The following is a 55,692-nucleotide window of genomic DNA, read 5'->3' as shown; positions in this document are numbered from 1 at the left end:
GGCAGCACGACCCGCTCGCCCGGCTTCAGTTCACACCCCTCGGTGGTACGCAGATCGGCGCCCGCGTCACCGGGATGTGCGTACGACGGAAGCGGTACGTCGGGGTCGACGCGCCGGATCTGCACGTCCACGGGATCACGGCTCACGGGTTCACCTCGAAGGCACGGGAGCGCCGGCTCTGGTCCGGGTCGTTCATGGCGGCCCGGATCTCCTCCGGACGGCCGTTGTCGATGAAGTGGTCGACCTTCACCTCGATGAAGAGTGCGTCGGCGCGCACGGCCACCGGCCCGTCCGGGCCGCCGATGCGTCCGGTGGCTGACGAGTAGATCTTGCGGCCCGCGACCGCCGTGACTTCGGCCTCCAGATACAGCACCGTCCCGAGCGGGACGGGCCGCACGAAGTCGGTCTCCAGCCGTCCGGTCACGGCGATCGTCCTGAGCAGCCAGTTCAGCGAGCCGAGCGTCTCGTCCAGGGCGGTGGCCAGCACACCGCCGTGGGCGAGGCCGGGCGCCCCCTGGTGAGCGGGCTGGACGGTGAACTCGGCCGTGATGGTGACGCCCTCGCCGGCCCGCGCCGCCAGATGCAGCCCGTGGGGCTGCTCGCCGCCGCATCCGAAACACTGTTCGTAGTGGGCACCGAGCAGCTCACCGGGCGCGGGAGCATCGGGGTGCCGCACCGGTTTCACCGCGTCGGCGGGAGGCTTCAGGGACGGGGAAGTACCACTCACAGCCGCAGACCTTACCCGCGCGTCCGCCATATCCGGACACCGTGCCAAGCTTGGCTGCATGCAGCTCTCCGCCACCCCTTACGAAGAACGCCTCACCGCCCCCCGCTCGTGGTGGCTGATCTCCTTCCTGGTGGGCGTCTCCTTCGCCCTGATCATGCTGCCCTTCGGCACCCTGCCGCTGCTCGGCGGGCTGGTCGGCGGCACGGCGGCGATGGCGGTCGCGGCCAGCTCGTACGGCTCGGTCCGCATCCGCGTGGTGGGCGGCTCTCTGATCGCGGGCGAGGCGAAGATCCCGGTCACCGCGCTGGGCGAGGCCGAGATCCTGGACCCTGAAGAGGCGCGCGCTTGGCGCACCTACAAGGCCGACACCCGCGCCTTCCTCCTGCTGCGCGCCTACATCCCCACGGCCCTGCGTGTGGAGGTCACCGACCCCGAGGACCCGACGCCGTATCTGTACCTGTCGACCCGGGAGCCGGAGCGTCTGGCCGAGGCGCTGCGGACGGCCCGGGAGGCCGTGGCGTAGCAGCTCTCAGCCCGCTGAACCGTCCCCCAGCGCCAACGGCCGCTCCGGGGCCTCCAGAGGCGGGAGTTCGGGGAGCGCCTCCCAGGACACCTGCATCTTTCTCAGGTCCTTACGGATCCGCTCCGCGAGTTTCCTGGTGTCCCGGCGGTTCATGACCGCCCCTACGGCGGCTCCCACCATGAAGGGCATGAGGTTCGGCAGGTCGCGGACCATGCGTTTCATGATCTGCTGGCGCAGTTCGCGCTTCATGGGGCCGTTCAGCGCGGAGCTCACGCTCGACGGCTTGGTCACGTCGATCCCGCGCTCTCCCGACCAGGAGTTGAGATACGCGGTGCTGCGCTGCTTGAGATTGCCCGGCGGGCGTACGCCGTAGACCTCGTGGAGTTCGGCGATCAGTTTCAGCTCGATCGCGGCGACGCCGGTGATCTCGGCGGCCAGTTCCGTCGGCATCGCGGGCGGTACGGGCAGCATCGCCGCCGCTCCGATCCCCGCTCCGACCGTCGAGGTTGCGGCCGCCGCGCCCGCCACGAGCTTGTCCGCCAGTTGCTCGGGCCCCAGGCCCGGGAACTGCTTTCGGAGCGCCGCGAGGTCCCTTACCGGGATCCGCGGGGCGTTCTCGATGATCCGGTCGGCGACGTACGCCAGGCCTGCCCTGGCGGCGCTGCCGCCCTTGCGGACGCCTTCCCTGGCCTTGTCACGGATCACCGCCGCCCGCCGCTTGGCGACGGGCGCGGCGTTCCGCGACGGGGCCGGGAGGTCAGCCCGGCCGGCCGCCGGTTCGAGCGAGGCCGATCCTGTGGGCCCTGTCGTACCCGGTGTCGTACCGGATGGGCCCCGCTCGTCGTCACGCGCGCCATGAGGGCCGCCAGGCGGCCCTTCGTCCGCTCCCGGCAGGGGGGAGCGGCGCTTCCAAGGAGGGGTCGAGCCAGTCACGGCCGACCCGGCCTCAGTCGCAGTCGCGGCAGATCGGCTGCCCGTTCTTCTCCCGGGCCAGCTGGCTGCGGTGGTGCACCAGGAAGCAGCTCATGCAGGTGAACTCGTCCTGCTGCTTGGGCAGCACCCGGACGGCCAACTCCTCGTTCGAGAGGTCCGCGCCGGGCAGCTCCAGGCCTTCGGCGGCCTCGAACTCGTCGACGTCCACTGCGGACGTCGACTTGTCGTTCCGCCTGGCCTTCAGCTCTTCAAGGCTGTCCGAGTCGACGTCGTCGTCGGTCTTGCGTGGGGTGTCGTAATCCGTTGCCATGTCGCTCTCCCCCTCTGGGTGTCTGCGGTGTCTCCAGCGCACGTAACGCGTGAGAGGCCGGACTTGTGCCCGACCCGAGGCGGAGATTTTGCCTCACATCAAGGTCTGTTACTCAATCGACACCCAACCGGACTCCTCAAGAGTGATCGGCTTGGATGGCGAACGGGACCGTACACGGTCCCCTGCCGCTCTTCAAAGGCGTCTCACCCTGTACTTCCCGTGATCAGGACACCCGAAAACCCGGATTTTCCCGGCTTTACGGCAGCCCGCATGATCACGGAGAGTAGATGGCTCGAAAATCGCCCTTGTGATCGATCACACATGGGATGCACCGTTCGGCGGCCAGAAAATTCCGCGCAAAGCGAACATCCCCGTGTGTCGGCGACATGATCTCAGATCGGCAGCGCCACGCGCATCACGAGCCCACCCCCCTCACGCGGCTGCGCCGAGATGTGCCCGCCGTGGGCCCGGGCCACGGACCGGACGATGGAAAGACCCAGGCCGACGCCCTTGTCGCTCCCCGTGCGCTCCGTGCGCAGTCGCCGGAAGGGCTCAAAGAGATTGTCGATCTCGTACGCCGGTACGACGGGTCCGGTGTTCGACACGACCAGGACCGCCTGGCCGTGCTGGACCTCGGTCGTGACCTCGACCCAGCCGTCGTCCGGCACGTTGTACCGCACGGCGTTCTGTACGAGGTTCAGGGCGATGCGCTCCAGGAGCACACCGTTGCCCTGTACGACCGCGGGTTTCTGCTCGCCGCGGATCACCACGCCCTTGGCGTCCGCTTCCGAGCGGACCTGGTCGACGGCCTGCTCGGCGACCTCGGCGAGGTCGACCGGCTTGCGCTCGACGATCTGGTTGTCGCTGCGGGCGAGCAGCAGCAGGCCCTCGACGAGCTGCTCGCTGCGCTCGTTGGTGGCCAGCAGCGTCTTGCCCAGCTGGTGCAGCTCCGCCGGGGCGTTCGGGTCGGACAGGTGCACCTCGAGGAGCGTGCGGTTGATCGCGAGGGGCGTGCGCAGCTCGTGCGAGGCGTTGCCGACGAAGCGCTGCTGGGCGGTGAAGGCACGCTGCAGGCGCTCCAGCATGTCGTCGAAGGTGTCGGCGAGTTCCTTGATCTCGTCGTCCGGGCCGTCCAGCTCGATCCGGCGGGAGAGGTCCGAGCCGGCGACCGCGCGCGCGGTGCGCAGAATCCTGCCGAGCGGGGAGAGCACCCGGCCGGCCATCGCGTAGCCGAAGGCGAAGGCGATGATCGCGAGGCCGAGCAGGGCGAGCAGGGAGCGGCTGAGCAGGTCGTCGAGGGCGTGCTGGCGCTGGATGGCGTCGCAGTTCTTGAGGATCGAGCTGACCTCGCTCAGCGGTGCCGAGTTCACGGCGGGGCAGGTGGTGCTGGTGATGTCGAAGTTGCCGGACACGGAGAACGCCTGGCCACTGCCCTCATGGAGGGCCTGGGCCGCCAGCAGGTAGATGATCGACAGCAGCAGGATGCCGGCGATCAGGAACATGCCGCCGTACAGCAGCGTGAGCCGTATGCGGATGGTCGGGCGCAGCCAGGGGAACGGCGGTTCGGGTTTTCTGGGGTCCCAGGTGGGCTTGGGGGGTGCCGTGGGGAGAGCGGGTGTTGCGGCCATCGCGCATCAGATCCGGTAGCCGGAGCCGGGCACGGTGACGATCACGGGCGGCTCGCCCAGCTTGCGGCGCAAGGTCATGACGGTCACGCGCACGACGTTCGTGAACGGGTCGGTGTTCTCGTCCCAGGCCTTCTCCAGGAGCTGCTCCGCGGAGACGACGGCACCCTCCGAGCGCATCAGCACCTCCAGGACGGCGAACTCCTTGGGCGCGAGCTGGACCTCCTTGCCGTCGCGGAAGACCTCGCGGCGGTTGGGGTCGAGCTTGATGCCCGCCCGCTCCAGGACCGGCGGCAGCGGCACACTGGTGCGCCGGCCGAGGGCACGCACGCGTGCGATGAGCTCGCTGAACGCGAACGGCTTGGGGAGGTAGTCGTCGGCGCCGATCTCCAGTCCCTCGACGCGGTCGCTGACGTCGCCGGAGGCCGTGAGCATCAGCACGCGCGTGGGCATGCCGAGTTCCACGATCTTGCGGCAGACGTCGTCGCCGTGGACGAGCGGGAGGTCGCGGTCGAGGACGACCACGTCGTAGTCGTTGACGCCGATGCGCTCCAGGGCGGCCGCACCGTCGTACACGACGTCGACGGCCATGGCCTCCCGGCGCAGTCCGGTGGCCACCGCATCGGCGAGCAGCTGCTCGTCCTCGACGACGAGTACGCGCACGTCGCTTGTCCTTCCTGTGTCCACCCGCGTAGCGCCCACAAGGGCACACGCGGGCAGGGGCCTGCATGAGTGTGTGCCTCCATCCTGCCCTTTTCGGTCATAAGTCGGCGGTAAGGCGGGTGCGCGGGGATGAGGGCAGGATGAAGGACAGGTGTGGGACCCGGGAATGCGAGATTTTCTCGCCGGGTTGAGGTTTCCGTGGAAGGGAGCGGGGGGAGGACGGTTCATACCCCGCGATCACGCTCTGCTAGTGCCGCAACACCATGCGGCACGGCGCAATCCGCTTTCCGCAGAGTGGGCGTGGGTGTCCGGCACCGTCGCCACCCCCGGCGCCCGTGTGCCGGGCACCTGCTGGAGACGTGATCGCCCCTTCCGAACGGCACACCCCCGTGCCACCGACCCACGACCCAGGACGAGGGGGCGCAGCATGGACGCATTCACCGCAGGACTTCTGCAGCGCATAAGGACGACCGAGTCCGACCTGACGCGGGCTCGCGACGAGGGCGACGACTTCCTCGTCGAGGTGGAGCAGGGCGAGCTCGACGACCTGCGCCGCCTCGCCGCCGAGCACGGTGTGGAGGTCGGCGCCTAGCGTCTGCGTCTGATCAGCGCGTACGTACGACAGCGGGCCCCCGGCGAATCCAGCGCCGGGGGCCCGCTGTGTTGTCGTACGACGGCGTTCACCCGCCGTTGGCCAAGATGCCGCCCGGCGGTACGGCCGTCAGTCGTGCCAGGCGCCGAAGTCCTCCAGGAGGCGCTGGAGGGGCTCGAAGACGCCCGGGGTACCGGCAACCGTCAGAGGGTGTGCGGGGCGCTCTCCGGGGCGTCCACCGGTCAGCGCGCCCGCTTCCCGGGCGATGAGGTCGCCGGCCGCGAGGTCCCACGGGTGCAGCCCCCGCTCGTAGTAGCCGTCGAGGCGGCCGGACGCGAGGTCGCACAGGTCGACGGCGGCCGAGCCGCCCCGCCGGATGTCGCGCAGCAGGGGGATCAGCTTCCGCGCGACCTCGGCCTGGTGGGTGCGGACCTCGGTGACGTAGTTGAAGCCCGTCGAGACCAGCGCCTGGTCGAGGGGCGGCGCGGGTCGGCAGGCCAGCTCGCGCTCGCCCTCCCAGGCGCCCGTGGCGCGGGCGCCGCCGCCGCGGACCGCGTGGTAGGTCTCGCCGCGCATCGGGGCCGCGACGACCCCGACGACGGTCTCGCCGTCCTGCTCGGCCGCGATGGAGACAGCCCAAGTGGGCAGCCCGTACAGGTAGTTGACCGTGCCGTCGAGCGGGTCGATCACCCAGCGGACGCCGCTGGTGCCCTCGCTGGAGGCGCCCTCCTCGCCGAGGAAGCCGTCGTCCGGGCGGTGGGCGGAGATCAGGTCCGTGATCAGCTTCTCCGCCGCGATGTCCATCTCGGTGACCACGTCGATCGGGCTCGACTTGGTCGCGGCGACCGCGAGGTCGGCCGGGCGGCCGTCCCGCAGCAGCTCCCCGGCGCGGCGGGCGGCCTCCTGGGCCAGCGTGAGCAGTTCCTGGTGCAGGGGGTCGGTCACGGGGCTCCTCACACGTAGGGGCTGTCGGCGCCCGCGGCGGCCGGGCGGGGGGCACGGGCCGGGCAGCAGCCGACCGGGCAGAGGTTGTGGCTCGCGCCGAGCGCGCCCAGGGCGCAGGGCGTGACGTCCTCGCCGCGCTCCACGGACGCCCGCTCCAGGACGAGGTCGCGGACCGCGGCGGCGAAGCGCGGGTCGGCGCCGACGGTGGCCGAGCGGCGCATCGGCAGGCCCAGCTCCTCGGCCTTCGCCCTGGCCTCCGTGTCGAGGTCGTAGCGGACCTCCATGTGGTCGGAGACGAAACCGATGGGGGCGATGACGACGGCCGGGACGCCGGCCGCGTGCCGCTCCTCCAGGTGGTCGCAGATGTCGGGCTCGAGCCAGGGGATGTGCGGGGCGCCGGAGCGTGACTGGTAGACGAGCCGCCAGGGGTGGTCGACGCCGGTGCGCTCGCGGACCGCGTCGGCGATCAGCTGAGCCACCTCGAGGTGCTCTTCGACGTACGCGCCGCCGTCGCCGTGGTCCTCGACCGGGCCGGAGGTGTCCGCGGACGCGGTCGGGATCGAGTGCGTCGAGAACGCGAGGTGCGCGCCCTCCCGAACGTCCTCGGGGAGGTCGGCCAGGGACTGCAGGACACCCTCGATCATGGGCTCCAGGAAGCCCTCGTGGTTGAAGTAGTGCCGGATCTTGTCGATCCTCGGCAGCTCCAGGCCCTCGGCCTCCAGCTCGGCGAGCGAGTCGGCGAGGTTCTCGCGGTACTGGCGGCAGCCCGAGTACGAGGCGTAGGCGCTGGTGGCGAGGACCAGGATGCGGCGGCGGCCGTCGGCGACCATCTCGCGCAGGGTGTCCGTCAGATAGGGCGCCCAGTTGCGGTTGCCCCAGTAGACCGGGAGATCCAGGCCGTGCTCCGCGAAGTCCTTGCGGAGGGCGTCCAGCAGGGCGCGGTTCTGGTCGTTGATGGGGCTGACCCCGCCGAACAGGAAGTAGTGCTGCCCGACTTCCTTCAGGCGTTCCTTGGGGATGCCTCGCCCGCGCGTCACGTTCTCCAGGAACGGGACCACGTCGTCCGGGCCCTCCGGGCCGCCGAACGAGAGCAGGAGCAGGGCGTCGTAGGGGGTGGCATCGAGCGCGTCTGACATGGGTCGATCCTGCCACCCGGCACTGACAGCCGGGAAACGGCGGGGTGACGAACGGGGGCGGGCCGCCTTCCGGACATGTTCACCGGCCGAATCGCCGGGTGCATTAGGGTGACCTCGCTCGTAAGCTGTATCAGTTGAATTCGCACCTTACCGATCCGTAGCCAGCACCTTGTCGTGGTCGACACCTTGTCGTAGCCAGCACCTTTCTGAGCCGTAGCCATCGGAGACCCCGTGCCCAGCCCCTACCGCGCCCTGTTCGCCGCCCCCGGCACCAAGGGCTTCTCCGCCGCGGGTCTCCTCGGCCGGATGCCGCTGTCGATGATGGGCATCGGCGTGGTCACGATGATCTCCCAGCTCACCGGGCGCTACGGGCTCGCCGGTGCCCTGTCGGCGACCATCGCGCTCGCGGCCGCGGCGATCGGGCCGCAGATCTCCCGGCTGGTGGACCAGCACGGACAGCGCAGGGTGCTGCGGCCCGCGACGCTCGTGGCACTCACCTCGGCGGCGGGCCTGTTGCTCAGCGCGCACTTCGGGTGGCCGGACTGGGTGCTGTTCGTGTGCGCCGCCGGCATCGGTTCCGTGCCGAGCCTCGGCGCGATGATCCGGGCCCGCTGGGCGGCCCTGTACCGGGGCACCCCGCAGCTGCACACCGCGTACTCCTTCGAGTCCGTGGTGGACGAGGTGTGCTTCATCTTCGGGCCGATCATCTCCATCGGCCTGTCCACGGCCTGGTTCCCGGAGGCGGGGCCGCTACTGGCCGCCTGCTTCCTGGCGACCGGCGTGTTCTGGCTGACCGCGCAGCGCTCCACCGAGCCCGAGCCGCACCCCCGGGAGAAGCAGGGCGGCGGTACGGCACTGCGCGCGCGTGGCCTGCAGGTACTGGTGGCCACCTTCGTGGCGACCGGGACGATCTTCGGTTCCGTCGACGTGGTCACCGTGGCCTTCGCCGACGAGCGCGGGCACAAGGCCGTCGCGAGCCTCGTGCTCGCGCTGTACGCGGCGGGTTCCTGCGTGGCGGGGGTCGTGTTCGGGCTGCTGCACTTCAAGGGGGCGGCCGGACGTCGCTGGCTGCTGGGCATATGCGCGATGGCCGTGAGTATGATCCCCCTCCTACTGGTCGGAAACTTGCCGTTTCTGGCCGTGGCGCTGTTCGTTGCGGGCCTGTCCATCGCTCCCACGATGATCACGACGATGTCCCTGATCGAAGAGCACGTACCACGCGCGCAGTTGACCGAGGGCATGACCTGGGTGAGCACCGGCCTGGCGGTCGGTGTCGCGCTCGGCTCCTCGGTGGCCGGCTGGGTCATCGACGCGGCCGGCGCGCGGGCCGGGTACGGGGTTCCGGCGGTGTCCGGGGCCGTCGCGGTCGCGGTCGGTTTCCTGGGGTACCGCCGGCTCAGCAGGCCGGCTCCGCGTCGGGGAGGCACCGTTGAGCAGCACAGCGAGCGGGAAGAACGGCACGTGGCGTAACTGGGGCGGCAACGTCACGGCCCGTCCCGCGCGGGAGGTCGAGCCGGCCTCCGTGGAGGAACTGTCCGCGGCCGTACGGCAGGCCGCTCAGGACGGGCTGACCGTGAAGGCCGTCGGCACCGGGCACTCCTTCACCTCGATCGCCGCGACCGACGGTGTGTTGATCCGCCCTCAACTGTTGACCGGCATCCGCAAGATCGATCGCGACGCCATGACGGTCACGGTGGAGGCCGGCACCCCGCTCAAGAGGCTCAACCTGGCTCTGGCCCGGGAGGGTCTGTCGCTGACCAACATGGGCGACATCATGGAGCAGACGGTCTCCGGAGCCACCAGCACCGGCACGCACGGCACCGGCCGCGATTCGGCCTCGATAGCCGCCCAGATCAAGGGCCTTGAGCTGGTCATCGCCGACGGCTCGGTGCTCACCTGCTCCGAGAAGGAGAATCCGGAGGTCTTCGCGGCCGCCCGGATCGGCCTCGGCGCCCTCGGTGTGGTCACCGCGATCACCTTCGCCGTGGAGCCGATCTTCCTGCTCACCGCGCGCGAGGAACCGATGCCCTTCGACAGGGTGCTCGCCGAGTTCGACGAACTCTGGACCGAGAACGAGCACTTCGAGTTCTACTGGTTCCCGCACACCGGCTCCACCAACACCAAGCGCAACAACCGCAGCGCGGGCCCCGAGAAGCCGGTGAGCCGGATCGCAGGCTGGTTCGAGGACGAGTTCCTCTCCAACGGCGTCTTCCAGGTGGCCCAGTGGGTCGGCCGCGCGGCGCCCGCGACCGTCCCGACGATCGCCCAGATCTCCAGCAAGGCCCTGTCCGCGCGCACCTACACCGACATTCCGTACAGGGTCTTCACCTCACCTCGCCGGGTGCGCTTCGTGGAGATGGAGTACGCCGTCCCGCGCGAGGCCCTCCCCGAAACGCTGCGTGAACTGAAGACGATGGTGGAGCGCTCCGACCTGAGGATCAGCTTCCCCGTCGAGGTGCGTACGGCTCCCGCCGACGACATCGCCCTGTCCACGGCGTCGGGCCGCGACAGTGCGTACGTCGCCGTCCACATGTTCCGGGGGACGCCCTACCAGGCGTACTTCACCGCCGCCGAGCGCATCCTCACCGCCCACGAGGGCCGGCCGCACTGGGGCAAGGTGCACACGCGGGACGCCGAGTACTTCTCCGGGGTCTATCCGCGCTTCGGCGAGTTCACGGCGCTGCGGGACCGGCTCGATCCGGACCGGCGCTTCCAGAACGACTACCTGCGGCGGGTGTTGGGGCCGTAGCCATTGGTTCCGTTTCTGCCGATTCCGTGAACTACGCCACGTCCAAGATCCCCGAAACCCCGCAACGGGCGGCCGGGTCCGGTCCGTTGCCAGAAGTTGGGCGGCGCGCCAATCCACGCACGTGGCCCGAATGGAGTACTGTTGCGAGCCCTGGGTCCGGCCTCCCGCCAGGACGTCCGTGGCCTTCAAGGGCGGCCGGGAGGGGGCTAGTTGCACAGGGTGACGGAGTTGGTCACTTAGCGTTGCGAATAGGTAACCGTGCCATAACGGCGATCCAGGGCCCTGGCCCGACACGCCGGGCAACTCGGCAAGGTTGTGGCAGGCTGCACCCGGGCAGGCCACACTCGACTAGCGGAAGCAGCGACGCACGTGACGTCGGCAGGCACCACCCGGGAGGTCCCCATGCCCGAACTGCGTGTCGTGGCCGTCTCGAATGACGGCACACGGCTGGTGCTGAAGGCTGCCGACGCAACGGAGTACACGCTTCCGATCGACGAGCGGCTGCGCGCCGCCGTCCGCGGCGACCGGCCCCGCCTCGGCCAGATCGAGATCGAGGTGGAGAGCCATCTCCGCCCCCGTGACATCCAGGCGCGTATACGCGCCGGTGCCTCCGCGGAAGAAGTCGCCCAGCTCGCCGGTATCCCCGTCGACCGCGTACGACGCTTCGAGGGCCCCGTGCTCGCGGAGCGCGCGTTCATGGCCGAGCGGGCCCGCAAGACGCCCGTCCGTCGGCCCGGTGAGAACGCCGGGCCGCAGCTCGGCGAGGCCGTCCAGGAGCGACTGCTGCTGCGCGGCGCCGAGAAGGACACCGTGCAGTGGGACTCGTGGCGCCGCGACGACGGCACCTGGGAGGTCCTGCTGGTCTACCTGGTCGCGGGCGAACCGCACTCGGCGAGCTGGACGTACGACCCGCCCCGGCGGCTCGTCCAGGCCGTCGACGAGGAGGCTCGCTCGCTGATCGGGGAGTCCGAGGACCTCGCGGCGCCGGAACCCAGCTTTCCGTTCGTCCCGCGCATCGCACGGCTGCCGCGTGACCGCCCGCTGGACCGTTCCCTCGACCGGGAGCGTCCGAGCCTGCCGGCACAGGCGTCCGAGCCCTCCGACGAGAGCACGGGTGAACGGGACTCGCTGACCAGCCTGTTGGAGGCGGTACCGAGTTTCCGCGGCGACCTGGTGGTCCCGGAGCGCCCCGCAGAAGCGTCTCCTCCACCGCCACCGCCGGAGGAGCCCGCCGCCGCCGAACCCGAGGAGGAGGAGCCCCCAGCCCCCGCGGCCTCGGCCGGTTCCGCCTACGCGGACGTCCTCATGCCCCGCTCCGTCACCAGCCACCGCGACCGCCTCGTCGGCGCCACGGACCGCCAGGCCGAGGCCGACGGCGTCCGCCCGGGCCGCCGCGCGGCGGTACCCAGCTGGGACGAGATCGTGTTCGGGACACGGCGCAAGAAGCAGGAGTAGTCAGCCGTACGGCCGCGCAGACGGCCGTACATGAGTGAGGGCCGCGCCGACCGGGCGCGGCCCTCACTCATGTACGGCCTGCAGGCATTCGTACCGCTTCCGGCAACACCCCACCCTGCGCGGCCTGCGGGCATTCGTGCCGCCCAGGGCGGCACGGGTGGGCGCAGGCGGCACCCGGCCGGCGCCGGCGAGCCCGCTCCCCCGCGGCACCCCAGGGCTACTGGGGATCAGCCCCCACGGCAACCGGCCGTGACGAATCCTGCGACCACTCCGACCACGAGCCCACGTACAGCGCCGCGTCGATCCCCGCGACCGCCAGGGCCAGCACCTCGTGCGCCCCGGAGACACCCGAGCCGCAGTACACACCGACCGGCGAACCGTCGGCGGCGCCGAGCGCCTTGAACCTCTCGGCCAGTTCCTCGGCGGGCAGGAACCGGCCGTCGGCCCCCCCGTTCTCGTTGGTGGGCGCCGACACCGCCCCGGGGATGTGCCCGCCGACCCGGTCGATCGGCTCCACCTCCCCGCGGTACCGCTCCCCCGCCCGCGCGTCGAACAGCACCCCGGCCCGCGCGAGTCCCGCCGCGCCGTCGGCGTCCAGCAGCCCCGCACCGCCCGGAACCGGCTCGAAGTCGCCCTCCGCGGGCGCGGGGGCCGACGTCTCCAGCGCCCCCTCCCACGACGGCAACCCGCCGTCGAGGACCCGCACGTCCGGGTGACCCGTCCAGCGCAGCAGCCACCACGCGCGGGCCGCCGCCCAGCCCTGCCCGCCGTCGTACACGATCACCGGAGTCCCGGCCGAGACGCCCGCCCGTCGCATGGCGGCACCGAAGACCTCCAGCTCGGGCAGCGGGTGACGGCCGCGTTCGCCGGGCGCGGAGGCGAGTTCCGAGTCCAGGTCGACGTAGACGGCACCGGGGATGTGCCCGGCCGCGTAGGCGGCCCGGCCGTCGAAGGGCGGTTCGCCGGCCGCCTTGGCCACACTGAGCTGCCAGCGGACGTCGAGCAGTACGGGCGGGCGCGGCCCCGCCAGGCCACTCGCGAGTTCGGAAGCGGAGATGATGGCGTTCATGGCCACCATCCTTGCGCACGGGGTGGCCGCTTCGTCCAGGTCCGGCTACTCTGCTCCGCCGGACAGGCCCGATCACGAGGCGTACGGGTTCGGGCACATGCTGTACAGCTGATCGACACCCGTCGGCAATCGCACAGAAACGGACGACAAACCGCACACCGGGCATCCTCCTGGCATGCGGCGCGCCCGGAGCGCGCGGTCGCATCTGTGGTGCGAGCATCTGCACGGAGATCCGGAGTGCGGAAGCGACACGGCGACCGCGAGGGGTCGAGGAGAGAGTGACGATGACGGAGGCACGGCGGTCGGCCGGCCCGAACGGCGAGGCGCACGCCCAGCACGCGCCCGGCACGCCCTGCTGGGTGAGCCTGATGGTGCACGGACTGGCCGCGACCCAGGACTTCTACGGTTCGCTGTTCGGCTGGGAGTTCCAGCCGGGCCCCCAGCAGCTCGGCCCGTACGCACGGGCCCTGCTCGACGGCTACGAGGTGGCCGGCATCGGCCAGCTGCCGCCGGACCGCCATCTGCCGATCGCCTGGACGCCCTACCTCGCCTCGGACGACGTGGACCTGACGGCCGAGACGGTGCGGCTGTGCGGCGGCACGATCGGGGTGGGCCCCCTGGACGCCGCCGAGGCCGGGCGTCTCGCGATCGGCTCGGACCCCTCCGGCGCCGTCTTCGGCATCTGGCAGGCGGCCGAGTACCTCGGCACTGCTCTCACGGGCGTGCCCGGCACCCCGGCCTGGAACGAGCTGCTGACCTTCGAGTCGGCGAGCGTGGCCAAGTTCTACGAGACGGTCTTCGGCTACGAGGAGGAGCCGGTCGTCTCCGCCGACTTCGACTACGTGAGTCTGCACGTCGGGGGCCGTCCGGTCGCCGGTATCCACGGCGTGGGCACCGCCCTGCCGCGCGACCGGGGCCCGCACTGGATCACGTACTTCGAAGTCGCCGACACGGACGAAGCCGTCGTCCGCCTCGTGGACCTGGGCGGTCATGTCCTCAAGTCCCCGAGGGACAGCGCCCACGGGCGCGTGGCCACGGTCGCCGACCCCGAGGGCGCCCGCTTCTGCCTGATCGAGAGCCCGCGCTGAGCGCAGGGCGGTCCTTCTAGGCCTGCGAGACCGGCAGCACGTCCGGGGAAAGCGTCGCCGAGCCGGATGTCGTCGCCGTCATACGGCGGCGGTGGTGGCGGCGGCAGAGGACCTCGTAGCCGACGGCCTCCGACTGGTTGACGTCGCCGACGACGACCTGCGCGCCCTCGACGACCATGGCGCCGCCCACCGTCCGGGCGTTGTGTGTGGCGCGCGCGCCGCACCAGCACAGGGCCTCCACCTGGAGGACCTCGACGCGGTCGGCCAGCTCGACAAGGCGCTGGGAGCCGGGGAACAGCTTGGTGCGGAAGTCGGTCGTGATGCCGAAGGCATAGACGTCGAGGCCCAGGTCGTCGACCACGCGCGCGAGTTGGTCTATCTGCTCCGGCGCCAGGAACTGCGCCTCGTCCGCGATGACGTAGTCCGCGCGGCCGCCCTGCGAGAGGTGGTCGACGACGTAGGCGTACAGGTCCTGCCCGTCCTCGACCTCCACCGCGTTGGTGACCAGGCCGAGACGGGAGGAGAGCTTGCCCTCGCCCGCGCGGTCGTCACGGGTGAAGATCATCCCTGCCAGGCCACGTGCCGAACGGTTGTGCTCGATCTGCAGAGCCAGCGTCCTTTTGCTTGGGAATCCACCATTTCCGGAGAGCGCCGCCGACATGAGATCGAGGGTCTTGATCCCGACGCGGCTACAGGAAGAAGGATTGGCCTCCCCATCAGGGTGCTGCCGAGGCGAGATAGGTACGCGTCCGCGCGACTCGGACCCGGTCCGCCGCGAATTCGAGCAGTGATCCAGGCGCGGTCGCCGAAAATTTTACGCCTCCGGCCTCGCGTGCAGACATCAGAATGTTCTTCTGCGCTGGTGCAGCCCATCCCGCGACGCGAAGTCCTGAAACGGATTCGAACTGCAAATGAAACTCGAAGGCATTGAAGGGTTTCTCCTGCCATTCCGTGCGCGGGTTTGACGGGAGGTGCGAGGTATCGAATCCCAGTGTCACGGAATCTGCGCGCTCGTCGAGATGGACGTAGAAGAGGGCGCATGCGCTCAGCTCTGGCGGGGAATCGTAGAGGCTCGCGATGAGTGCGGGCCCCGTGAGCAGTTGAACCCAGCTGTCAGCGCGCATAGAAGGTCTTTTCGTAGGTGCGGGGGATCGTCGAGAAGCGGTGTGCGTCGAGCTTGCTGAGGAACTGGTGGGGGACCTCGTCCGAACCATCGGGTGCCATGCGGAAGCCGCTGATGTGACGGATGGTCACTTGCTCGTGGCTCTGGAAATCGAGCGAAACCCCAGGGCCACGGACGGACACATCAATCATCCGAGGTTCCGCCGTGGGTGTGGTGGTGAGCCGTGCCCTCGTCGGCGGATTCCACTCCTCCAGCGCGAGTTGATCAACCGCCAGGAAGTGGATGTGGCACTGCACCACGTCGCACTGGTTTGCCACCCACTCCTCCGGCGGGTGGCCGGGGAAATCCAGGAGGTCGATACGGAGCGTGAGCGAGGGGCCCGCCCGGTCGATGTTGATCGAGCGGAGCCTGAATTCGTCCAGGCCGGGAAATTCGCCGTAAAGCCGGCGCAGCGGCTCAGGGTCGGCTGGGATGAGTGGAACGGTCATAGTAATAGTGCTCTTCGGCTCCGGGGACTTGCCCATTGCGGGTGTCGTCTATCGGTCGCACGTGGACGTGTGCGGGTTGATGGCCAGGGGTTCCGGGTTCCTGATGACCGAAGTGGTGGTCCTGGAACACGATGAGGTTCTCGCCGTTGGGGTGTTCGTATATCTCCTCCGTGTAGTAGATCGGTTGGTGGTTCTCATCCATGAGCTGCTTGCCGCCTTGCCACTCCGGCGTCGTGGCCTCTACCCAATCGTTGCTCTCCAGGGGGACCGCACCCTCTGGAATACCTGCGTCCCTGAGTGCCTTGGCTTTGGCTTCCTCATAGGTGCGCTTGGTGCCCGGGACATTATCAGGGTCGCATTCCTTGGGAGCGAGGCCGAGTGGGTCGCTCCAGACGTGCGGATTGTGCACGTATGACGCCGGGTTGGGTGCAGGCGCCAGGCCCAGGGGGTCGGGCGTGAGGTACCGAGCGGTGACGGGGTCGTAGATGCGGTGATGGTTGTAGTGGAGCCCGGTCTCGGCGTCGTGGTACTGCCCAGGGAAGCGTAGTGGGGTATGAGCCGTGGCGCCGTGGTCCCAGGCAGTGGTTCCCCACAGCGTCGTGCGGGTGCGGGCCGCGAGGCGTCCATGTTCGTCGATCAGCTCGGTGGGGGTGCCGACGACGTCGGTGACGATGGCGAAGAAGCGCTCGTCGACTTCGGTCGTCGACAGCGGCTTGCGTTCGTACTGAGCGACGGGGCGTCGGCCGTCGTGGTCCCAGGTGAGGGTGACGCCGGTCGTGCTCTGGGTTTCCTCGCAGAGGGTGCTCCCGTCCCAAGCGAAATCGACCTGTTCCACGACGGCTGCGCCGGCGTCGAGGCGTTGCTTGGCCGTGCGTCGGCCGAGCGGGTCGTAGAGGTAGCGCCAGGTCGTGCCGTCGGGGGTGGTGACGGACGTGAGCTGGTCCTCGGCGTTGTAGTGGTAGCGCCAGATGTCGGGTTTGCGGGAAAGGCGAGTCTTCTGGCGCAGCACGGTGCGGCCGGCTGCGTCGTACTCGTAACGCAGGCCGCCGGCGCGGTCGATGCGGGTCCCGGTGTAGGTGCGCTCGCCCTGGCCTTCAGGGGCGAGGACGTCGGGCCAGGTGGCGGCCGTCTGGTTGCCCGCGGCGTCGTAGGCGTAGGTCTCGCTCCAGTTGTGGGCGTTGACGGCGGTGACGCGGCCGACTGCGTCCAGGGTGAAGTGTGAGGGGCCGTGCAACTGATCGTCGACGCCTGTGAGATGGCCGTCGGCGCGGTACCGGTACGCGCGTGACTGGATGATGCCGGTGTCCGGCGCCGCGCTGGTGTGGCCGACGAGTCGGCCGAGGGGGTCGTAGGCGAAGTCCATGGTCAGGCCGCCCTCGAAGGTGCGGCTCGTCTCGCGTCCGACGGCGTCGCGCGTGAACGTCACGGTTCGTCCACCAGTGACCAGCTGCACGCGGTTGCCGAAGTGGTCATAGGTCCATGAACTACGCACACCGGTGGGGGTGGTACGAGAGACCCTCCGGCCGATCGCGTCGTAGCCGAACGACATGACGCGGCCGTTGACCGTCTCGGTGAGCACGCGGCCGTGCTGGTCGCGCTGTAGCTCCAGCCGGACATCGGGACTCACTGCCGCGGCCAGTTGATCCGTCGTGTCGTACGTGTACGTGGTGAGCGCGCCGTCGACGTCCTTCTGGACGATGCGCCCGAGCGCATCGCGTGTGAAACCGACGGTCTGCCCCATGGGGGTGGTGCGGGAGACCAGGCGTCCCGCGGCGTCGTGGCCATAGCGCATCACGCGCCCGTCGAAGTCCTCTTCGAGAGCCAGGCGTCCGTCGGCGTCGTAGGAGTATCTCCAGGTCTCTCCCAGCGGGTTGGTGACCTGGGTGAGCCGGAGTCGGGTGTCGTAGGCGAACTCGTGCCGTACGCCGTCCGGGCCGGTGCGCGCGGCGAGACGGTCGAAGTGGGTGTACTCGAAGCGGGTCACCTGGCCGAGGACATCGGTGTGCGTGCGCTGATTGCCCTCGCCGTCGTAGGTCCAGCATTCGGCGTGACCGTCCGGGAAGATCCGGGTCTTGAGCTTGCCTTCGACGGTCCAGCGCAGCTGAGTCGCCGCACCCAGCGCGCTGGTCAGCGTGATCGGGCGGCCGAAGGCATCGCGTTCGTAACGGGTCGCTTTCCCCAGGGGATCCGTGATCTCCAGGGGCATCCCGGCTGCGTTGCACCGTACGTGCGAGGTACTGCCGTCCGGATGCGTCATCGCCGACACGTGGCCCTGCGGTGTGTACGCGTACGTGGTCGTGGCGCCGGTCGAGGAAGCCAGGGAGGTGCGGTTGCCGCGGCTGTCGTAGGTCTGCCGTATGGCTCGGCCGTCGAAGCCGGTGATCCGGACGGGCAGGCCCAGAGCGTTGTAGTCGATGTGGCTGCTGCGTCCGTCGGCTCGGTGGACGGTGACGAGCCGTCCTTCCTCGTCATATGTGAAGGTCGTCGTGTGGCCGAGCGGGTCGGTGCATGACAGCAGGCGGTTGTAGCGGTCACGCTCGAAACGGGTCACCGCGCCCAGAGGGCTGATCTCGGCGACGACTTGCGACGCGTCGTTGATCAGGTAGCGCGTGGTGTTGCCTTGAGAGTCGGTGATCGCGGTGACGCGATGACCGGTTTCCGGATCGATCGCGTCGTAGGTGAACGTGGCGCTGAGGTGCCCTGCGATTCCTGACTGGTGGACGCAGCGGTGCCGTTCGTCGTAGGCGTAGGTGTAGCTGCTGCCGTTGCTGTCCGTCCACGACGTGATACGGCCCAGGGCATCGAGACCGAAGCGCATGGCACGCCCCTCGGGGTCGGCGACCTCGATGAGCTGACCTGCGCTGTTGTATGCGTACGTCTTGATGAGTCGGTCGCCGCCGTCCTCGGCGGCTCCCGCAAGGCACAGGCCGGTGATGCGGCCCTGGTCCGTGGTGATGTTCAGCTGGTAGCCACCGCAGTGCCGGATCGCGAGGGGTGCGCCGGTGGCCGGGTCGTGGTCGAAGGCGATCCAGTTGCCGTTGCGGTCGTCGAGCTGGTCGAGGAGCGCCAGCGACCCGTCGTGGTGGGTGAAGCACCAGATGCGGCCGGTGGCCGGGTCGGTGACGGTGTAGCCGTCTTCGGTCGCCTCCAGCGGCCAGCGCTCTCCCTCCACCGGCAGCGTCGCTGCCCCCGGTGCTGGGTGCCGGTAGGAGAGCAGGGAGCGGTCCTCGCGTACGAAGATCACGCCCTGGTCGTCGATCAGCAGGCGCTGGTCGAGGGTGGAGCACCAGGCGGGGCCGAACCAGCCGCCGGATCGGAAGGAGGACTCGAAGGTCCGGGTGAACACCAGCGGCAGCGTGCCGGGCAGCGCGATATCCGTCTGGGACATGAGCATGCGGCCGGTGGCCATGTCGATCGGGTCGCCGTCGCAGACCTTCTCCTTGGCCGACTGCCCCTCGTGCTTCGGGTTGTCGTCGAGCGCGTCCCGGGCGCTGCGCCGGGCCCCGGAGCCGGCGTTTTCCTCGACGCCCTCGCCGGCCCGGTTCTCCGCCTGCTCGCGGCCCTGCCCCGCGCCCGACGCCCGCCCTGTGCCACTGGTGCCGACGTGCGGACCGGGCACGTCTTCCTTGCCGCCGCCCTTGAGGATCTTCTCCATTTCGCCGGCGTGCTTGGCGTCGTTCTCGACGTGGTTCTGAGCGACCTTCTTCAGCCGTGTACCGGTGTCGTGATAGAAGTCCTTGACGGCCTTGCCGGCGTCCTCACCGATGGCCTTGCCCATTTTCTGGGCCCCGTCCTCCAGGGCCTTGACGATCCGGTTGGTCATTCGAAGCTCACCGTCGCGAGCTTGGTCCGGAACGTCTCCGCATGAGAGGCCACCGTCCGGGCATGGCCGCGCATCAGCTCCGCGTGCGCGTGCATCTGCTCGGGGTCGACCGAGAAGCCTTCGCCCAACCCGGTACTCCCGCCGCCGGACACCCCGAGCGCGGATTCGGTGGTATGGAACACCAGCCCCGTCACGGCCTTCCCCACCACGTCCACCAACGGGTTCATGGCGGCCTCGATCACCTGCCCGATGATGCACTGCTCCAGCTGCTGCTCAAGGAAATCCATCAGCTTCTCTGCCGCCTCCACGACCAGCGCCTCGGCCGCCTCCGCGAGGCCCAGGGTCGCCACCGCCGCCGCCTGGTCCGCAACGAACGTGGCGGCAAGCACCACCAGTTCGGCGATCGCCTCGCCCTTCATGGCCACGATCACATCGGCCGCGACATCCAGGGCGGTGGCCACGGTGTGGCAGGCCTCGATCAGCTCGTTCATGTGGCTGTTGGACAGCTGCGCCCACTTCGCGAGCAGTGCCTCGTACGACGCCCCCTGGTACACCGCGCCAAGACGTTTGATCGTCGCGGTGGAGTCCTGGTGCGTGTTGTCCACGTTCTGCGCGAACTCCCGCACATGCGCGGCGAATTCACGGACCTTGTCCTCATTGACGTTCGGCCAGTTCACCCCGATGAACTGGAGGAACGACACCACTTCCTCCGGCAGCTCGATTGCCATCCTGACCCCCGTGTGTCACATCTACGACAGCCCATCAGGCATGCCGCCCATGAAGGGGTAACGGTCGGGCAAATGCGCGATCAAGTTGACGGCCTGGGCTTGTCGGACCCGGGATCATTGCACCGGCAAAGCGCCTCCCCGGGGCGGTAAGTGACGTTCTCTCGGGTTGACGGGTGCGAGTAGGGAAGCGGGCAATGCTTCCGTGATCACGGAGTTCTCTACTCCCCGTGCCCAGCGACGCCCTGCACACCCAGACCGAACACGCCGAGCACCTGCCGAGCCGCGACGCCCACTACATCGTGATCGTGAAGGGGAGCCGGACGAAGCTGCGTGTCCAGCTCAAGTCGCCTCCCTGGAAGGACTTCCCTCCGCAAGGCCGTAGCGAGACCCGGCGGATCAAGGTCACCGCCGTGAACAACCTGCTCTTCCCCGGTACCCATCGGGTCATCCAGGTCAAGCGCCGACGCACCTGCCGCAAGAGCGGAAAGACCACCGTCAAGACCGTCTACGCCGTCACCAGCCTGACCGCCGGGCAGGCCGCAACGACCCATCTCACAAAGCCGATCAAGGATCACTGGGCCGTCAAGGCGGTGCAGCACTTACACGGCACCACCTTTACCGAGGATGCCTCCCAGCTGCGGACCGGCAACGCACCACAAGCCATGGCCAGTTTGCGCAAATCGTCCTCCCCAACCTCCGCCCGCACAACGCCCTTCGCTCCAAGCCATCGCCGGGCCAGGCCCTCTTCTCCCGGGCGTTGGCTTCGAAGGCAGCGCAGCTGGTCGCGGACTGCACGTCAGTGGAGGCGGCGGAAGCCGTAGTCGACGGAGCTGGCGACCACGTGTCGGTGCCGTGCTGGTCTCCCCCGTGACCGCCGAGATCTGGCTGGTACAGGCGAAGTGGAGCCATCAAGGGACCGCCCGGCTGGCCAGCACAGCTGTCCATAACTTGCTCAATGGCTTCGGCCTGCGCACGGCCTGCCAGAGAGGCGACACACTGGACGGAGCCCGCGTCACCACCGATTACAGCAGCTGATTCGCCCTGCCCGTCGAGGGCCGCGGTGGCCTCGCTGGCGAGTACACCATCGAGGCCGCCGAGCAGACCACCCCTGCAGGACGTACGAGGCCGCCATCACCCTCGAACAGGACTGACGTCCAACCTCCGGGGCGCCCGTCACTTGCTCATCTTGCCGTTCCAGGTGGACAGTTGAGTGGCCACAGTGATTCACCCGCCGACGGGGGCCATGATGCGGGCACGCGACACCTTGCGCACTACCGTGGGGACCGCCGCGGTCGCGGGACTGTGCGGAGTGCTGCTGTGGGCATCGGACAAGGCACCGTCATGGCTGGCGCCCGCGCTCACCGCTGTGATCACGGGCGTTCTGGTGGAGAAGCTCGTCGAGGTCTTCCGGCGCCGTTCCCCGGAACGCGACCCGGATCCCCCCGAACCGAACCCTCGGCTCACCGAAGCGGAGCCCCCCTTCGCGTGCCATGTGAAGCTGGATCAAGCCAACTTCTTCCAGGTAGCCGCGCAAGGCAACGAACCCGAACGCATGGTGCCTGCCAGCGGGTTCATCCTGCGGCTGACTGTCACCGCCCTCTCGGGCAGGACCGTCGTGCTCTCCGCGCTGCGCCCCGTCGTCCTCGAACGGCACACTCCCCGCGGAGTGTTCAACCCGCACGCCGGGATTGTCCCGCCCCGCCGCTACACCGTCCTGCTCGACGAGGACCCGCCTCGACTGGAGTCACGCGAGGCCGACGGGCACCCCTTCTCGTACAAGGTGAGCCCGGACGACCCGGAGGTCTTCGAGCTGCTGGTGCAGACCGAACGGTGGTACGTGGTCTGGACGTTGGAGCTGGACTGGGTCAGCGAGGACCGCCAGGGCACCGCCGTGATCGACTTGGCGGGCCACCCCTTCCGCACGATGGCCCGCCCGCCGCGGAGCCTGCATTGGAGGACTGCCTGATGCCCGAGGACATCGTCCGGTTCGCCGCGCGCGTGCAGGGCCTGGCCCACATCAGCGTACGGCGGATGCCCGGTACCGACGTCGGCCCCGAACCCGTGGACACCCCCTGCTCCGGTTACAACGCGTACGTCGACCTCAACGCCGTCGGCACGGTCGATGTCGTGCTGCGCTCGCTGCGCGCCGAGGTGATCTCCCGCGAGGACTTCAAGCCCGATGGAGTCGTGCTCTCCGCGCTGCCGGGACCCGCGGTCGCCTTCGCCGAGGATCTGGCCGACGCCCGGCGCCGAAGCCAGGAGAACTACCGGCCGATGCTCACGCCGGACCAGGAGGTGCTGCTCGACGTCACGCCCCCGGTCGTGCGCACCGCCCTCGACGCGACGGGGCGCCAGGTCAACCCGGGGTTCGCTCTGCCGCTGACAGTGCCCGCCGGGGAGATCCGGCGGGTGGTGCTCTCGCCGTACACCGAGGACCGACGGTTGCTGACGTGGCGCCTCACGGCCGAGGTGTCGTACGGCGGCAGCCACGCCGAGCCCGCCTGGACCCTGCAGACGACGGCCGAGACCACCTACCGCACCTTCCATCCAGATGGCAAGGAGCCGGAGTTCACGCCCGCACATCTGGCCGCGGACCACTGGGCTCCAGCGGACAAGCGCTGACCGCCGGGCCACGCCCGCTGCACAGCAGCCACGCCACCCCAAGCCCCGGCCGAACTCGGCACTGCCATCCACCCCTGCTCAACTGGCCAGCAAAAAATACACTTGTCATTTGGTTGCATCGTCGCTGGTCAGAGCCGTTCACCGGGAGCTGGGGACGGGAGGCCAGCAGCTCATCAGCGACTTCTGGCCCCAGTGGCTGAACCCCTCCTGGTGTGTGCGGCTGAGCCACTGCGTGTCCGTCTTCCAGCTGCCACCGCAGGATTCCTCATACACCGCCGACGACCGCACCGGCGGGCGGGCGGTCAGGTGACCGGCAGGACATCCGGAGAGATGACGGACGCGTGCGCGGAAACGCTCGTCATACGGCGACGATGGTGGCGCCGGCACAGCACCTCATAGCCGACCGCCTCGGCTGGCCGGTTCACATCACCGACCACAACCTGCTCGCCCTCCACCACCATCTCGCCGCCCACCGTTCGGGCATTGTGCGTAGCACGCGCCCCGCACCAGCACATCGCCTGGACCTGGAGGGTCTCGATCCGGTCCGCCAGCTCAATCAGCCGCTGCGAGCCCGGGAAGAGCTTCGTACGGAAGTCGGTCGTGATGCCAAAGGCGAAGACGTCCAGGCCCAAGTCGTCCACGATCCGTGCCAGCTGGTCGATCTGTTCCGGAGCGAGGAACTGCGCCTCATCCACGATCACATAGTCGACCTTGCCGCCCCTCGACATCTGGTCCACCAGATAGCCATGCAAATCCATGCCCGGCGCCGCCTCGACCGCCTCCGTCACCAGACCGAGCCGCGAAGAGAGCTTCCCCTCCCCCGCGCGGTCATCCCGCGTGAAGATCACACCCTGCAGGCCCCGCGCCGACCGGTTGTGCCCCATCTGCAGCGCCAAAGTTGACTTCCCGCAGTCCATCGTCCCCGAGAAGAACACCAATTCGGACATCAGGCCAGAGGAACCTTTCGGACCAAACGAACAGAGGGGGCGTTGTCGGCACAGACAACTTCACCACCAGCCGACATCGCATCACCCACTGCATGGCCGGCTGATGGCGGATACCCAAGCAAGTAGGTCGACTTCCCGCAGTCCATGGTTCCGGAGAAGAACACCAGCTCGGGCATGGGGAGTTGAGCACCTTTCGGTGGAGAGGATCGGGGAGCGTCAGGAGCGTACTTCGAGCAGGGGGACCAGCTGTTCGGCAGGGGTCATCGAGCCGTGGTTGCCGACCATCGCCGACTCCTTGGGCTCCCGCTCGGAGGCGATGATCAGGACGTCGTCGCGGGCGGCCGCGACGACATCGCCGATGCGCGCGTACACCCGCTCGTCGATGTGCGGTCCGAACCAGCCCGCCGCGATCGCCTCGTCCCGCGAGGCCACCCAGAACTGCTCGCCGAGCACCTCGCGCCAGCAGGTCAGCACGTCGTTCTCGGCGCCCGGCACCGCGTACACGTGCCGGGCGCGGCCCTCGCCGCCCAGCAGGGCGACGCCGGCGCGCAGTTCCCAGTCCTCGTCGAAGTCGATGCGGTGCTGCTCGTCGAAGGGGATGTCGACCATGCCGTGGTCGGCGGTGACGTACAGCGCGGTGCGCGGCGGGAGTTGCTCGGCGAGGCGCTGCACGAGGCGGTCGACATGCATGAGCTGGCCGCGCCAGGTGTCCGACTCGACGCCGTAGCGGTGGCCGGCGCCGTCGAGTTCGGCGTAGTACGTGTAGACCAAGGAGCGGTCGCCGGCGGCCAGTTGCCCGGCCGCGAGGTCCATGCGGTCCTCGCCGGACAGCCGCCCGTGGAACCTTCCGCCACTGAGTGCGACCTTGGTCAGCGGGGTGTTCTCGAAGGTGGGCGATGTCACCTGGGCCGCGTGCACCCCGGCCTGTTCGGCCAGCTGGAACACCGTGGGATACGGCTGCCAGGCGCGCGGCGATGTCCACGGCTGCCAGCGCAGCTGGTTCATCAGCTCGCCGGTCTCCGGGTTGCGCACGGTGTAGCCGGGCAGGCCGTGCGCGCCGGGCGGCAGGCCGGTGCCGACGGAGGCGAGGGATGTCGCGGTGGTCGCCGGGTAGCCCGTGGTCAGGGGGCGGCCGGTGCCACCGCGCGAGGTGCCGAGGAGCGAGGTCATGAAGGGGGCCTCGTCCGGATGCGCCTTCAGCTGCTCCCAGCCGAGTCCGTCGATCAGGAACACGCAGTTCCGGTCGGCCGGCGTCAGCTCGGTGATCGCGGCGGTCATGTCGGGTACGGCCATGCCGGCGGCCAGCGTGGGCAGCAGGTCGGCGAGGGAGCCGCTGCCGTACTCGGGCAGCGGAGCGGAGTCGACGGCGAGGGGTTCCGGGTGGGTGTCCCAGGGAGCGGACTGGGACATCAGCGTGTGGTGTCCGCGGTCGCCTCGGAGAGCGACTGGGCGAAGGCGAGCGCCTGGCGCACCGTCTCCGGTCCGTCTCCGGCCTCGCTGACACGCAGGCTGAGGTCGTCCGCCGTCGAGCTGCCCGTGTACCCGTGGTCGGCCTCGCAGTTGGGGTCGCCGCAGGCCGCGGGCTCGAGGTCGAGGCGGGAGACGGCTCCCCAGCCGATGGTGACGACGACCTCGCGGGGCAGGGTGCCCGGCTGGTACTGCTCCGGGTTGGCGACGACGCGGCTGACCACCACCGAGGAGATCCGGTCGAGTTTCACGGACTCCGTCGAGGTCGTGGCGTACGGCGTCGGGGAGGTGGTGTCCGCGGCCTGCTCGTCGGTGTGGCTGACGATGAAGCGGTTGCCGGTGAGGACGAGCACCGTGACGTGCCGCCGCACCTCGTTCGCGTCGAATGTGGTCTCCTGGTGGACCAGGTACGACCGGATGGGCTCGCCGCCCACGGCGGCCTCCACCGCCTCGGCCACGAGGGCCGGGTAGTAGCCACTGCGCTCGATCGCCGTGCGCAGCCCCTGGGTCGTCGTACTGGTCTTGGCCATGACGTCCATCCTACGGGGGTGCACTGACTGCGAGGCACCGGTCAGCGCTGTCTCCGTGCCCGTCTCAGTACACGGGAAGGGTGCGCGGGCCGAGGTCGTCGCGGGCGGGCGGTGGCGCGAGGCGGACGGAGGCGCCGAGGACGGTCAGACCGCGGGGTGCGACGACGACCGGCTCCAGGGTCACCGCGACGACCTCGGGGTGGTCGTCGACCAGCCTGGACACTCTCAGCAGCAGCTCTTCCAGCGCCGGGGTGTCGACCGGTGTCGAGCCCCGCCAGCCGAACAGGAGCGGTGCCGTCCGGATCGCCCGGACCAGCGAGGTCGCCTCCCGGTCGGTGACCGGGACCAGCCGGTGCGCCATGTCGCCGAGCAGCTGGGAGGCGGCTCCGGCCAGCCCGAACGACAGGACGGCGCCGGCCGCCGGGTCGATGACGGCCCGTACCACCGTGTCCACGCCGCGTGGTGCCATCCCCTGTACCACCGGCCGCAGCTCCTCCGGCTTCCCGAACAGCTCGGTCAACTCGGCGTACGCCCGCCGCAGTTGCTCCTCGTCGGCGAGATCCAGTCGTACGCCGCCCAGGTCGGCGCGGTGGCGCAGGTGGGGGGCGGTGGCCTTGAGGGCGACCGGGTAGCCGAGGGCGCCGGCGGCCCGGACGGCGTCGTCCGGGGTGAAGGTCGGCACCGCCCTGCGCACGGGGATGCCGTACTGCCCGAGCAGCTCGCAGGTGTCCTCGGTGCCGAGGGTGAGGCCCTGCCCGCGGGCGAGCATCCCGTCGATGAGCCGGGCGGCTCCCTTCTCGTCGATGTCCTCGTACTCGGGCACCTTGCCGGGGTCGGCGCTGTCGCGCCGCCATTGCGCGTACTTCACCGCTTCACCGAGGGCGCGGACGGCGCGCTCGGCGGCGGGGTAGGCGGGGATGAGGCGGGAGCAGGTGGCAGGGGCGGCCGGTTCCTGCGTCCGAACGGGAGGGGGCAGTTGCTGGGACGGGCGGAGCCGGCGGGTGCCGGTCGCCGTGGTGTCCTGCTGCGGTGCCGTGCTCGTCGCGGCCGACAGCGCCTCCGCGAGTCCGCCGAGCTCCACGTGCACGACCAGCACGGGCTTGCCCGGAACGGACTCGGCGGCTGATCGCAGCGCCTCCGCCAGCTCGGCGTCTCCAGGGGATCCCTCGCCGATCGCCGGGATGGCGGTCACCACGACCGCGTCGCACGAGTCGTCCCCGAGGGCCCGCAGCAGCGCCGCGTGGAAGTCCTCCGCCGAGGCCGCGGTGGTCAGGTCCAGCGGTCTGAGCGGCCTGAGCCCCTCGGAGAGGCATGCGTCGTAGGTCAGCAGCCCCAGGGACTCGGAGTTCCCGAGGATCGCCACGCGCGGGCCCGTCGGCAGCGGCTGCCGGGCGAGCAGCAGGCCCGCGTCGACGAGTTCGGTGATCGTGTCCACCCGGATCACGCCCGCCTGCCTGAGCAGCGCGGACACCGTCGCGTGCGGCAACCGTGTGGCCCGTACCGCATGCCCCTGCGGGGCGGAACCGGCACCCTGGACCACGACCAGCGGCTTCGCGGCCGCCGTCCGCCGCGCGAGACGGGTGAACTTGCGCGGGTTGCCGATGGACTCCAGGTACATGAGGACGACATCGGTGTCCGGGTCGTCGTACCAGTACTGGATGACGTCGTTGCCCGACACGTCCGCGCGGTTGCCGGACGACACGAAGGTGGACACGCCCGTGACGCCGGTGACTCCGCCGCCGCGGCGCTGCAGCCGGGACAGCAGCGCGATGCCGATGGCACCGGACTGGGCGAACAGGCCGATCCGGCCGGGGCGGGGCATCTCGGGGGCGAGTGAGGCGTTCAGCCGTACGTCGGGGGACGTGTTGATGATCCCGAAGGCGTTCGGCCCGATGATCCGCATGCCGTACGTGCGCGCGTGCCGCACGAGTTCGCGCTGGCGCTCGCGGCCCTCGGGCCCGCTCTCGGCGTACCCGGCGGAGACGACGACGATCCCCTGCACGCCGTGCTCGCCGCACTCGGTGACGGCCGCGGGGACGTGTGCGGCCGGCACGGCGACGACCGCGAGGTCGACGGGGCTGTCGATGTCCCGGACGGAGCGGTGGGCGGGGACGCCGTCGAGCTCCTTGACGTCTTCGGGGAGCGCCTTGTTCACGGCGTACAGCGACCCTGTGAAGCCGGCGTCACGGATGTTGTCGAGGATGCTGCGGCCCACGCCTCCCGGGGTGCGGCCGGTGCCGACGACGGCGACGGAGCCGGGCACGAGCAGCCGTCGTACGGACCGCGCCTCGGCGCGCTGCTCACGCGCGCGCTGGACGGCGAGTGAGCGGTCGGTGGGTTCGAGGTCGAACTCCAGGCGTACGACGCCGTCCTCGAAGCTGCGCTTCTGTGTGTACCCGGCGTCCGTGAACACCTTGATCATCTTGTTGTTGGCGGGCAGCACCTCGGCGGCGAAGCGGCGGATGCCGCGCTCCCGGGCGACCGCGCCGATGTGCTCCAGCAGCGCGGAGGCGACGCCGCGCCCCTGGTGGGCGTCCTGGACGAGGAAGGCGACCTCGGCCTCGTCGGCCGGAGCTGACGCGGGCATGCCGTCGGCACCGATGCGGTCATAGCGTACGGTGGCGATGAACTCGCCGCCCACCGTGGCCGCGAGTCCCACCCGGTCCACAAAGTCGTGGTGCGTGAAGCGGTGGACGTCCTTGGCGGACAGACGAGGGTAGGGCGCGAAGAACCGGTAGTACTTCGACTCGTCCGAAACCTGCTCGTAGAAGCTGACCAGGCGCTCGGCGTCATCAACGGTGATGGGGCGGATGCGCGCGGTGCCGCCGTCGCGCAGCACCACGTCGGCTTCCCAGTGTGCGGGGTACTCGTGCCGGTCCGGCGAGGTCTGCATGGGCCCCAGAGTACGGCTCGCGTCCGACAACGGCGCGAGGCAGTCTGTGGAGAACACGGCAGTCCGCTGAGAAGAGAACAAGGACGGAAGTCGGGCCGAGGCCGCGGTCCGACTGCCCACCCCGGACGGGACACAGGACCGCTCCGGAGACGCTTCACGTTGTGGGAAACTGGTCTAGACAACCCTGAGACTCTGAAGGGCAGCATCACATGGCTGAGCGCCGCGTCAACGTCGGCTGGGCCGAGGGCCTCCACGCCCGCCCCGCTTCCATCTTCGTCCGGGCCGCCACGGCCGCAGGTATCCCGGTGACGATCGCCAAGGCCGACGGCAACCCCGTCAACGCGGCCTCCATGCTGGCCGTTCTCGGCCTGGGCGCCCAGGGCGGCGAGGAGATCGTCCTCGCCTCCGAGGCCGAGGGTGCGGACGTCGCCCTCGACCGTCTGGCGAAGCTGGTCTCCGAGGGGCTCGAGGAGCTTCCCGAGACCGTCTGATCACGGCAGCACAGAAGGGCTCGTCCGAATTTCCGGGCGAGCCCTTCGCATTTCCCGCACAAGGGCGGTCGAATTTCCGGTCGCGGGCAGCAGAAATAATGCCCCGCAAATTGTTCCTTCTTTGTATACGGCGCCCGTGTTAATGCCGCAGGCCCGACATGTTTACGGCATGTTGCGAGTTCCTCACACCGTTCGCCCGTTCCGGGCCGCCGAACCGCAGCCGGTGTGCCGTGCTCGAGCGCTCGGTGTGCAGCGCCGTGACCGCCCGCGCGCGCTCGCTGTCACCGCGGGCCACGGCGTCGACGATCGCACCGTGCTCCGCCCAGGACTCCACGGGGTCGGCCGGTGCCTCCACGGTGTACATCCAGGCGATCTTGTGGCGCAGCTGGGTCAGCATCGAGGTCAGCGCGGGGCTGCCGGAGGCCTGGGCGAGCGTCTCGTGGAACCAGCCCCCCAGGGAGCGCAGATCCTCGCTGTTGCCCCTCCTGGCCCGCTCCTGGCCCAGTCTGACCAGGCCGCGCAGGACCTTGAGGTGGGCGTCGGTGCGCCGCTGGGCGGCCCGGGAGGCGCCGAGGGGCTCCAGGAGCATCCGCATCTCCAGCAGGTCGACGGCCTCCCGTTCGGTGGGTTCCGCGACGCACGCGCCCGCGTGCCGCCGGGTCACCACGAAGCCCTCGGCCTCCAGGGTGCGCAGCGCCTCGCGGACGGGGACACGCGAGACGCCGTAGCGGCGTGCGAGGAGTTCCTCGGTGAGCCGGCTGCCACGCTCGTAGACACCGGCGACGATGTCGTCCCGGATCGCCGTGCACACCGAGTGCGCCGGAATACGCATGACCGACCTCCGACTTAATCCCCGTGAAACGTCGATGATTGACGTGTATCGGTGACTCTATTGCACGGAGCCGGAATTTCCGACGGCGGGCCGGAATCCATGGATATTTTTTGGACAGCGGGGCGGCGGAAACGTCGAAAGCCCCGGCTCGGGAGCCGGGGCCTGAAGGAGATCCTGCGATCCGTCGTCAGACGTTCACGCCGTGCGAGCGCAGGTAGGCGACGGGGTCGATGTCCGAGCCGTACTCGGGGGTCGTACGGGCCTCGAAGTGCAGATGCGGTCCGGTGGTGTTGCCGGTCGCGCCGGAGAGGCCTATCTGCTGGCCCGGGGTGACGGTCTGGCCCACCGAGACACCGATGGACGACAGATGGCCGTACTGGGTGTACGTGCCGTCGTGCATCTTGATCACGATCTGGTTGCCGTAGGCGCCGCCCCAGCCGGTCTGGACGACGGTGCCGGAGCCGACCGCGTGGACGGTCGTGCCGCTCGCGGCGTGGAAGTCGATGCCGGTGTGGCTGCCGGAGGACCACAGGGAGCTGCTGGCCTGGTAGCCGGTCGAGACGTACGAGTTGGATATCGGCGCCACGAACGTGTTGAGGCGCCTGCGCTCTGCCTCGCGGGCGGCGCGCTCCTTGACCTCGCGCTCCGCCTTGGCCTTCGCAGCGGCCTTCTCGCGTGCCGCCTCCAGGGCCGCCTTCTTGAGAGCGGCCTCCTCGGCGGCCTGCTTCTGGGCGTCGGCCTGCGCGTCGATCCTGTCGGCGATCGTGTCGCCGATGCTGATGACGGGCGTGAGGCCGGTCTGCTCGACGGAGTTGTCGGCGGCGAGCGCCGGAGCTGCCAGGGCGCCGATGACGCCGGTGGTGGCGAGGGCCGCGACTCCGGCGGCGCAAGTGGTGGTGCGGTGCATCCGCGTGGGACGACGGTGCTTCCCGGTGGCGCGCGTGAACGCCATGTAGTGGCTGGTCCTTTCCTTCCCTCTCGCCTACCGGGTTAGCTGACGGGTTCGGAGCAGGAAGGTCTCCTACGGACCCCCTCGCTGCGCGCGCGGGCGTCCGATTCACCCCAGGGACTGCGATGGGTCCCCGGCTCCCCTGGCTCGCGCCGTACGGGGACTCGGCGATGGCTGTCCGGTGCCGCGGATGCGGCGCGGTGCCTGACGGACAGCCCGGACGACGCTAAGCGGGGCCGCTTTCAATCCCCAAACGGATCACGCCTTTTGTAGCGCATGCCACAGGGCAGACAGGCAACCTCTCCCCCAATTCGGACATTAAGGGGCCCTGGTGACGCATCAGTCACCAGGGCCCCTGTGCGCACGTGCCGCTGACCGGGCCTCTACTCGGCTGCCACGACCCTGACTTCGCCGATCCCGAGGGCCGCGACGGGCTCCTTGATCTCGGCCGCGTCACCGACGAGAACCGTCACCAGACGGTCCACCGGGAAGGCGCTGACGGCCGCCGCGGTGGCCTCCACGGTGCCGGTCGCGACGAGCTGCTGGTACAGCGTCGCCTGGTAGTCGTCGGGCAGGTGCTGCTCGACCTGGTCGGCCAGGGTGCTCGCCACGGCCGCCGCGGTCTCGTACTTCAGCGGTGCCACTCCGACGAGGTTCTGTACGGCGACGTCGCGCTCGGCGTCGGTGAGGCCTCCCTCGGCGAGCGTGCGCAGCACCTTCCAGAGGTCGTCGAGTGCCGGGCCGGTGTTCGGGGTGTCGACGGAGCCGCTGATGGCGAGCATCGCGGCACCCGAGCCGTCCGGGGCGGACCTGAGGACCTGGCCGAACGCGCGCACACCGTAGGTGTAGCCCTTCTCCTCGCGCAGTACGCGGTCCAGGCGGGAGGTGAGGGTGCCGCCGAGGCAGTACGTGCCGAGCACCTGGGCGGGCCACACGCGGTCGTGCCGGTCGGCGCCGACGCGGCCGATGAGCAGCTGCGTCTGGACGGCGCCGGGACGGTCGACGATGATCACGCGCCCGGTGTCGTCGGCGGTCACCGGCGGCACGGGCCGCGGGTCGGCCTTGGAGCCGGTCCAGGCGCCCAGGGTTTCGCCGAGCAGCGCGTCCAGGTCGATGCCGGTGAGGTCGCCGACGACGACGGCGGTGGCCGTGGCGGGCCGGACATGGCGGTCGTAGAAGGCACGTACGGCCGCCGCGTCGATCTTCTCGACCGTCTCCTCGGTGCCCTGGCGCGGGCGCGACATGCGCGAGGCCGCCGGGAACAGCTCCTTGGAGAGCTCCTTGGCGGCGCGGCGGGAGGGGTTGGCGAGCTCGTGCGGGATCTCGTCGAGGCGGTTGCGGACCAGCCGCTCGACCTCGCTGTCGGTGAACGCGGGCGCCCTGAGGGCGTCGGCCAGCAGACCGAGCGCCTTGGCGAGACGGGAGACCGGCACTTCGAGGCTGATCCGGACGCCGGGGTGGTCGGCGTGCGAGTCGAGGGTCGCGCCGCAGCGCTCCAGCTCGGCGGCGAACTCCTCGGCGGAGTGCTTGTCGGTGCCCTCGGAGAAGGCCCGCGCCATGATCGTGGCGACGCCTTCGAAGCCGGCCGGCTCGGCCTCCAGGGGCGCGTCCAGGAGCACCTCGACGGCGACGACCTGCTGGCCGGGGCGGTGGCAGCGCAGGACGGTCAGGCCGTTGCCGAGCGCGCCGCGCTCGGGGGACGGGAACGCCCACGGCTTGGCCTCGCCGGCCCGGGGCTGCGGGTGGAACTTCATCGTGGCGAGCTCGGTCACTTGGCCGCCTCCTCGTTCTGGTCGGTGGCTTCCACCGTCGCTTCGGACTCGGGGTCTTCGGGGAAGTCCTCGTCCTGGGTGTGCTCGGCGGACTCGGGCGAGAGGGGCTCGTACACGAGCACGGCGCGGTTGTCGGGCCGCAGGCGGGCCTTGGCGACCTCCTGGACCTCCTTGGCCGTCACCTCCAGAACGCGCTGGACGGCCGTGAGGGCGAGCTGCGGGTCGCCGAACAGGACGGCGAACCTGCACAGTTCGTCGGCGCGGCCCGCGACCGTGCCGAGCCGGTCCAGCCACTCGCGCTCCAACTGGGCCTGGGCGCGCTCCATTTCCTCGGCCGTGGGGCCCTCCGCGGCGAACCGGGCGAGCTCCTCGTCGATGGCGGCCTCGATGACCGGCACCTCGACGTCACCGGAGGTCTTCACGTCCAGCCAGCCCAGGGAGGGCGCTCCGGCCAGCCGCAGCAGGCCGAACCCGGCCGCGACGGCCGTACGGTCGCGCCGCACCAGCCGGTTGTAGAGGCGGGAGGACTCGCCGCCGCCGAGGACGGTGAGCGCGAGGTCGGCGGCGTCCGCCGCGCGCGTGCCGTCCTCCGGCAGCCGGTAGGCGGCCATCAGGGCGCGCGCCGGGACCTCCTCCTCGATGACCTCGCGCAGCTGCTCACCGATGATCTCGGGCAGCGAGCCGTCGCGGGGCTCCGGCTTCCCGTCGTGCGAGGCGATGGACCCGAAGTACTTCTCGATCCAGGCGAGCGTCTGCTCGGGGTCGATGTCGCCGACCACCGAGAGGACGGCGTTGCCCGGCGCGTAGTACGTGCGGAAGAACGCGCGCGCGTCCTCCAGGGTCGCCGCGTCCAGGTCGGCCATCGAGCCGATCGGTGTGTGGTGGTAGGGGTGGCCCTCCGGGTAGGCGAGGGCGGTCAGCCTCTCGAACGCCGTGCCGTACGGCACGTTGTCGTAGCGCTGCCTGCGCTCGTTCTTGACGACGTCGCGCTGGTTCTCCATGGACTCGTCGTCGAGGGCGGCGAGCAGGGAGCCCATACGGTCGGCCTCCAGCCAGAGGGCGAGCTCCAACTGGTGGGCGGGCATGGTCTCGAAGTAGTTGGTGCGCTCGAAGCTGGTGGTGCCGTTGAGCGAGCCGCCGGCGCCCTGCACCAGCTCGAAGTGCCCGTTGCCCTTGACCTGCCCGGAGCCCTGGAACATCAGGTGCTCGAAAAGGTGAGCCAGGCCGGTACGTCCCTTGACTTCGTGGCGCGAGCCGACGTCGTACCAGAGGCACACCGCCGCGACCGGGGTCAGGTGATCCTCCGAGAGCACCACGCGCAGGCCGTTGGCCAGGCGGTGCTCGGTCGCTGTCAGGCCCCCGGTGCCTGCCTGGTCTGTGGCCGTGTGACCCATGGGCATGTACGTCCCTTCGCCTCGCGGATGCGGTGGTTCGAACCGCGGTTTTCCTGCCGGTCCTGCCACTGTATGCAAGCGTGCGGATCGTCGGCGAAGTTCCCGGACGACGTACGCCCACAGCGGATCGCGTAGCCTGCGGGCAGTCGCGGCGAGGTTGGCCCCGCGCACCGGCCCGGACCGCCGACACAGGGTCCTGGGCCGGCGTTGTCAGTGCCGCGGTCCACAATGGTCCGCGACAGATACCGTTCACGCTTCAGCATGAGCGAGCCGAAGGGGACGTGAGCGACCCGTAGGCGAGCAGCCAGAAAAGAGGAGCCGGCAGCGATGGCCCGCCGCAGCACGAAGACCCCGCCGCCCGACGACTCGTTCGAGGAGCGCATCCTCGACATCGACGTCGTCGACGAGATGCAGGGCTCCTTCCTCGAGTACGCGTACTCGGTCATCTACTCCCGAGCCCTGCCCGACGCCCGCGACGGCCTGAAGCCGGTGCACCGTCGCATCGTCTACCAGATGAACGAGATGGGGCTGCGCCCCGACCGCGGCTATGTGAAGTGCGCGCGCGTGGTCGGCGAGGTCATGGGCAAGCTGCACCCGCACGGCGACGCGTCGATCTACGACGCCCTGGTACGCATGGCCCAGCCCTTCTCCATGCGCGTGCCGCTCGTCGACGGCCACGGCAACTTCGGCTCGCTGGGCAACGACGACCCGCCGGCCGCCATGCGGTACACCGAGTGCCGCCAGGCCCAGGCGACGAGCCTGATGACGGAGTCGATCGACGAGGACACGGTCGACTTCACGCCCAACTACGACGGCCAGGAGCAGGAGCCCGTCGCTCTGCCCGCAGCCTTCCCGAACCTGCTGGTGAACGGCTCGTCGGGCATCGCGGTCGGCATGGCGACGAACATGCCGCCGCACAACCTGGCCGAGGTCATCTCGGCCGCCCGGCACCTGATCCGCTACCCGGGCGCGGACCTCGACACCCTGATGAAGCACATCCCCGGCCCGGACCTGCCCACCGGCGGCCGCATCGTCGGCCTCGCCGGCATCCGGGACGCGTACGAGACGGGCCGCGGCACCTTCAAGATCCGTGCCACGGTCGAGATCGAGACCGTCACCGCCCGCCGCAAGGGCCTGGTCATCACCGAACTGCCCTTCACGATCGGTCCCGAGAAGGTCATCGCGAAGATCAAGGACCTGGTCGGCTCCAAGAAGATCCAGGGCATCGCCGACGTCAAGGACCTCACCGACCGCGCGCACGGCCTGCGCCTGGTCATCGAGATCAAGAACGGCTTCGTGCCGGAGGCCGTCCTGGAGCAGCTGTACAAGCTGACGCCGATGGAGGAGTCCTTCGGCATCAACAACGTCGCGCTGGTGGACGGGCAGCCGCTCACGCTGGGCCTCAAGGAGCTCCTGGAGGTCTACCTCGACCACCGCTTCGAGGTCGTGCGCCGCCGCAGCGAGTTCCGCCGCACCAAGCGCCGCGACCGGCTGCACCTGGTGGAGGGCCTGCTCACGGCGCTCGTGGACATCGACGAGGTCATCCGTCTCATCCGCTCCAGCGAGAACAGCGCGCAGGCCAAGGAGCGCCTGATGGAGCGCTTCTCCCTGTCGGAGATCCAGACCCAGTACATCCTGGACACCCCGCTGCGCCGCCTGACCAAGTTCGACCGCATCGAGCTGGAGTCGGAGAAGGACAGGCTCAACGCGGAGATCGCGGAGCTGACCCGGATCCTGGAGTCGGACGCGGAGCTGCGCAAGCTGGTCTCCTCCGAACTGGCCGCAGTGGCCAAGAAGTTCGGCACCGAGCGGCGTACGGTCCTGCTGGAGGCGTCCGGCGCCCCGGCGGCCGCCGTACCGCTGCAGGTCGCGGACGACCCGTGCCGGGTCCTGCTCTCCTCCACGGGCCTGCTGGCCCGCACCTCGAACGGCGAGCCGTTCCCGGAGGACGCCGACGCCCGGCGCACGAAGCACGACGTCATCGTGTCGGCGGTACCCGCGACCCAGCGTGGCGAGATCGGCGCGGTGACCTCCTCGGGCCGTCTGCTGCGGATCAACGTCGTCGACCTTCCCCAGCTGCCGGACACGGTGACAGCGCCGAACCTCTCCGGAGGGGCGCCCCTGTCGGAGTTCCTCTCCCTGGAGGACGGCGAGACGGTGGTCTGCCTGTCCACGCTGGACGAGTCCTCCCCCGGCCTCGCCCTCGGCACCGAACAGGGCGTCGTCAAGCGTGTGGTCCCCGACTACCCGTCCAACAAGGAGGAGTTGGAGGTCATCACGCTCAGGGACGGCGACCGGATCGTCGGCGCGGTCGAGCTGCGCACCGGCGACGAGGACCTGGTCTTCATCACGGACGACGCGCAGCTGCTGCGCTACCAGGCCGCGCAGGTCCGCCCCCAGGGCCGTCCGGCGGGCGGCATGGCGGGCATCAAGCTCACCGAGGGCGCGAAGGTCATCTCCTTCACCGCGGTGGACCCGGCGGCGGACGCCGTGGTGTTCACGGTCGCGGGCTCGCGCGGCACGCTCGACGACTCGGTCCAGACGACGGCCAAGCTGACCCCGTTCGACCAGTACCCACGCAAGGGCCGGGCCACCGGTGGCGTGCGCTGCCAGCGGTTCCTGAAGGGTGAGGACTGCCTGTCCCTGGCCTGGGCGGGTCCCGTCCCGGCCAAGGCGGCGCAGAAGAACGGCACCCCGGCCGACCTCCCCGAGATGGACCCGCGCCGCGACGGCTCGGGCGTGTCCCTGGCGAAGACGGTTTCGGTCGTGGCGGGACCGGTCTAGGCCGGCGGCTCCACGAGGTCCTCTTCCGGATCCTGTACGTAGCGCAGGACGCCCCACATACCGTGCTCGTCGGCGGTGTGCGGGGCGTCGCTGTGGCACGCCTCGAGTTCCTTGCCGAGGGCGGGCGCGTCGATGCCCGAGCCGATGAGGACGAGCTGCGTCACACGCGCGTCGCCCGGCGCCCAGGGCTCCGGGTAGAACCGGAGGAAGCGCCCCACCGCGTGCACGGCGTAGCGGTTGTGGACGTCGTACGCCCCGAAGTCGACATACCCTTTGATCCGGTACAGCCCCTCGGGCCTGCTGTCGAGGAACCCCATCAACCGGCGTGGGTCCAGGGGCACTTCGGAGCTGAACGACAGGCTGTCGTACGCCGCGTGCAGGTGCTCGGCGTGACCGTGCTCCCCGTGCTCGCCGTGCTCGTGCAGGTCGTCGAAGGACAGCTGGCCGATGCGCTCCTCGCTCGGCCTGCAGTCGAAGAGGAACTCGGGATCGATACGGCCGTAGGTGGCCGGGACGACGGCAGCACGGTCGACGAGGGAGCGGACGAGCCCGAGGACGCGCTCCGGGTCCGGCGCCCGGTCGAGCTTGTTGACGACGACGAGGTCGGCGAGGGCGAGATGCCGGTCGACCTCGGGATGCCTCACCCGTGTGTCGTCGAACTCGGCGGCGTCGACGACCTCGACGAGGCCGCCGTACACGATCCCCGGTTGCTCACTGGCGAGCACCATGCGCACGAGTTCCTGGGGTTCTGCGAGGCCGCTGGCCTCGATCACGATGACGTCGATGCCGGCGGCGGGCCGGGCGAGCCGTTCGAGATAGAGATCGAGCTCGCTGACGTCGACGGCACAGCACAGGCAGCCGTTTCCGAGCGAGACGGTGGAATCGCCGAGCGCTCCGGCCACCGCCATGGCATCGATCTCGATGGAACCGAAGTCATTGACGACGGCACCGATACGGCTGCCACCGCTGCGATGCAGGAGGTGGTTGAGGAGGGTGGTCTTGCCGGAGCCCAGGAATCCGGCGAGTACGACGACCGGGATCTGCCGGAGGCTGTGGCTCGGCTGGCTCAACGTGCGACCTCTCTGACACCGACGCGTGCACCGGACCGCGGTCCCGGCGCACATCCGAGGATTGAATGCCGGACCAGGATACGAGCCGGAATAATCACCGCGAAGTGAACGATTGTTAGCAGCACTTGCGGGGCAGACGTTGGGCAAGGCGCCGGAGCGTGCGACCCTCGCTTCCCTCCGTGCGCCGCCTCTCCGCCTCCCTGCCGATCAGAGCCGCTCGGCACCCTGGGAGACGGCAAGCGCCGCCCACCGCTCGCCGGTCCCCATCAGTCGACCCGCACCCCGACGACCGGCGGACGGCCGCCTGACTCGGGGGTTGACATGGCCACACAGAACTTCGGGCTTCGGGGGCTGAGGGCCGTCGCGTCGGCAGGCGTGGGCCTGGCGGCGGGCGCCGCCGTTGCCCTGGCCGCCCAGCGGCCCGCTCTCCATGCCTTGCGCACGCGGATCGAGCATCTGGAAGAAGCCGCTCAGACGCAGCGCCAGACCAACTTCGCCCACCAGCAGCGCCTGCACTGGGAGTTGCTGAGCAAGGCCATGGACGATCCGGACCTGGCCGAGGTACTGGACGCCTACAACGGGACCGTTCCGCCCAGGAAGCAACGCCAGTTCCTCTTCGCCAACGCCCTGTACACCAATGCGCTCTGCTACTACCGCATGGGCAACGTGACGCGCGAAGAGTTCTTCGGTTTCGCCCGGAGCATGCTCCAAATTCCCATATTCCGCGAGTATTGGTATGCAACCCGTCCTCATCGGGCGACACTGATCGGCACGTCCGACGAAGCCAAACTCGGCCGCATGGTTGACGAGCTTCTGGTCCAGCTGGAGGAAACGGACATCGACGAGTGGTGGGTGGTCGGAGAGCCGCCGACCGAGTAGGCGCAGCCGTTCCTCGCCCTCGCGGCGTGAAACGGCGTCCCGGCGAGCCACTCTCCTGAGCGCATCACACGGTTGGGCGGTAACAAACCAGTAAACCGCCGCGTTTCCCCAGATGCCAACAAGGTTGACTACTGCGCATCCTGCGAAACGGGTCGATCCCCGCCGAACCGCCATCCACGCCGCCCGGTTGCCGAGACCGCGGCCCCACCGGGCCGAATCGCGCCGCGCTGCACCAGTGCGCACCCAGCTCGAGACCAAAAGGAACGCCAGAACAGTGAGCCAGATCATCCGTCGGATTGGTACACCGCCGAACGCCCGGGGAAGCGCGACAGGTGCCAATTGCCCCGATATCTTCGAGCTCTCCGACGGAAGGTTCGCTGTCATCGGCACGGACATCACCGACGAACTCGACGCCCTGCTCCCTGCCGACGCCTCCAGAGCCGACTACGAACGCATTGTCGTGGTCACCCGCGAGACTCTCATTCACGCCAAGGCTGACATCCCCGACGCATAGCCCACGGGGTCATTCCCTCCGCACACTCGACCGTTCAGTCAGCCTGTCTTCGTTGCACTTCGACGCCCCCGGTGCTCTGCAGCCCCCCACGGCAGGGCACCCGCGGGCGGCAACACCATGGCCTTGAGGCCACCGCCCCAAGATCACTGAGCCTCTTCCAACCTCGTGGTGAGGGTGGCTGGCTGGTCGCGGAGGTCTATACAACGCGGTGAAGCTCCCGGTAGACGGGTTCACGACCAAGATCACCCGTTGTCCGCCAGGAGCTTCCGTGCTTGTGTACCCGTCCGGGATCGACCTGTCCAGTTCGACCCTGCGATTCCTCGCCCGTCACCTGCGTCAGCGCCACCGTGAGATCGGCAGCCGGTGGCGACGCCTGGCAGCGGGACGCCAGGCACTCCTCACCCTTGCGCACCTGGACATTCCTCTCAACTGACGCCGGTGAAGGCCGCCCGGCCAGTCGCATTGCGGTCGCCGTCACCATCGGCGTCACATCAGCGGGTTCGGCTTCAATCCGTGCTGCCGAAACCGCCGCACGGGGTCACCCCGGGACCGCAACCGGCGCCTCCGGCCCCACATACCGTGCCGCCGGCCGGATGATCTTCGAGTCCTCCGCCTGTTCCAGGATGTTCGCGCTCCAGCCCACCACCCGCCCCGCCGCGAACGTCGGGGTGAACATCTCTCGGGGCAGGCCGCACAGTTCCATGACCACGCCCGCGTAGAACTCGACGTTCGTGTGGAGTTCGCGCCCGGGCTTGAGTTCGGCCAGGATCGCCTCCACCCGCTGTTCGACCTCGATCGCGAAGTCGACCAGCGGGCCGCCGAATTGCTGCGCGATGCCGCGCAGCATGCGGGAGCGGGGATCCTCGGTGCGGTAGACGGGGTGGCCGAAGCCCATGATGCGCTCCCCGGCCAGGACGTGTTCACGAATCCAGCCGTCGATGCGGTCTCGGCTGCCGATCGCGTCGAGCGTGTCCAGCGCGCGACTGGGAGCGCCGCCGTGCAGCGGGCCGGAGAGCGCGCCCACCGCGCCGACCAGGGCGGCCGCCACGTCCGCGCCCGTGGATGCGATCACCCTCGCGGTGAAGGTGGAGGCATTGAAGCCGTGGTCGATGGTGGAGATCAGGTACTGCTCGATCGCCCTGACCCGCTCCGCGTCCGGTTCCGAACCGGTGAGCATGTAGAGGTAGTTCGCGGCGTAGGACAGATCCGCGCGGGGCTCGACCGGTTCCAGGCCCTGCCCGAGGCGGTACAGGGCCGTCAGCAGCGCGGGTACGGCCGCTGCGGCCGCGATCGTGTCCGCGCGGCGCTGGTCGGCGTCGATGTCGTACACCGGCCTGAACCCCTTCGAGGCCCCGAGCAGGGACAACGCACTCCGCAGCCCGGCAAGCGGTCCCGACGGGCCGCCGGCCGCGGCAACGGCCGGCAGCGCGGCGCGTACGTCGTCGGGCAGGCGGCGGAGCTCCGCGGTCTGTGCGGCGAAGGCGGACGACTGCCCGGCGTCCGGCAGTTCACCGTGCACCATCAGGTGCCAGACGTCCTCGAAGCCGCGGGTGTGAGCGAGGTCGACGGCCGAGTACTGGCGATAGTGATAGAAGCCCTCCAGCCCCCTGACATCACCCAGTGCGGTGTCGGTGACGACGACGCCCGCGAGGCCTCGCGGTACGTCGGCGGAGGCGGTCGCGGCCCGGTTGATCGGCATGTTTCCTCCTTGAACTTGATTCAACCTTCCATGCTTGACCGCACACCTGTCAATATTGATTGAATCAATACACTTGCTGCACTACAGTGCCTCGAACGCGGCGCTCGCCCTCCGGCCGGGGTACCGAACGCCGGAGAAGCGGACCTGACCCTGCGCAGCCGCACGCCGGAGCGACCACCGTGCGAGTCCCGCCCAAGGCCGGCATGCGCCGGCTGACGTCGACCTACCTGCGGGGGCGGTCGGAACAGCCCGCTGCTGAACCGCCTTCGGCAGGAAGGGCTCTCCGACCTACGCGGATGCCCACCAGGGATCCATTGGCGCGGAACCCGGCGCCGCCAGGAAGTGACAGCGGCCGGACGGTTCTCTCAACCCCGCCGGATCAACGGGCACCGTCAAGAACTGTGGATCTGCACCGCCTCCGCCAACCAGCGATGGACGACAAGCTGAACCACACGCACTGACGAGCCGCTCGAGGGCCGTCGCATGGGAACCCTCAACGGTCACCGAACAGTACGGCGGCGGCCGCGATCTGCCCGGTGACATCCCGGGCGGCGCCCGAGTGCAGCGCGCCCGGTGTCAGCAGCAGACCGTCATCAGTCTTGATCGAATCAATACTTCGGATCCATACGTCGTGATGCGGATACGGTGACCCCATGCGCGATCAAGACCCCTCCGACCGCCACGCCGAACGTCGGCTGACCACCAAGGAAGCCGCCGAACTGCTGGGCGTGAAGCCCGAGACCGTGTACGCGTACGTGAGCCGCGGCCAACTCGGCAGCCGACGCGTGCCCGGCGGCCGGGGCAGCACCTTCGACCTCAAGGAGGTGGAGGCGCTCGCCCGCCGGAACAGGCGGGAGAGCAGCGGGAGTTCACCATCAGGCGGCGAACTCTCCGTACGGACCCGCATCACCCTCATCGAGACGGACCGGTACTTCTTCCGTGGCGTCGACGCCACGGAACTGGCCACGCACCACTCCTACGAAGAGGTCGCCGAGTGGCTGTGGACGGGCCGGCTGCGCCCCGGCGTCGCGTTCACCGCGCCCGAGGGCTCCGTCGCCGTGGCCCGCGGCGCCGTCGACGCGCTGCCCGACCACACCGGGCCGACCGACCGGTTGCGGGTTGCGGCGATCGCGGCCGCCGTGGCGGACCCGCTGCGCTTCGACCTGTCCGAGGAGGCCGTGCTCGGCACCGCGCGCACCCTCATCCCCACCCTGGTCGCCGCCCTGCCACCGGCCCGGCGCGGCCACCGCGACGAGGGCCCACTGGCACACCGCCTGTGGGCGCGGCTGAGTGGAAGGGACGCCGACGAGGCCTCGCTGCGCGTGCTGGACACCGCGCTCGGCCTCCTCGTCGACCACGACCTCGCAGCCTCGACCCTTGCGGTGCGCGTCGCCGCCTCGGCCCGCGCCCACGCCTACGCGGCCGTCTCCGCAGGGCTCGGCGTGCTGGAAGGCCCCCTGCACGGAGCAGCCAGCGGTCTGGCCCACCGGCTGCTGCTCGACGTGCTCGACGAGGGCAACGCAGCTCCCGTCATCGCGGAAGAACTGCGGGCCGGCCGCCGCATCCCGGGACTGGGCCACCGGCTCTACCCCGGCGAGGACCCACGCGCGCGTGTCCTGTTCGGCCTGCTGGAGGAGATCCCCAGCGCCGCCCCCGCCCTCGCCGCGGCCCGCGACGTCGTGGCCACCACCGCCCGCCACACCGCGCTGCATGCCAATGTCGACCTGGCCCTGGCCGTGCTCACCGCGTCCTCGGGAATGCCCTCCACCGCGGGCGAGACGATCTTCGCGGTGGCGCGTACGGCGGGCTGGATCGCCCACGCGCTCGAAGAGTACGGGGAACGGCCGCTGCGCATGCGGCCCAGCGGACACTACGTCGGTCCGAAGCCGCCCCAACCGCTGCCGGAGCCGGATCGGCCTCTGCCGGCGTAGGACACGAACCCGACCGGAAGCCGCCGCGAGCCAAGTCAGGTTAGGCTCACCTCTGTGAGGACGTGCTCAACCGTCTCCCAGGAGCTCGACGAGCCCATCTCGGGAACCGCTGCCACCGCCAGGACCTGGCTGCTGCTGGAGCAGCCGGGGCCCTGGGGCGCCAAGGCGCTCACGTCGAGCCACCTCGACCCGGCGGTGGGCAGCGCCCTGGAGGCGGCCGCGAAGGACACGGGCGTACGTATCGCGCTGATCCGCCGCCCGGGACGGCACGCCGACTGCGGCACGCCGACCACACGGCAGGTGTACGCGGCCCACACCATGCCCGGCAACGCATGGCTGCACTCCGCCACGGTCCGCGATCCGCGGGCGCTGCTCGACCTCGACCTCGCCGCGCTCGGCAGGGGCGGGCACCGCACCTTCGGCTCGGCGCTCGGTGGCCGACCGCATGCCGGTGATCCGCTTGCCCTCGTCTGCACCAACGGCAAGCGCGACCGCTGCTGCGCGCTGCTCGGCCGCCCGCTCGCGGCCGAGCTCGCCGCCTCCGAGGTGGGAGGCGTCTGGGAGGTCACTCATCTGGGTGGCCATCGCTTCTCCCCCACACTGCTCGTCCTGCCGTACGGATACGTGTACGGCCGCGCCGAGGCCCACGCCGTGCAGGACGTCCTGCACGGCGTCCGGGAAGGCCGCATCGTCGTGGCGGGATGCCGCGGGAGTTCCGCCTGGGAACGTCCCGGCCAGACGGCCGAGCTGGCCGTGCGCGCCGCCGCGCACGAGTACGCCGCGGACGCCCTGAACGTCGTACGAACGGATGGAGCCGCGCCGAGCTGGCAGGTGACCGTGGCCCACGCTGACGGCCGCCAGTGGCATGTCGAGGTGGCCCAGGGCGCGTCCCTGCCGCCCCGCCCGGAGAGCTGCGGGACGTCGGTTCTCGGATCACCTGCACGCATGGAGGCAGTGGCGGTGCGGGAACTTCGGATGACGGCGCTCGCGAGCTGAGCCGAAACCCCTCCCGCACCCGCTTCTTCAAGAATTGACCACCATGCTCAGATGTAGCTCAAGTCGTTTGAGCATCGTGAACAACGGTGGTTAATCTCAACCCCGTTCGCCACAAGTCGATTCCGCATACATCTGGGCCGGCGGCCCTCCCAGCGGCGGGAACAGTGACGGCGGCGGCGACCTGGCCCAGAACACGCGGTGACCGAACGACACCAAGGTGTGCGTGACCTTTTACAAGGAGTCGGACGGGAAACCGTGGGGCGGCAAGCCCTGCGCGACCATTCAGAACTGACCAGGGGGAAAACAACCATGAAGTGGAAGAAAAAGGGACTCGCGGCTACGGCTCTCGGCGCGGCCATCGTGCTCGGGACTGCCTCAGCGGCGTTCGCGGAAGGCCCGCATTACCCGCAGTCCCACGGGCTGGTGGCCGGCGGCAGCCACAACGAATGCACCTACAACTGGATCCAGGCCGACACGCAGAACTTCCCTGGCCACCACGGCCAGCATGTATTCCTCTCCGGCTTTGCCTACAACTCCGCCGGGGCCGGCTTCGATCCGCGCTGCCACCCCCACGTGGAGATCACGTACAAGAACAATGCCGGGGCGGCTTCCCACACCTGGGGCAAGAAGCAGGCCAACGGCGCGTTCGAAGCAGCGATTGCGGCCAAGTCCTACAAGTTGGTCTACCAGACCGAAATGTGGGTCACCGACGGCAGCGGCAAAACGATCAAGGGAACCTACCTCATGGTGAACCCCAAGGGGAAGATCCTCGCCACCGGATAACGGTATCCCGAACAGCTCCGGGAGTGCGCCCAGCACTCCCGGAGGCCATTCCTGCGCTGCTGCGAATACCTGGAGCCTCTCCGGTTTCTGATCGCGAGAACAGAGATCCATGCCACACCCCTACGGCCACCACCGTCCGCCCACGTACCGTCATGGGTATGAGCCCCGTTCCCCTTGCACGCCGTCTGCGCTTCGGTATGCCTAGGCGAGTGTTCTCGCAGGTGCTGCTGATGCAGGTGGCGATCGCCGCGGGAGTCGCGGTGCTCGCGACCGGACTGTTCCTGGCGCCGCTGAGCAAGCAGCTCGATGAGGAGGCCATGCGCCAAGCGCTGGCCATAGCCGAGACCACGGCGCAGAACCCGCAGATCGCCGAGGGGGTCCTGAACACCCCGCCGACCCGGAACGGCCCGGTGCAGAAGGAGGCCGAGCGGATCCGGCGGGCCACACACGCCGAGTACATCGTGGTGCTGAACCGGCACAAGGTGCGCTGGTCGCACCCCACGGCGTCGGAGATAGGCAACATTGTCTCCACGAGCCCCAAGGAAGCCCTGGCCGGCAAAGAGGTCATGGAGATCGACAGCGGCACCCTGGGCCGCTCGGCCCGCGGCAAAGTGCCCCTCCGGGACACCCACGGCAAGATCATCGGGGCGGTCTCGGTCGGGATCAAGTACGACAGCGTGCGGGCCGACCTCATCGGCGCGATCCCCGGGCTGCTCGCCTACGCCGGTGGCGCCCTGGCGGTCGGCGCGCTGGCCGCCTGGCTGATCTCGCGGCGGGTCCAGCGCCAGACCCGCGACCTGGCCTTCTCTGACATCTCGGCGCTGCTCGCGGAGCGCGAGGCGATGCTGCACGGCATCCGGGAGGGCGTCGTAGCCCTGGACCGAACCGGCAGGGTACGCCTCCTCAACGACGAGGCACACCGGCTGCTGAGCATCGATGCCGACGCCGTCGGCCGGTCCCCCGACGAGGCGCTCGGCGAAGGACGTACGGCCGACATCCTGGCCGGCCGGGTGGCGGGCACCGACCTGCTCACCGTCCGCGGCCAGCGCGTCCTGGTCGCCAACCGCATGCCCACCGACGACGGCGGCGCGGTGGCCACCCTGCGCGACCGGACCGAACTGGAGCAGCTCGGCCGCGAACTCGACTCGACACGCGGACTGATCGACGCCCTGCGCGCCCAGGACCACGAGCACGCCAACCGCATGCACACACTCCTGGGCCTGCTCGAACTGGAGATGTACGACGACGCCGTGGAATTCGTCGGGGAGGTGGTCGGTGACCACCGGGTCACCGCGGAGCAGGTCACCGAGAAGATCCAGGACCCGCTGATCGCCGCTCTGCTGGTCGGCAAGGCAACGGTCGCGGCCGAGCGCGGCGTCGCCCTGTGGGTCTCGGACCGGACGCGGCTCCCGGACCGGCTGATCGACCCCAGGGGGCTCGTCACGATCGTCGGGAACCTGGTGGACAACGCGCTCGACGCGGTCGCGGGCACCCGCCACGCGCGCGTGGAGGTCGAGTTGCGCGCCGAAGGGCGCACCGCCGTCCTCAGGGTGCGCGACACCGGGCCCGGAATCCCGGCGGGACAACACGAGTTGATCTTCACTGACGGGTGGTCCACGAAGGAGCCACCCGCACACCGCAAGCGCGGCATCGGCCTGTCCATGGTGCGCAGGCTCGCGGAGCGCCAGGGCGGCAGCGCGACAGTGGGTGAAGCGGACGGCGGCGGCGCGGAGTTCACCGTCGTGCTGCCGGAAGCACTGACCGAACCGGCGCCTGAGCCGGCCCTGACCACAAGCGCGGACGCGACCGTCAACGCGGCCACGAGCGTCAAGGAGGAGTCGCGATGATCGAGGTCCTGGTCGTGGACGACGACACCAGGGTCGCCCAGGTCAATGCCGCCTACGTCGAGAAGGTGCCGGGCTTCCATGTCGCCGGCGAGGCGCACAGCGCCGCAGAGGCCCTCAGCCAGCTGGAGACGCTGCCCCGTCTGGACCTGGTCCTCATGGACCACTACCTGCCCGACGACACGGGTCTCGCGGTCGTCCAGGAGATGCGCCGGCGCGGCCACCAGACCGACGTGATCATGGTGACGGCGGCTCGTGACATCTCGACCGTGCAGGCCGCGATGCGGCACGGCGCGCTGCAGTACCTGGTCAAGCCGTTCGCCTTCGCGGGCCTGCGCGCCAAACTGGAGGCGTACGCGGAGCTGCGCCGTACGCTCGACGGCGGCGGCGAGGCGGAGCAGGCCGAGGTCGACCGCATCTTCGGCGCCCTGTCGGCCTCTTCGGAGCCGGGGCTGCCCAAGGGCCACTCCCCGACCACCGCGGAGCTCGTACGTCAGTCCCTGATGAGCGCCGAAGGCCCGCTGTCGGCCCAGGAGATCGCCGACCGGACCGGAGTGAGCCGCCAGACCGCCCAGCGCTACCTGAAGCTCCTGGAGCGCACGGGACGGGCCCGGCTCACCCTGAAATACGGCGACGCGGGCCGCCCTGAACACCGTTACGTGTGGGCGACCCGCGCCTGAGGGCACGGCGGGTGGGGGCGGGGGAAGGAGCCGTGCCCCCACCTACATACGGACTCAGCCCGCGGCTTTCTCCACGAATTCGGTGGTGAACGTCTTGCTCAGATCGATCTTGGCGTTCTTGATGTTGGGATTGAACGCCTTGAGGACCTTCTCGACGGTCTCGGGGCCGTCCTTGGGCATGACGCCGTCCTTGGTGAACATCGGCAGAGAGCTCTCGATGGCTGCCGCGTACAGGATCTTGTTGCCCTGCGAGTAGTCGGCAGGCATCTTGTCGGCGATCTGCGTCGAGCTGTGGGTGGACATCCACTTGAGCGTCCTGACGAAGGCATTGGCCAACTTCTGGACGGTGTCCTTGTGACTGTTGACCCAGTCCGTCTGCATGTACAGGCTCGACGACGGGTACGGGCCGCCGAGCGCCTCCTGGGAGCCCTCGGGAGTGCGCATGTCGAGCAGCACCTTGCCCGCCTTCTTGTCCAGGACGGTGGCGACGGTCGGGTCGGTCGTCATGCCCGCGTCGATGGCACCCTTCTGCAGCGCCGCGATGAAGGTCGGCCCCGCTCCGACCGCGACCGGCGTGAACTCACTGACATTCACCCCGTTCTTGACGGCAAGGTACTTGGAGAGGAAGTCGGTCGACGAGCCGAGACTGGTGATGCCGAGCTTCTTGCCCTTGAAGTCCTTGGGGGACTTGATGTCGCCCGCCGCCTTGCTGGAGACGATCTCCACCTCGCCGGGCGCGTGCGAGAACTGCACCACCGACTCCACTGCCTTGTCCTTGGTCTGCAGGTCGAGGGTGTGGTCGTAGAAACCGACGGCCCCCTGGACCTGTCCGGAGACGAGCGCGGTCTCGGCCTGGACACCGGCGGGCTCGCTCAGCAGCTCCACGTCGAGGCCCTCGGCATCGAAGTAGCCGAGCCGCTGGCCGAGCATCGCGGGCAGGTAGATGACCTTGTCCAGGCCGCCGACCATGATCTTGACTTTCGTCCCCTTGCCGTCGCCCTTGCTGGAGGCGGTGCCGGCCACGTCATTGGCACAGGCAGTGAGGGAGGAGAGGGCGAGCAGACCGGCGGCGGCCAGGGCGGAGTATCTGGCGGTCTTGCGCATGAGGGTTCACGTCCTTGTGAGAGAGCGGTGCGGGGAAAGTGGCGGCTCGGGGCGGGAGTTCAGCTGTCGGAACCCGTCGGCTTCCACCGGAAGATGCGGCGCTCGGCGAAGGTCAGCAGCCCCTCGGCGGCAAGTGCGACCACGGCGAGGATGACCATCGCGGCGTACACACCGGCCGTGTTGAAGGTCCCCTGCGACTGCGAGATGAGCAGGCCGATGCCCTTGGTCGCGCCGAGGTACTCGCCGACGATGGCGCCGATGAGGGCGAAGCCGAAGCTGACATGAAGGCTGGTGAAGATCCACGAGGTCGCAGAGGGAATGACCACCTGGAGGGTCACCCTGCGATTGCTCGCGCCGAGGATCCGGGCGTTGGCGACGAGGTTGCGATCGACTTCCCGCGCACCCTGGAAGGCGTTGAAGAAGACCGGAAAGAAGACCAGGACGACGGCCGACGCGACCTTGGAGGCCGGACCGAGTCCGAACCAGATCATGAAGATCGGGGCGAGGACGATCCTGGGTATCGAGTTGAGCACCTTGATGTATGGACCAAGGACATCGGCGAGGAAGGTGATCCGGCCGAGGACGATGCCGAACACGACACCGACGATCACACCGAGGACCCAGCCGAGCAGCGCCTCGTACAGCGTGTACCAGATCTGCTCCCCCAGCGGACCCTGCGCCGTCCCGTGCATCACCCAGGCGTAGACCTGGTCCCAGATCTTCGAGGGCATCGAAAAGTTGAACGGATCGATGACCTTGGCCCGGGAGAACGCCTCCCACAGCCCCAGGACCGCGACCAGGAGCAGCACGCGGGCGGCCATCACGGCGATCTTGCGTCTACGGGCGGCACGCGCACGCGAATGCGCACGGTCCGTCTTGTTGCCGGGCTCGGTCATGGTCGGCGCGACCTGTGCCTCGGGCATGACGTCAGGCGACATGGGCGGCGCCCCTCTCGCGGGTGATGCGGACCTCTTCGCCGAGGGACTCCCAGATCTCGCGGTAGATCTCGATGAACCGCGGCTCGAGGCGCACCGACTCGACCTTGCGCGGCCGCGGCAGGTCGATGTCGAAGACCTGCTTCACGGTGGCCGGGCCGGCCGTCATGACGACGACCTTGTCGGCCAGTGCTATCGACTCCTCCAGGTCGTGTGTGACGAAGACCACGGAGGCACCCGTCCCCGACCAGAGCTCCAGCAACTCGTCCGACATCAGGGCCCTGGTCTGCACGTCGAGCGCCGAGAACGGCTCGTCCATCAGCAGGATCTCGGGGTCGTTGACGAAGGTCGCGGCAAGGGCGACGCGCTTGCGCTGACCTCCGGAGAGCTGGTGCGGGTAGCGGTCCTCAAAGGCCGCGAGGCCGACCCGGGCCAGCCATTCACGCGCCTTCTGCTTCGCCTCCGCCTTGGGCACACCGCGGAAACGCGGGCCCGCCATGACGTTCGACAGAACGGTGCGCCAGGGGAAGGTGGCGTCCTGCTGGAAGACGAATCCGACCTTGTCACCGACACCGCGAACCGGCTCCCCGGCGACCAGAACGTCACCCTCGGTGGGCTCTTCCAACCCGCTGACCAGGGTCAACGTTGTCGACTTGCCGCACCCCGTGGGACCGACGACCGCCACGAACTCGCCACGCCCGACCGTGAGGTCCAACTCCCTGACGGCCGTGTGCAGACCCCCCGACGGGGTCCTGAAGATCTTGCTCGCGCCCCGTAGCTGGATGGCGGGGCTGATGTCTGCGCTCATGGCCGGGGACGGTAGATGTGGCCCGGGCCACCGGAGCAGCCTTGTGAGCGCATGCCGTTCTTTTGCTTGCAACAGCCTGTTGTGCTCGTTTTGCGCGCGCTACAACAGCGGAGCCGAAACACGGGCTCAACGCTCGCCAGGCCTTGACAGAAAGAGGCCCGATGATTGACGTCCTGGTCGTGGACGACGACTTCCGCGTTGCCGAGATCAACGCCAAATACGTGGGAAAGGTTCCCGGCTTCCGGGTCGCCGCCCGCGCACACAGCGCTGCCCAGGGGCTGGCCAGCGTGCAGCGTGGGACGATCGACCTGGTCCTGCTCGACCATTACCTGCCCGACCAGACGGGCCTCGAACTCGTCCACCGCATGCGGGAACAGGGCCTCGGCACGGACGTCATCATGATCACCGCGGCCGGCGACGTGGCGACCGTGCAGGCCGCGATGCGCCTCGGCGCGCTGCACTATCTGGTCAAGCCGTTCACCTTCGCCGCTCTGCGCACCCGCCTCGACTCGTACGCCGCGTTGCGCCGCACCGTCGACCGGGTCGGCGGCCGTGGAATTGCCGGCCAGGAGCAGGTGGACCGGATCTTCGGTGCCCTGCGCACCACACCGGCGCCGTCGTCACCAGGCCTGCCCAGCGGCCACTCGGAACCGACGACCGACCTGATCTGCCGGGTCCTGCACCACGCCGAGCACGCCCTCTCGGCGCACGAGGTGGCCGCGGCGACCGGCCTGAGCCGCTCCACCGCCCAGCGCTACCTCCGCCACCTCGAACAGGCCGGCCGCCTCCGTCTCTCCCTCAAGTACGGCGACACGGGGCGCCCGGAACACCTGTACGCGTGGGTGGCCCCGTAGCCGAAGGGCGCTGTACGCCGTACGACCGTGCGGCAGATGTACTACGACGACGAGCGGGCGCCCTACGCCGGTGAGGGCGGCGCTCCTTATGCGGCCCCCGCCCCCGTCAGCGCCCGCACCTCGGTCTCCGCGTGTTTGGCCTCGTCGGGGATCTCGTCGGAGGTGACCGTGCCGAGCCAGCCCGCGAGGAAGCCCATCGGGATCGACACCAGGCCGGGGTTCTGGAGCGGGAAGTACTGGAAGTCGACGGTCGGGAACAGCGATTCCGGACTGCCCGACACCACTGGCGACAGCACGACGAGGGCGAGTGCGGGGACCAGTCCGCCGTATACGGCCCACACGGCACCACGGGTGGTGAAGCCGCGCCAGAACAACGAGTAGAGCAGCACCGGGAGGTTCGCGGACGCGGCGACTGCAAAGGCGAGGCCGACCAGGAACGCGACATTGAGGTCGCGGGCCAGCAGGCCGAGGGCGATCGCGACCACCCCGATACCGACCGAGGCGACGCGTGCCACGGCAACCTCGCTGCGCGGCTCGGCACGGCCGCGTCGCAGGGACGCATACAGGTCGTGGGCCACGGACGCCGAGGAGGCGAGCGTGATCCCGGCGACCACCGCGAGGATCGTGGCGAAGGCGACGGCGGCGACGACCGCGAAGAGAACCGTTCCTGCGGTGGAGTTCGCACCGCCACCCAGGGCGAGCGCCAGGAGCGGCACCGCCGTGTTCCCTGCCGCGTTCGACTCGCGTACCGCATCCGGCCCCACGATCGCGGCCGCCCCGAAACCGAGGATGATCGTCATCAGGTAGAAGCCGCCGATGAGCCCGATCGACCAGAGCGCCGAGCACCGCGCCGCCCGGGCGGTGGGCACGGTGTAGAAGCGGGACAGGATGTGCGGGAGCCCTGCCGTGCCCAGCACCAGGGCGAGCCCGAGGCTGATGAAGTCGAGGCGGGCGGTCCAGTCCCCGCCGTACTTCAGCCCCGGGGCCAGGAACGCGTCGCCGTGACCACTGCGCGCGGCCGCCGTCAACAGCAGCCGGTCGAAATCGCCGTGGAAGCGCAGCAGAACGAGCACGGTCAACGCGACCGTACCGGCGAGCAGCAGCACCGCCTTGACGATCTGGATCCAGGTGGTTGCCCGCATCCCGCCCAGCGACACATAGATCACCATGAGCGCGCCGACACCGATGACGGTCCAGGCCCGCGCCGCCGCGCTCGTATCCCCCAGCAGCAGCGCGACCAGGCTGCCGGCCCCCACCATCTGCGCCACCAGATACAGGACGGACACGGTGACCGAGGAAGTTCCCGCCGCGATACGCACCGGCCGTTCACGCATCCGCGCCGCGACCACGTCGGCGAGCGTGAACCGCCCGCAGTTGCGCACCAGTTCGGCGACGAGGAAGAGCACCAGCAGCCAGGCGACGAGGAAGCCGACCACGTACAGCATCCCGTCGTATCCGAACAGCGCGATGAGCCCCGTGACACCCAGGAAGGAAGCGGCCGACATGTAGTCGCCCGCAATGGCAAAACCATTCTCCATGGGCGAGAAAAGACGCCCGCCCGCATAGAACTCCTCCGCCGAACCCTGCCTGTTGCGGCTCACCCACGTCGTGATCGCCAGGGTGACGGCGACGAACACACTGAACAGCAACAGCGCGAGCGTCTGATGGCCGCCGGTCACGACGCACCACCCCCGAGGCCCCGCGTCAGTTCCTGCGTGTTCCACCGCAGTTCGAGCGCGGCCCGGTCCCGGCGCAGCCTCGCATGCCGGGCGTAGGCCCATGCGAACAGGAAGGTGCTGAGGAACTGCCCGAGCCCGGCGAGCATCGCCACGTTCATGGCGCCGGCCACGGGATGCGCCATCAACCCGGGCACGGTGGTGGCGGTCACGAGGTATGCCATGTACCAGACGAAGAAGACAGCGACTCCCGGCACGACGAACCTGAGGTATCGGCTGCGCACTTCCTGGAACGCCGCGCTGCGTTGCACCTCGAGGTAGACATCGGCGGCGCCCCCTGTCCCGTCCTCGCTCGCCCGGGGTGCGACTCCCTCCCCGGGCACAGACACCTGCCCGCCCAGGCCGTCCAACTCGCCCCATCCGGAGGCAAGTGCCTCGTACCACGGGTCGTGGTACCTCGCGCATCCGGTCGCGTCGGCGGGGGACGGGTCATGCCCCTGGCGGTACTCGGCAGAACCCTCGTCGTCGCCCCCGCTTCCACGAGGACGGCCATTACTTGACTGCATGCCCAAGGATGGACAGAACGGAAAGATCCCCGGCTCTCCTTCTCCGCGCTCTTCACCCCATCAGGTGACTCACCCCACCGGTGGCCGCGCGAGACCCTTCGCATACGCATAACGCACCGCCTGGGCACGGTCCTTGAGCCCTGTCTTGGTGAAGAGGTTGTTGATGTGGGTCTTCACCGTCGCGGTCGAGACATGCAGCTTGCGGGCGATCTCCTGGTTGCTGAGACCGTCGGCGATCAGCAACAGCACCTCGGTCTCCCGCGCGGTGAGCCCGTCCGGCGCCTCGGTCACGGCGGCCGGCTGCGGCTCCGGCGCGGACAGCCTCTCCAACAGCCGTCTTTGGATGCTCGGCGACAGCCCGGCGTCCCCGGACAGCACGCTCTGCACGGCCCGTACGATCTCCTCCCCGCCCGCGTCCTTGGTGAGATAACCCCGCGCTCCCGCCCGCAGCGCCGGGAACAGGGACTCGTCGTCCGCGTATGTGGTGAGCACCACGACCTGCGTCCCGGGGTACTCCTCGCGAATGCGCCGTGTCGCCTCCACACCGTCGCAGCGCGGCATGCGCAGGTCCATCAGCACCACGTCCGGGGCGAGTTCCGCAACGAGCTGGACCGCTTCGTCCCCGTCCCCCGCGGCACCGACGACCTCGACCCCGGGCAACAGCCCCAGCAGCATCACGATGCCCTCACGCACGACGGTCTGGTCGTCCGCGACCACCACACGCGCCGGCCGCTGTTCCGCCCCTTCCGTCATACGGGCACCTTCAGCGTCACCACGAACCCCTCCTCGTCCGGCCCGGCCTCCAGCGAACCGCCCAACAGCTCGGCACGCTCGCGCATGCCCAGCAGACCGTACCCGGCACCGGCCTCGGCGAGTTCGCCCGGCGTACCGCCGGAGTCCCGCACATCCAGCGCCACTTGATGGTCGCTGTAGGCGAGCCGCACCCGTACCTTGGCTCCCGCCGCGTGCTTGCGCACGTTCGTCAGGGCTTCCTGCGCGACCCTGCGCACGGCCTGCGACGCCTCCGCGGGCAGCTGCCTGCGCTCACCCGTAATGGTGACCTCGGCCCCGGCCGACGTATCGACGAGCTGCGAGAGGAAGTCCTCCAGCGGAGTCAGCTCGCCGCGCAGCGCCGAGAGCGCCTGCCGCGTCTCGTCGAGACCGTCACGGGCCATCCCCCGTGCCGCCACCACCCGCTCCAGGATCTGCTCCCGGCCGGCGCCCCGCTCGATCAGCAGCCGGGCCGCCTCCAGGTGCACGAGCTGGGCCGAGAGGCTGTGCGCCAGCACGTCATGGATCTCACGTGCGATGCGGGCCCGCTCCGCGAGCGCCGCCGACTCCGCCTCCGCGGCACGGGCGGCACGCTCCTGGGCGAGCAGGCGCTGGGCGCTGCCCCGGGCTTCGGCGTCGAGCCGCAGGACGTAACCGGCCAGGGCCAGGCCCGCCGTCGTGGCCGCCGTGGTCAGCCACACGTCGTTGTTGACCGCGGCGTACGACGCGAGGGCCACGGACGCCGTCGGCAGGGCTACGGCCAGCGGCAGCCGCTCCAGCGCGGTGATGGCGCAGCCGCACCAGAGGACGAGGGCCGGTGCCCGGAAGCCCACGGCCTGGGCTCCGACGGCCAGCCCCAGCAGCAGAATCAGGATGGCGAGGGAGGGCCAGAGCCTGTGCTGGAACGTGGTCCGGTAGAGGGCCCACGCGAGTACTCCGGCCGCGGCCACGCCGAGGGCACCCACCACCGTCACCCAGCCGTGGACACGGCTGCTGTTGAAGGCGCCCCACAACAGGATGGCGAGGGCGAACAACCTCACTGCCCAGGCGAGCATGCGCCGGGGTCGCGAGATGTCCGCCCGCCCGAGGGCCTCCCGCGAGGGCCAGCGCATCCAGGCGTTCTGCGTCACACGCGCTCCTTCCGCGCGGGGCGGACCATGGGGTCACCGTACGCCGCAACCCCACGGGTTGGGGGAGCCACGGACTGCGCCCGCCAAACCAGGATGCCGGAGCGGACCAGGAGGGTGGCCGCGAGGGCGACGAGCAGGGCGGAGCTGCCCTGATGGACGCCGAAGGCCTCGCCGAGCGCGAAGAGGCCGACACGCAGGGCGATGCCCACGATCCAGACGGTCACGCTCGCCGTGGTGCTCCTGCTCCAGGTCGTGCCGTCCGGCTCGGCCCATATTCGTGTCGTCCAGGCCCAGCCGGCCCCGGTTGCAAGTCCGACGAGCAGCTCGGCGCCGAGCAGGACGACCGACTCCGTCCGGTGGTGGGCGTCGACGATACCGGGCTCGCGCAGCGCCACGACGGCGAGGATCACGGGCATCAGCCACCAGCGCCTGCCCGCACCGATCTGCTGCGCGCGGAACTGTCGCACGAGTACGAGGACGACGACGGCCGCGATCGCCAGCCCGTTGACCAGCCCGGACATCAGAACCTCCGAGAGCGAAGAGGGGCGTCGGCAGCGAGTGCTGTCGACACCTTCGACGCTACGGAAGTTCGCAGGTCAGCAGATCGGAGCAGGGGTGGATCTCGGGTGGATCCGCACACCGCCCCCGGCTCCACCCACGGGTGGAGCCCCCGTTATGTTTTCTGCGGTCCTGCAATGGGACCGCTGGCCTCCGGGCCCGGCATGGCTGTTCCCCCCTGTCGAAGGGATGACCTGGGGGGTGGTGCCACCGGGCCCGAGAGGCGCCGTTGGAGA

54 protein-coding genes, 1 pseudogene and 1 riboswitch (1 of these 56 only partly in view) are annotated in these 55,692 nt (G+C 69.7%); of the genes and pseudogenes, 22 read left to right on the top strand and 33 right to left on the bottom strand.

Going from position 1 to position 55,692, the window contains the following annotated elements; all coding sequences use genetic code 11:
• Both dut and LJ657_RS04225 read right to left on the bottom strand, forming a co-directional pair.
• Positions 1-146, bottom strand: the 5' portion of a protein-coding gene (gene dut, locus LJ657_RS04230; protein ID WP_232646851.1) for a dUTP diphosphatase. The gene continues 406 nt to the left of window position 1, outside the view; only the first 146 of its 552 coding nucleotides appear in the window; its start codon is at positions 144-146; its stop codon lies off the left edge, out of view.
• On the bottom strand, positions 143-727 hold the full coding sequence (locus LJ657_RS04225; protein WP_232646850.1) for a PaaI family thioesterase: 585 nt from the start codon (positions 725-727) through the stop codon (positions 143-145). The genes dut and LJ657_RS04225 overlap by 4 nt, the downstream gene beginning before the upstream one ends.
• A 58-nt stretch (positions 728-785) precedes the next feature.
• Here LJ657_RS04225 and LJ657_RS04220 point away from each other — a divergent pair, with 58 nt between their 5' ends.
• A complete protein-coding gene (locus LJ657_RS04220) occupies positions 786-1,250 on the top strand; it encodes a DUF3093 domain-containing protein (RefSeq protein ID WP_232646849.1) in 465 nt (154 codons plus the stop codon).
• Between the two features lie 6 nt (positions 1,251-1,256).
• On the opposite strand, the gene LJ657_RS04215 is transcribed toward LJ657_RS04220, so the two are convergent.
• The 4 genes from LJ657_RS04215 to LJ657_RS04200 form a co-directional block, all read right to left on the bottom strand.
• On the bottom strand, positions 1,257-2,183 hold the full coding sequence (locus tag LJ657_RS04215) for an EcsC family protein (RefSeq protein ID WP_232646848.1): 927 nt from the start codon (positions 2,181-2,183) through the stop codon (positions 1,257-1,259).
• Positions 2,184-2,196: 13 nt separating this feature from the next.
• A complete protein-coding gene (locus tag LJ657_RS04210) occupies positions 2,197-2,493 on the bottom strand; it encodes a DUF4193 domain-containing protein (RefSeq protein ID WP_005481602.1) in 297 nt (98 codons plus the stop codon).
• A gap of 392 nt (positions 2,494-2,885) precedes the next feature.
• On the bottom strand, positions 2,886-4,121 hold the full coding sequence (locus LJ657_RS04205) for a sensor histidine kinase (RefSeq protein ID WP_232646847.1): 1,236 nt from the start codon (positions 4,119-4,121) through the stop codon (positions 2,886-2,888).
• Positions 4,122-4,127: 6 nt separating this feature from the next.
• A complete protein-coding gene (locus LJ657_RS04200; RefSeq protein WP_003993508.1) occupies positions 4,128-4,781 on the bottom strand; it encodes a response regulator transcription factor in 654 nt (217 codons plus the stop codon).
• A gap of 427 nt (positions 4,782-5,208) precedes the next feature.
• Here LJ657_RS04200 and LJ657_RS04195 point away from each other — a divergent pair, with 427 nt between their 5' ends.
• Complete coding sequence (locus LJ657_RS04195; RefSeq protein WP_016432180.1) at positions 5,209-5,373, top strand: hypothetical protein; 165 nt, start codon at positions 5,209-5,211, stop codon at positions 5,371-5,373.
• 129 nt (positions 5,374-5,502) lie between these two features.
• Here the strand turns inward: LJ657_RS04195 and LJ657_RS04190 are convergent, their stop codons facing one another.
• Together LJ657_RS04190 and LJ657_RS04185 are read right to left on the bottom strand one after the other, a co-directional pair.
• Positions 5,503-6,318: an inositol monophosphatase family protein gene (locus LJ657_RS04190; protein WP_232646846.1), complete on the bottom strand. Its 816-nt coding sequence runs from the start codon at positions 6,316-6,318 to the stop codon at positions 5,503-5,505.
• Positions 6,319-6,326: 8 nt separating this feature from the next.
• Entirely contained in the window at positions 6,327-7,454 is a 1,128-nt protein-coding gene (locus LJ657_RS04185) for a ferrochelatase (RefSeq protein ID WP_232646845.1), read from the bottom strand.
• Positions 7,455-7,685: 231 nt separating this feature from the next.
• Here LJ657_RS04185 and LJ657_RS04180 point away from each other — a divergent pair, with 231 nt between their 5' ends.
• From LJ657_RS04180 to sepH, 3 genes are all read left to right on the top strand, one after another.
• Positions 7,686-8,924 (top strand): MFS transporter, encoded by a 1,239-nt coding sequence (locus tag LJ657_RS04180; protein ID WP_232646844.1) that lies wholly within the window; start codon positions 7,686-7,688, stop codon positions 8,922-8,924.
• Entirely contained in the window at positions 8,884-10,203 is a 1,320-nt protein-coding gene (locus LJ657_RS04175) for a D-arabinono-1,4-lactone oxidase (RefSeq protein WP_232646843.1), read from the top strand. The genes LJ657_RS04180 and LJ657_RS04175 overlap by 41 nt, the downstream gene beginning before the upstream one ends.
• Before the next feature lie 402 nt (positions 10,204-10,605).
• Positions 10,606-11,658, top strand: coding sequence for a septation protein SepH (gene sepH / locus LJ657_RS04170; protein ID WP_232646842.1), 1,053 nt, complete (start codon positions 10,606-10,608; stop codon positions 11,656-11,658).
• A 217-nt stretch (positions 11,659-11,875) separates the two neighbouring features.
• On the opposite strand, the gene LJ657_RS04165 is transcribed toward sepH, so the two are convergent.
• Positions 11,876-12,736 (bottom strand): sulfurtransferase, encoded by an 861-nt coding sequence (locus LJ657_RS04165; RefSeq protein ID WP_232646841.1) that lies wholly within the window; start codon positions 12,734-12,736, stop codon positions 11,876-11,878.
• 275 nt (positions 12,737-13,011) lie between these two features.
• Between LJ657_RS04165 and LJ657_RS04160 the strand changes: the two genes are divergently transcribed.
• Complete coding sequence (locus LJ657_RS04160) at positions 13,012-13,815, top strand: VOC family protein (RefSeq protein WP_232646840.1); 804 nt, start codon at positions 13,012-13,014, stop codon at positions 13,813-13,815.
• 16 nt (positions 13,816-13,831) lie between these two features.
• Here the strand turns inward: LJ657_RS04160 and LJ657_RS04155 are convergent, their stop codons facing one another.
• From LJ657_RS04155 to LJ657_RS04135, 5 genes are read right to left on the bottom strand one after another with little or no spacing between them, the layout of a single operon-like run.
• Positions 13,832-14,476, bottom strand: coding sequence for a thymidine kinase (locus LJ657_RS04155; protein WP_232646839.1), 645 nt, complete (start codon positions 14,474-14,476; stop codon positions 13,832-13,834).
• A 55-nt stretch (positions 14,477-14,531) separates the two neighbouring features.
• Positions 14,532-14,939: an Imm50 family immunity protein gene (locus tag LJ657_RS04150; protein WP_232646838.1), complete on the bottom strand. Its 408-nt coding sequence runs from the start codon at positions 14,937-14,939 to the stop codon at positions 14,532-14,534.
• A complete protein-coding gene (locus tag LJ657_RS04145; RefSeq protein ID WP_232646837.1) occupies positions 14,929-15,426 on the bottom strand; it encodes an Imm50 family immunity protein in 498 nt (165 codons plus the stop codon). Before LJ657_RS04145 ends, LJ657_RS04150 begins: the two co-directional genes overlap by 11 nt.
• Positions 15,395-19,249 carry a DUF6531 domain-containing protein gene (locus LJ657_RS04140; protein WP_232646836.1) on the bottom strand — a complete coding sequence of 1,285 codons (3,855 nt, stop codon included), beginning with the start codon at positions 19,247-19,249 and terminating at the stop codon, positions 15,395-15,397. Before LJ657_RS04140 ends, LJ657_RS04145 begins: the two co-directional genes overlap by 32 nt.
• A complete protein-coding gene (locus LJ657_RS04135; RefSeq protein ID WP_232646835.1) occupies positions 19,246-19,977 on the bottom strand; it encodes a WXG100 family type VII secretion target in 732 nt (243 codons plus the stop codon). The genes LJ657_RS04140 and LJ657_RS04135 overlap by 4 nt, the downstream gene beginning before the upstream one ends.
• Positions 19,978-20,204: 227 nt before the next feature.
• On the opposite strand from LJ657_RS04135, the gene LJ657_RS04130 reads away from it, so the two are divergent.
• From LJ657_RS04130 to LJ657_RS04110, 5 genes are all read left to right on the top strand, one after another.
• A complete protein-coding gene (locus LJ657_RS04130; protein ID WP_232646834.1) occupies positions 20,205-20,798 on the top strand; it encodes a hypothetical protein in 594 nt (197 codons plus the stop codon).
• A gap of 46 nt (positions 20,799-20,844) precedes the next feature.
• Positions 20,845-21,012: a hypothetical protein gene (locus tag LJ657_RS04125; protein WP_232646833.1), complete on the top strand. Its 168-nt coding sequence runs from the start codon at positions 20,845-20,847 to the stop codon at positions 21,010-21,012.
• Between the two features lie 175 nt (positions 21,013-21,187).
• Positions 21,188-21,943: a hypothetical protein gene (locus tag LJ657_RS04120; protein WP_232646832.1), complete on the top strand. Its 756-nt coding sequence runs from the start codon at positions 21,188-21,190 to the stop codon at positions 21,941-21,943.
• The gene (locus LJ657_RS04115; RefSeq protein ID WP_232646831.1) at positions 21,943-22,599 is read left to right on the top strand and encodes a hypothetical protein; all 657 of its coding nucleotides are present in this window, start codon (positions 21,943-21,945) and stop codon (positions 22,597-22,599) included. Before LJ657_RS04120 ends, LJ657_RS04115 begins: the two co-directional genes overlap by 1 nt.
• A gap of 109 nt (positions 22,600-22,708) precedes the next feature.
• Entirely contained in the window at positions 22,709-22,909 is a 201-nt protein-coding gene (locus LJ657_RS04110) for a hypothetical protein (RefSeq protein WP_232646830.1), read from the top strand.
• Here the strand turns inward: LJ657_RS04110 and LJ657_RS04105 are convergent.
• The 4 genes from LJ657_RS04105 to LJ657_RS04090 all read right to left on the bottom strand — a co-directional run bounded on the left by LJ657_RS04105 (position 22,902) and on the right by LJ657_RS04090 (position 28,436).
• Positions 22,902-23,546 carry a thymidine kinase gene (locus LJ657_RS04105; protein ID WP_232646829.1) on the bottom strand — a complete coding sequence of 215 codons (645 nt, stop codon included), beginning with the start codon at positions 23,544-23,546 and terminating at the stop codon, positions 22,902-22,904. The two genes, LJ657_RS04110 and LJ657_RS04105, sit on opposite strands and share 8 nt — an antisense overlap.
• A 216-nt stretch (positions 23,547-23,762) precedes the next feature.
• On the bottom strand, positions 23,763-24,956 hold the full coding sequence (locus LJ657_RS04100; RefSeq protein ID WP_232646828.1) for an alkaline phosphatase family protein: 1,194 nt from the start codon (positions 24,954-24,956) through the stop codon (positions 23,763-23,765).
• Positions 24,956-25,552 carry a DUF5998 family protein gene (locus LJ657_RS04095; protein ID WP_232646827.1) on the bottom strand — a complete coding sequence of 199 codons (597 nt, stop codon included), beginning with the start codon at positions 25,550-25,552 and terminating at the stop codon, positions 24,956-24,958. The genes LJ657_RS04100 and LJ657_RS04095 overlap by 1 nt, the downstream gene beginning before the upstream one ends.
• Before the next feature lie 55 nt (positions 25,553-25,607).
• Positions 25,608-28,436: a bifunctional acetate--CoA ligase family protein/GNAT family N-acetyltransferase gene (locus LJ657_RS04090; protein WP_232646826.1), complete on the bottom strand. Its 2,829-nt coding sequence runs from the start codon at positions 28,434-28,436 to the stop codon at positions 25,608-25,610.
• 209 nt (positions 28,437-28,645) lie between these two features.
• On the opposite strand from LJ657_RS04090, the gene LJ657_RS04085 reads away from it, so the two are divergent.
• Positions 28,646-28,927, top strand: coding sequence for an HPr family phosphocarrier protein (locus LJ657_RS04085; RefSeq protein WP_030605519.1), 282 nt, complete (start codon positions 28,646-28,648; stop codon positions 28,925-28,927).
• Between the two features lie 139 nt (positions 28,928-29,066).
• Here the strand turns inward: LJ657_RS04085 and LJ657_RS04080 are convergent, their stop codons facing one another.
• From LJ657_RS04080 to LJ657_RS04065, 4 genes are all read right to left on the bottom strand, one after another.
• On the bottom strand, positions 29,067-29,759 hold the full coding sequence (locus tag LJ657_RS04080; RefSeq protein WP_232646825.1) for a GntR family transcriptional regulator: 693 nt from the start codon (positions 29,757-29,759) through the stop codon (positions 29,067-29,069).
• Between the two features lie 187 nt (positions 29,760-29,946).
• Positions 29,947-30,711: a M23 family metallopeptidase gene (locus tag LJ657_RS04075; protein ID WP_232646824.1), complete on the bottom strand. Its 765-nt coding sequence runs from the start codon at positions 30,709-30,711 to the stop codon at positions 29,947-29,949.
• Between the two features lie 12 nt (positions 30,712-30,723).
• A riboswitch (cyclic di-AMP (ydaO/yuaA leader) is annotated at positions 30,724-30,888 on the bottom strand.
• A gap of 203 nt (positions 30,889-31,091) precedes the next feature.
• A complete protein-coding gene (locus LJ657_RS04070; protein ID WP_232646823.1) occupies positions 31,092-32,480 on the bottom strand; it encodes a M16 family metallopeptidase in 1,389 nt (462 codons plus the stop codon).
• Positions 32,477-33,874, bottom strand: coding sequence for a M16 family metallopeptidase (locus tag LJ657_RS04065; protein ID WP_232647394.1), 1,398 nt, complete (start codon positions 33,872-33,874; stop codon positions 32,477-32,479). The genes LJ657_RS04070 and LJ657_RS04065 overlap by 4 nt, the downstream gene beginning before the upstream one ends.
• Positions 33,875-34,201: 327 nt before the next feature.
• Here LJ657_RS04065 and LJ657_RS04060 point away from each other — a divergent pair, with 327 nt between their 5' ends.
• Positions 34,202-36,658 carry a DNA gyrase/topoisomerase IV subunit A gene (locus LJ657_RS04060; protein WP_232646822.1) on the top strand — a complete coding sequence of 819 codons (2,457 nt, stop codon included), beginning with the start codon at positions 34,202-34,204 and terminating at the stop codon, positions 36,656-36,658.
• On the opposite strand, the gene LJ657_RS04055 is transcribed toward LJ657_RS04060, so the two are convergent.
• Positions 36,655-37,728, bottom strand: coding sequence for a CobW family GTP-binding protein (locus LJ657_RS04055; protein WP_232646821.1), 1,074 nt, complete (start codon positions 37,726-37,728; stop codon positions 36,655-36,657). The two genes, LJ657_RS04060 and LJ657_RS04055, sit on opposite strands and share 4 nt — an antisense overlap.
• A 321-nt stretch (positions 37,729-38,049) precedes the next feature.
• Between LJ657_RS04055 and LJ657_RS04050 the strand changes: the two genes are divergently transcribed.
• The 3 genes and pseudogenes from LJ657_RS04050 to LJ657_RS04040 form a co-directional block, all read left to right on the top strand.
• Positions 38,050-38,607 carry a DUF6082 family protein gene (locus tag LJ657_RS04050; RefSeq protein WP_232646820.1) on the top strand — a complete coding sequence of 186 codons (558 nt, stop codon included), beginning with the start codon at positions 38,050-38,052 and terminating at the stop codon, positions 38,605-38,607.
• Between the two features lie 274 nt (positions 38,608-38,881).
• On the top strand, positions 38,882-39,121 hold the full coding sequence (locus tag LJ657_RS04045) for a hypothetical protein (RefSeq protein ID WP_232646819.1): 240 nt from the start codon (positions 38,882-38,884) through the stop codon (positions 39,119-39,121).
• A 268-nt stretch (positions 39,122-39,389) separates the two neighbouring features.
• Positions 39,390-39,536 (top strand): annotated as a pseudogene (locus LJ657_RS04040) (IS5/IS1182 family transposase); the annotation flags it as partial.
• A 123-nt stretch (positions 39,537-39,659) separates the two neighbouring features.
• Here the strand turns inward: LJ657_RS04040 and LJ657_RS04035 are convergent.
• Positions 39,660-40,820: a citrate synthase gene (locus tag LJ657_RS04035; protein WP_232646818.1), complete on the bottom strand. Its 1,161-nt coding sequence runs from the start codon at positions 40,818-40,820 to the stop codon at positions 39,660-39,662.
• 493 nt (positions 40,821-41,313) lie between these two features.
• The gene (locus tag LJ657_RS04030) at positions 41,314-41,475 is read right to left on the bottom strand and encodes a hypothetical protein (RefSeq protein WP_232646817.1); all 162 of its coding nucleotides are present in this window, start codon (positions 41,473-41,475) and stop codon (positions 41,314-41,316) included.
• Between LJ657_RS04030 and LJ657_RS04025 the strand changes: the two genes are divergently transcribed.
• The 5 genes from LJ657_RS04025 (at position 41,474) to LJ657_RS04005 (ending at position 47,054) form a co-directional block, all read left to right on the top strand.
• Entirely contained in the window at positions 41,474-42,751 is a 1,278-nt protein-coding gene (locus LJ657_RS04025; protein WP_232646816.1) for a citrate synthase, read from the top strand. The genes LJ657_RS04030 and LJ657_RS04025 overlap by 2 nt on opposite strands.
• 54 nt (positions 42,752-42,805) lie before the next feature.
• The gene (locus tag LJ657_RS04020) at positions 42,806-43,747 is read left to right on the top strand and encodes a ferredoxin family protein (RefSeq protein ID WP_232646815.1); all 942 of its coding nucleotides are present in this window, start codon (positions 42,806-42,808) and stop codon (positions 43,745-43,747) included.
• A 309-nt stretch (positions 43,748-44,056) separates the two neighbouring features.
• The gene (locus tag LJ657_RS04015) at positions 44,057-44,530 is read left to right on the top strand and encodes a hypothetical protein (RefSeq protein ID WP_232646814.1); all 474 of its coding nucleotides are present in this window, start codon (positions 44,057-44,059) and stop codon (positions 44,528-44,530) included.
• A gap of 158 nt (positions 44,531-44,688) precedes the next feature.
• A complete protein-coding gene (locus LJ657_RS04010) occupies positions 44,689-46,377 on the top strand; it encodes an ATP-binding protein (protein WP_232646813.1) in 1,689 nt (562 codons plus the stop codon).
• Positions 46,374-47,054 carry a response regulator gene (locus LJ657_RS04005; protein ID WP_232646812.1) on the top strand — a complete coding sequence of 227 codons (681 nt, stop codon included), beginning with the start codon at positions 46,374-46,376 and terminating at the stop codon, positions 47,052-47,054. The genes LJ657_RS04010 and LJ657_RS04005 overlap by 4 nt, the downstream gene beginning before the upstream one ends.
• Positions 47,055-47,108: 54 nt before the next feature.
• Here the strand turns inward: LJ657_RS04005 and LJ657_RS04000 are convergent, their stop codons facing one another.
• The 3 genes from LJ657_RS04000 to LJ657_RS03990 are packed head-to-tail and all read right to left on the bottom strand — an operon-like array spanning position 47,109 to position 49,901.
• The gene (locus LJ657_RS04000; protein ID WP_232646811.1) at positions 47,109-48,158 is read right to left on the bottom strand and encodes an ABC transporter substrate-binding protein; all 1,050 of its coding nucleotides are present in this window, start codon (positions 48,156-48,158) and stop codon (positions 47,109-47,111) included.
• Between the two features lie 59 nt (positions 48,159-48,217).
• Positions 48,218-49,096, bottom strand: coding sequence for an ABC transporter permease (locus LJ657_RS03995; RefSeq protein WP_232646810.1), 879 nt, complete (start codon positions 49,094-49,096; stop codon positions 48,218-48,220).
• On the bottom strand, positions 49,086-49,901 hold the full coding sequence (locus tag LJ657_RS03990; RefSeq protein ID WP_232646809.1) for an ABC transporter ATP-binding protein: 816 nt from the start codon (positions 49,899-49,901) through the stop codon (positions 49,086-49,088). The genes LJ657_RS03995 and LJ657_RS03990 overlap by 11 nt, the downstream gene beginning before the upstream one ends.
• A gap of 161 nt (positions 49,902-50,062) precedes the next feature.
• Here LJ657_RS03990 and LJ657_RS03985 point away from each other — a divergent pair, with 161 nt between their 5' ends.
• Entirely contained in the window at positions 50,063-50,755 is a 693-nt protein-coding gene (locus LJ657_RS03985; RefSeq protein ID WP_232646808.1) for a response regulator, read from the top strand.
• Positions 50,756-50,841: 86 nt separating this feature from the next.
• Here the strand turns inward: LJ657_RS03985 and LJ657_RS03980 are convergent, their stop codons facing one another.
• From LJ657_RS03980 to LJ657_RS03960, 5 genes are all read right to left on the bottom strand, one after another.
• The gene (locus LJ657_RS03980; protein ID WP_232646807.1) at positions 50,842-52,434 is read right to left on the bottom strand and encodes a monocarboxylic acid transporter; all 1,593 of its coding nucleotides are present in this window, start codon (positions 52,432-52,434) and stop codon (positions 50,842-50,844) included.
• Positions 52,431-52,997, bottom strand: coding sequence for a DUF485 domain-containing protein (locus LJ657_RS03975; protein ID WP_232646806.1), 567 nt, complete (start codon positions 52,995-52,997; stop codon positions 52,431-52,433). Before LJ657_RS03975 ends, LJ657_RS03980 begins: the two co-directional genes overlap by 4 nt.
• Positions 52,998-53,066: 69 nt before the next feature.
• Positions 53,067-53,750, bottom strand: a complete 684-nt coding sequence (locus LJ657_RS03970) for a response regulator transcription factor (RefSeq protein ID WP_232646805.1) — start codon at positions 53,748-53,750, stop codon at positions 53,067-53,069.
• Positions 53,747-54,898, bottom strand: coding sequence for a sensor histidine kinase (locus LJ657_RS03965; protein ID WP_232646804.1), 1,152 nt, complete (start codon positions 54,896-54,898; stop codon positions 53,747-53,749). Before LJ657_RS03965 ends, LJ657_RS03970 begins: the two co-directional genes overlap by 4 nt.
• Positions 54,895-55,419 carry a DUF1453 domain-containing protein gene (locus tag LJ657_RS03960; RefSeq protein ID WP_232646803.1) on the bottom strand — a complete coding sequence of 175 codons (525 nt, stop codon included), beginning with the start codon at positions 55,417-55,419 and terminating at the stop codon, positions 54,895-54,897. The genes LJ657_RS03965 and LJ657_RS03960 overlap by 4 nt, the downstream gene beginning before the upstream one ends.
• Positions 55,420-55,692: the final 273 nt, after the last annotated feature.

Origin of the sequence: Streptomyces guryensis, assembly GCF_021261325.1 — a bacterium.
GTDB classification, from domain to species: Bacteria; Actinomycetota; Actinomycetes; order Streptomycetales; family Streptomycetaceae; genus Streptomyces; species Streptomyces guryensis.
Note: the sequence above shows the minus strand (reverse complement) of the source record. Positions and strands in the feature narration are given on the sequence as shown.

What these genes read in the sequence shown, in the direction of transcription:
- LJ657_RS04115 (WP_232646831.1), top strand. Translation starts at nt 21,943, where the DNA reads ATGCCCGAGGACATCGTCCGGTTCGCCGCGCGCGTGCAGGGCCTGGCC.
- LJ657_RS04100 (WP_232646828.1), bottom strand. Translation starts at nt 24,956, where the DNA reads ATGTCCCAGTCCGCTCCCTGGGACACCCACCCGGAACCCCTCGCCGTC.
- LJ657_RS04165 (WP_232646841.1), bottom strand. Translation starts at nt 12,736, where the DNA reads ATGGTGGCCATGAACGCCATCATCTCCGCTTCCGAACTCGCGAGTGGC.
- LJ657_RS04150 (WP_232646838.1), bottom strand. Translation starts at nt 14,939, where the DNA reads ATGCGCGCTGACAGCTGGGTTCAACTGCTCACGGGGCCCGCACTCATC.
- LJ657_RS03960 (WP_232646803.1), bottom strand. Translation starts at nt 55,419, where the DNA reads ATGTCCGGGCTGGTCAACGGGCTGGCGATCGCGGCCGTCGTCGTCCTC.
- LJ657_RS03990 (WP_232646809.1), bottom strand. Translation starts at nt 49,901, where the DNA reads ATGAGCGCAGACATCAGCCCCGCCATCCAGCTACGGGGCGCGAGCAAG.
- LJ657_RS04000 (WP_232646811.1), bottom strand. Translation starts at nt 48,158, where the DNA reads ATGCGCAAGACCGCCAGATACTCCGCCCTGGCCGCCGCCGGTCTGCTC.
- LJ657_RS04145 (WP_232646837.1), bottom strand. Translation starts at nt 15,426, where the DNA reads ATGACCGTTCCACTCATCCCAGCCGACCCTGAGCCGCTGCGCCGGCTT.
- LJ657_RS04010 (WP_232646813.1), top strand. Translation starts at nt 44,689, where the DNA reads ATGAGCCCCGTTCCCCTTGCACGCCGTCTGCGCTTCGGTATGCCTAGG.
- LJ657_RS04205 (WP_232646847.1), bottom strand. Translation starts at nt 4,121, where the DNA reads ATGGCCGCAACACCCGCTCTCCCCACGGCACCCCCCAAGCCCACCTGG.
- LJ657_RS04005 (WP_232646812.1), top strand. Translation starts at nt 46,374, where the DNA reads ATGATCGAGGTCCTGGTCGTGGACGACGACACCAGGGTCGCCCAGGTC.
- LJ657_RS04195 (WP_016432180.1), top strand. Translation starts at nt 5,209, where the DNA reads ATGGACGCATTCACCGCAGGACTTCTGCAGCGCATAAGGACGACCGAG.
- LJ657_RS04090 (WP_232646826.1), bottom strand. Translation starts at nt 28,436, where the DNA reads ATGCAGACCTCGCCGGACCGGCACGAGTACCCCGCACACTGGGAAGCC.
- LJ657_RS04050 (WP_232646820.1), top strand. Translation starts at nt 38,050, where the DNA reads ATGGCCACACAGAACTTCGGGCTTCGGGGGCTGAGGGCCGTCGCGTCG.
- LJ657_RS04075 (WP_232646824.1), bottom strand. Translation starts at nt 30,711, where the DNA reads ATGGCGTTCACGCGCGCCACCGGGAAGCACCGTCGTCCCACGCGGATG.
- LJ657_RS03985 (WP_232646808.1), top strand. Translation starts at nt 50,063, where the DNA reads ATGATTGACGTCCTGGTCGTGGACGACGACTTCCGCGTTGCCGAGATC.
- LJ657_RS03970 (WP_232646805.1), bottom strand. Translation starts at nt 53,750, where the DNA reads ATGACGGAAGGGGCGGAACAGCGGCCGGCGCGTGTGGTGGTCGCGGAC.
- LJ657_RS04140 (WP_232646836.1), bottom strand. Translation starts at nt 19,249, where the DNA reads ATGACCAACCGGATCGTCAAGGCCCTGGAGGACGGGGCCCAGAAAATG.
- sepH (WP_232646842.1), top strand. Translation starts at nt 10,606, where the DNA reads ATGCCCGAACTGCGTGTCGTGGCCGTCTCGAATGACGGCACACGGCTG.
- LJ657_RS04210 (WP_005481602.1), bottom strand. Translation starts at nt 2,493, where the DNA reads ATGGCAACGGATTACGACACCCCACGCAAGACCGACGACGACGTCGAC.
- LJ657_RS04105 (WP_232646829.1), bottom strand. Translation starts at nt 23,546, where the DNA reads ATGTCCGAATTGGTGTTCTTCTCGGGGACGATGGACTGCGGGAAGTCA.
- LJ657_RS03975 (WP_232646806.1), bottom strand. Translation starts at nt 52,997, where the DNA reads ATGCAGTCAAGTAATGGCCGTCCTCGTGGAAGCGGGGGCGACGACGAG.
- LJ657_RS04160 (WP_232646840.1), top strand. Translation starts at nt 13,012, where the DNA reads ATGACGGAGGCACGGCGGTCGGCCGGCCCGAACGGCGAGGCGCACGCC.
- LJ657_RS04185 (WP_232646845.1), bottom strand. Translation starts at nt 7,454, where the DNA reads ATGTCAGACGCGCTCGATGCCACCCCCTACGACGCCCTGCTCCTGCTC.
- LJ657_RS04060 (WP_232646822.1), top strand. Translation starts at nt 34,202, where the DNA reads ATGGCCCGCCGCAGCACGAAGACCCCGCCGCCCGACGACTCGTTCGAG.
- LJ657_RS04065 (WP_232647394.1), bottom strand. Translation starts at nt 33,874, where the DNA reads ATGGGTCACACGGCCACAGACCAGGCAGGCACCGGGGGCCTGACAGCG.
- LJ657_RS03995 (WP_232646810.1), bottom strand. Translation starts at nt 49,096, where the DNA reads ATGTCGCCTGACGTCATGCCCGAGGCACAGGTCGCGCCGACCATGACC.
- LJ657_RS04025 (WP_232646816.1), top strand. Translation starts at nt 41,474, where the DNA reads ATGCGCGATCAAGACCCCTCCGACCGCCACGCCGAACGTCGGCTGACC.
- LJ657_RS04080 (WP_232646825.1), bottom strand. Translation starts at nt 29,759, where the DNA reads ATGCGTATTCCGGCGCACTCGGTGTGCACGGCGATCCGGGACGACATC.
- LJ657_RS04095 (WP_232646827.1), bottom strand. Translation starts at nt 25,552, where the DNA reads ATGGACGTCATGGCCAAGACCAGTACGACGACCCAGGGGCTGCGCACG.
- LJ657_RS04220 (WP_232646849.1), top strand. Translation starts at nt 786, where the DNA reads ATGCAGCTCTCCGCCACCCCTTACGAAGAACGCCTCACCGCCCCCCGC.
- LJ657_RS04030 (WP_232646817.1), bottom strand. Translation starts at nt 41,475, where the DNA reads ATGGGGTCACCGTATCCGCATCACGACGTATGGATCCGAAGTATTGAT.
- LJ657_RS04135 (WP_232646835.1), bottom strand. Translation starts at nt 19,977, where the DNA reads ATGGCAATCGAGCTGCCGGAGGAAGTGGTGTCGTTCCTCCAGTTCATC.
- LJ657_RS04155 (WP_232646839.1), bottom strand. Translation starts at nt 14,476, where the DNA reads ATGTCGGCGGCGCTCTCCGGAAATGGTGGATTCCCAAGCAAAAGGACG.
- LJ657_RS04035 (WP_232646818.1), bottom strand. Translation starts at nt 40,820, where the DNA reads ATGCCGATCAACCGGGCCGCGACCGCCTCCGCCGACGTACCGCGAGGC.
- LJ657_RS04085 (WP_030605519.1), top strand. Translation starts at nt 28,646, where the DNA reads ATGGCTGAGCGCCGCGTCAACGTCGGCTGGGCCGAGGGCCTCCACGCC.
- LJ657_RS04015 (WP_232646814.1), top strand. Translation starts at nt 44,057, where the DNA reads ATGAAGTGGAAGAAAAAGGGACTCGCGGCTACGGCTCTCGGCGCGGCC.